This is a genomic window from Acetobacterium bakii, from assembly GCF_001263355.1.
Taxonomy (GTDB): Bacteria; Bacillota; Clostridia; order Eubacteriales; family Eubacteriaceae; genus Acetobacterium; species Acetobacterium bakii.
Genome location: NZ_LGYO01000040.1, coordinates 1 through 57,671, shown reverse-complemented (window position 1 = coordinate 57,671; position 57,671 = coordinate 1). Strand labels below are relative to the sequence as shown.

The following is a 57,671-nucleotide window of genomic DNA, read 5'->3' as shown; positions in this document are numbered from 1 at the left end:
CGGATACTAAATTTCCAGAAGCATCCACACTGCCTAAAACACCGGAAGAGGCAATGACTACGCCGGTAATACTGCAGGTTATGAGAGTATCAAAAAAGGTCCCGGTCATATTTATATAACCCTGACGTGAAGGGTAATCGGTGACTGCCGCCGCGGCGGCGATGGGCGCGGATCCCAGGCCAGCTTCATTGGAAAAAACCCCCCGGGCAATTCCCCACCGCATGGCGGATAACATACTGGCAATAATTGTGCCGCCAACACCTCCGGCAATGGCAGTGGGAGAAAAAGCCATCGTAAAGATTTCTGCGATGCCGGCTGGGACATTTTCAAAATTAATAATAATAACGACGATGCCGGCGATAAAATATAAAACGGCCATGAACGGTACAATTATGCCGCAGACCTTTCCGATACTTTGGATCCCACCGAGAAGCACCGTGATTGCCAGACCTGTAATAATGAGTCCGGTAATCCAGGTGGGCACCCCGAATGTTCCATAAACCGCATTTGAGATTGAGTTGGCCTGGGTCATGTTGCCGATCCCAAAAGAAGCTGCCACTGCAAAGACCGAAAATAAAATGGCCATTGCGGATCCCAGCCACTTGATTTTAATACCGTTTTTCATGGCATACATGGGTCCCCCGGACATTTCGCCCTGTTCGTTGGTTTCGCGATACTTTATGGCTAGAACACTTTCACCGTATTTGGTGGAAAGGCCAAACAAGGCGCTGATCCACATCCATACCAGGGCACCAGGACCTCCCAGGACCATGGCTGTTGCCACACCGACGATATTTCCGGTACCGATAGTAGCGGCCAAAGATGTCATTAACGATTGAAAGGGTGAAATATCCCCGCGTTTTTTCTTCTTTGTTTTATCGGGTTTTATAAAAATTGATTTCAAAGCATAACCAAGGTTACGCCATGGAAGAAACTTTAATCGAATGGTTAAAAAGATTCCTGTTCCCACTAAAAGTGTCAGCATAACAGGGCCCCAAACAAAGTTGTTGACCACTGCCATTATTTCCGAAAAGTTCATATTTTCCTCCTAAATTTTTAAAGCAATCTAAATATCATACCACAGTTATCCGGCTTATGCCAAGGAAGCTCATGGTAATAGGTTCTGAAAACCGTGTGCTTTAATTCAAATATAGAGGAAAATTCGTTGGTATATTTGTATGTATTTAACAAGGCTGACAAGACAAAAAATGCTAAAGCCGATTCCACATAAACTACTGTAGAACCGGCTTCAGCTTTCAATCTCAGGTGTCATTTCTTTTGGACTCACCCCTTTCGATTTATCAAAAATCGTCTTCTTTCTTTTCTAATGTAAACTTAGCGCTTAACTATTAGGCATTTTTTCTTTTCTTCGTTTCTTTTAATTGAGAACTTTTCGTTTTTATCATTACTCACTCGGTTGTTGCCTCGAAAAATTTTAGGAATTCAACATCTAAAATATTATTCGGACAGAGTCACAAGTTGAGTTTTTTAAACTTTCCCAATTTACAGAATTTCTGAAAAATTTATTCTCTGGTTCGTCTAATCAGGAACTTTTTGTTTCCTAATAATCACTCTCTCGGCTGTTGTCTTGAAAAATTTTAGGAATTCACCATATAAATATTTTTCAGACAGATTCACAAGTAGAGCTTTTTAACTTTCCCAATCGTTAAAACTTTTGAATAATCTGTTCTTTCGTTCAAATTCTTTGCCTGTCAATTAACTTTCTTAACTATTATCATTTAATCAGGTAAAATTTATTATCCTCAATACATCATCTTAATTATGGGTACATCTTTATTAATTATTAAGCAGATGTAGCTTTTTCCATAATATGAATACCTATCTCAAATATATTTCACTCTGACTTAACATGCTATCACCCTAACTTTTTTTGGTTCTCGATGCATATTAATTGATAACAATCGATAATGTTTTTATATTCTTCGGTTCGGTAATAAATTTTTACTTTTTAAACCAAAACCGTTATACATTAACTTTACCGGATTTGTTAAGGCTTTGTTTACTTTTCAATGATCGAGATCATCCAATTAGAAAAGGATTGAGTTGATCTTTGATTATCTTGATTATAGCACCGTTCTTTAAAAAGTAAATGGTTTTTTTGTAAATGATTGTAACACTTTTGTAAAGGTTATCAGTCCTCTAAAAGCATTAAGTTTTTCCGGTGGATTTGGATGGTGGGATCAATGATAAACAGATCATTGACTTGCTCATTTATACTCGATAAAATCAACTCCGGTTTGACGCATTGCTGTTCAATATAGTTTAAGAACATTTCAATGGTGGCTGCCTCTTCAGTCGTTTCTTCTTGATTAAGAAGAATGGATTCAATAAAAGGACGAATGTTTTTTTCGATGAGTTTCCCTTTTTTATTTCGTTTTTTCATTAAAATCTCGGGGTAATCCAAATACGTTTGAAAAGCCTTTGATAAAGTCTCTTTGCTGACGGTATCAGAGAGCTTAACCTTTAATTGATAATGGCTTTTTAAAAGTGAAGCAGACAGGGATGGGTGTCCCTCTTCCAGAATTCGGGCACTTACGATTTCAAGTCCCTGAGGTAAGACTGCATTCATGCGTTCGATAAATGCCTCACAGCTGATATCATCGGTCAGCATCACATCGCCATATTCGCAATCGCTGGTTAAGCCCACAGACATGGCCAGGGCAAAAGCCATTTTGGGATGGGGATTAAAGCCCAATGAATAGTCGACCTGCATGTCACTTCGGCGAAAGGCCCGTTGAAAAAGACGTTGCTGATCCAAATGGGATAAAAACCGGAGCTCATTGGTTCGCTTAAATTGATATTGCATTTTAATCATTGCATTTCCACCCTTCTTTGAACTCCATAATTCCGCAATTTGAACAATGCTCACGGCAAAATGGCGTGGTTATGACTTCGCGGGATTTGTTGTTTTCGGCAATCAGATAATCCTTTTTAACACCGATATCAATAAAATCCCAGGGCAGAATCTCGTCGTACTCACGATTTCTAAGAGCATAAAAATCAGGATCAACCCCGACTTCGGCAAAGGCTTCCATCCATTTTTCTAAACTGAAGTACTCTCCCCAGCCATCAAAACGGCATCCCATCTCATGGGCTTTTAAAAGAACTGGACCTAAACGCCTGTCGCCTCTGGCGAAAACGGCTTCCATATAGCTCACACCGCTGTCATGCCAACTGTAGGATATTTTGCGATCTTTAATTTTTGATTTAAGATGATTTTGTTTGTCCTTGAATTCCTGCCGTGTATTTTGGCCCATCCACTGAAAAGGAGTAAAAGGTTTTGGAACAAAGGACGCAGCACTTAAAACCACTTTTAGATTTTTGTTTCGAACATCCCGATCAAGTTTATAATATTCATCAACGGTTTTCTGTCCCAGCACGGCAATCCCCTCAATGTCTTCCAGGGCTTCTCCGGGCAGTCCAATCATGAAATAAAGCTTCACATGTCCCCACCCTTTTTCAAAGGCTGTTCGAACCGTATCGAGAAGGTTTTCTTCAGTGACACCTTTATTGATTACGTCCCGCATCCGCTGAGAACCAGCTTCAGGTGCCAGGGTCAATCCGGTTTTGCGCACCTTTTGTATTTGTTCAAGCATATCAATGCTCAGAGAATCGATCCGCAGGGAAGGCAGGGAAAGTCCCACCTTTTCCCCATCATATTCTTTTACCAGCGTATCAATGAGCTTTTGAATTTCGCTGTAATCCCCGGTACTTAAAGAAGACAGGGAAATTTCATCGTATCCGGTTGCCTTAATCAGTGCTTCTATCTTTTCCTGGATGGTGGGAATACTGCGTTCACGAGTTGGCCGATAGATCATTCCGGCCTGACAAAAACGACAACCACGTCCACAGCCCCGGAATATTTCAAAGCTGATGCGATCATGGACGGTTTCGGTGTAGGACATCACAATTTTATCCGGATAATAAGCTTTGTCCAGATCTTCGATGAACTGTTTTTTTATTTTTTCCGGAACGCCGTCAATAAGCGGTTTAAATTCCTTGATAAGCCCGGTTGCTTGATCGTATGTGGTTTCATAAAAACAAGGAACGTAAACTCCCTGAATTCCGGCAATGGATTTTAAATAATCAGCACGTGTGCCATTGGATTTTTTAAAGCTGCGGTACATATCCATGAGCTCTAAGATAAGTTCTTCTGCTTCACCGATGACAAAGAAGTCCACAAAATCAGAAAGGGGCTCGGGATTGTAGGCACAGGGACCGCCTGCAATTATAAAGGGTTCATCGTCCTTGCGGTCTTTGGCAAGAAGAGAAACATGGCCAAGTTCTAACATGTTTAAAATATTTGTAAAGCTCATTTCATACTGGAGGGTAAAACCGATAAAGTCATATTCATTTAAAGGCATCATCGATTCCAAACCATATAAAGGCAGGTTGTGACTGCGTAATTGGGCTTCCATATCAACCCATGGTGCAAACACCCGCTCACACCAGATATCTTTTTGTTCATTCAGCAGTCCGTAAAGAATTTTCATGCCTAAATGGGACATTCCCACCTCATAGGTATCCGGAAAGGCAAAAGCAAAACGAATGGTATCTGCATCCGGTGTTTTATGGACCGCATTCACCTCATTGCCAAGGTAGGTAATCGGTTTTTCAACTAAGGGTAAAATATTTTTTTCAATGTAATTATTCATTCATTTCCTCATAATTATTATTTGTATTTCGATTTTTTCATTTTTTTCATCTTATTTATCTTACCTGATACTATTAGACTTGTATAGGGCTAATTGAATTTTAAACACGGAAAATTAGGGCGATTGTCTAAACTGTGGTATACTGGTACAGATTTAAGCGATTTAATATTGAAGAATTAAATTATAATTTAGTCATTGACAAGAGACTTTCTTGAAAATGTACACTGCAAAATTAAGTCGGAATTAGTTTGGAATTAGTTCGAAAATTTCAGAAGACACATTTTTTAAACAGGTAAAAATGGGCCTTTTTTTTGTTCCCTAATGGACTAATATCTAAATAACAAAAACAGAAGGAGAAACATTTATGGAAACAATTGATGTAGGTATTTTATCAATCATACCTCCAATCATTGCAATTGCTTTGGCATTGATCAGCAAAGAAGTTATATCATCACTGTTAATTGGTATTTTATCCGGTTCTTTGATATATTCCCTGGCCACCGGAGGCGGCATTATCGAAATGGGAACCATTGCCTTTGGGACAATGGCAGAAACCGTGGGCTCCCCGGGAAAGTTTAATATTATTTTATTTTTGGCTCTGCTTGGAGCCCTGGTTTATGTGGTAACTCAGGCTGGCGGCTCCCGTGCCTACGGAAAGTGGGCCTGTACAAAGCTTAAATCCAAACGCAGTGCCCAGCTTGCCACAAGCGCACTGGGGGCCATTATATTTATTGATGATTACTTTAACTGCCTCACCGTTGGTACGGTAATGAAGCCAGTCACCGATAAATACCAGGTTTCCCGGGCTAAGCTTGCCTATATCATTGACTCAACTGCAGCACCGGTTTGCATTTTGGCCCCTATCTCCAGTTGGGCGGCTGCGGTTGGCTCCACCCTTTATGCCACGGGCGCCTTTCCCAATGAGTTGGGAGCCTTTGTGGCCACTATCCCCTATAATCTGTACGCAATTTTATGTATTCTGATGGTTGTTATCATATCGGCTACGGACGTGGATTTTGGGCCCATGGCAAAATACGAACAAATTGCTAAAGAAACCGGAGATTTAGGTGTGGTTGATCACGAATCCGCCGAAAACATGGACATTAACGACAAGGGAACCGTTTGGGATCTTGTTATTCCCATTGGCTCACTGATTGTTTTCTCGGTTCTCGCCATGCTTCACAACGGCGGATTCTGGGCAGGAGAAGGCTTAACCCTGGCCGAGGCCTTTGGTAATTGCGATGCTTCCGCAGCCCTGGTAATGGGTGGCTTCGGAGCATTGATAGTAACCTTCATGCTTTTTGTACCACGTAAACTGATCAGCTTTAAAGAATTCATGGGCAGTATTGCCGAAGGCATTAAAACCATGGTGCCGGCCTTCATTATTTTAACATTGGCCTGGACCATTGGAACCATGTGCCAGGATCTTCTGGGTACCGGATTTTATATTGGCGAACTGGTAAAATCCAGTAATATTCCGGTTGGCCTTATTCCAGCGATGGTATTTCTTGTTTCGGCGATGCTCTCTTTTTCAATTGGAACCGCCTGGGGGACCTTTGGAATCTTCATTCCGATTGTGGTGTTCATCTGTCAGTATGCGGCACCGGAACTGATGATTGTCACTCTTTCCGCAACACTGGCCGGTTCTGTTTTCGGTGATCATTGTTCACCCATATCTGATACCACTATTCTTTCATCCACCGGAGCAGGCTGTGATCATATCCGGCATGTGTCCACTCAAATGATTTATTCGTTATTGGTAGCTGGATGCAGTTTTGTGGGATACATCGTTGCTGGTTTTTCCAACGGCAATTTATTCCTGACCCTAGGCACTGCCATCGGACTGCTGGTGATTTTCATGATTATTTTACACCGGATTTCAAAAGACAAACAGGAAAAAATCCGGATTTTAGAAAACAAACTGGCAAAGGCAACGATCTAAGTTAGTTCTTATGTTTTGAACTTGAGATAGGACTAGTTGACCATAAATAAAAAAACAGGAGCTGTCTTTTTTAGGCAGCTCCTGTTTTTTTATGCTTTTTATTATCCGAAACAGCTCGTAATTTAAGCAGTTTGATTCTTATGAAAGTTTATAAAGTTACTTTATAAATGAGAGCACTTCCAGATTAACTCCCCTTTTTTTTGGCTCACAATTTCTGTGATAAATCCATCTTTTGCTTCCTGGTCTAAAAAACCATGGATTAATTTGACTTTTAACGGATCGTTCTGGATGTTCAATTCCAAGGGATATATTTCCTTGGCTTGCTCAAGTGCCAATAATCGATTATAACAGCTCTCTTCATAGGATAACTCCGGAAAGAATCCTTTGGTCCATAAAATATTAAAGATGTAGTTTATCTTATGAAACTGATGCAAATATGTTTGATCCGTGAGATGATAAAGGGTTTCCCTAAGAGTGCTTGAACGTTCTACAAAGGCGGATAAATAGCAGTGGCCTTTACAAACCGCCATTAATTTATACAAATCAGCCGGACCATTAATGGCTGGTGACATACTGGATACTACAAAATCGAAGGGTTCTTCAAATTCTATTTCCTTCCAGTCAGCCTGAATAAAACGAATGTTTTTAACCCTGGCTTTTTTTGCATTCTCACTGGCATAGGTTAGCATATTTTCTGAAAAATCCAGTGCTGCCACTTCTTTCACAGACTTGGCAAGAGCAATGCTTAATTGTCCGGTGCCGCACCCGATGTCCAATACCACCGAAGTATCATTAATAAGACCTTTTGCAAGAAAATCTTTCACCTTATTTTCCCGGCTAATTAGTGAATTGTTTTTTATAGAGGATTTATTGTGTTCCTGAGCTCTGAGATCCCAAAAATCAGCATTGAGTTGACTGGGATGATCACCGCCTAACCATAAATCTTCAAAAAATTCGGTGTTGAGTTGATTTTTCATTGACTTTCTCCTTGGATAAATTTAAACGGTTCGGGTTCATCGATTGATAAAAAACAATCCTGTGAAACATAAACCAATGCCAACCAGGTGGTTGGGGGTCAAAATTTCTTTATAGAATAAAATTCCTACCGGGATAAGCAGAATCCCCAAGGTAATGTTTGCCACAACCGAGGCAACACTGATGTTCCAGCCAAATCGATAAGCGGTAATGTACCCGAATTCCAGGGTAACCACGCATATGCCCAGGACCAAACTGGTCCAGTTTAGCTCTTTCAATGAATTCATAACATTATGTTCCAACCCGGTAAATAAAAATAAGATTAGCGTTATAAAGGCGGCAACAAGATAAGTGATGAAAAGGGATAGAAAGGGATTGGCTGTTTGGGGAGTGGATTTAGTACAGATATTATAGAATACATTGGAAACAACAATAAGGGCAATGGGCAGGTAATAAATTAGTTCTTTCATTGATAATGCAAGCTCCTCTAAATATTGATAAAGACTATGGTTGATGATGTTGATGTTATTGTTGATTATTTATTGATGGATACAAAAGGTCATTTCAAAATCATGAATCAGAGTCTTTATATCGGCATAGGACCCTTCAATGCATAAAAGTCGCTTGATAACGGTTTTTTCTCCTGGGCTTAGGTTCAGGCTCTCAATCAATACATCCTGTGGGTTTAAAGAAATTTCCGGAGCGATTAAAGCCAGTCTCATAAAAACATCCCCGATCCCCCAGAAATCTGGATTGCCGTTTCGGGTTTGGGAATGAAAGATTTTCGCAGATCCAAAATCGATTAATGAAATGGTACCATGAAAAAAAAGAATATTGGTGGTTTTGATATCCCGGTGAGAAATATCGGCAGCATGGAGGGTTTCGATCATTTGGATGAGTTGCGACATAATGCCTACAATTTCGATTTTTGAAAAAGCATAATCCCAGTTTATTAGATCGGAAAGGGTATGTCCCGGCATTTTTTCCATAATAAAGCCAAAAACACCATCTTTGTCAATCACCTTGAAAATTTTTGGAATCCCAGGGTGATTGACCTTATTTAACAGATCGATTTCCATAAATAGCTTTGATTTTCGTCGCTTGACATGGTTGTGCTTAAATACTTTTAAAACATAGGCTTCCCCATTACGGGAAATCTCATAGCAGGTGCCGAAGTCACCGGAGCCCAGAATGTCACAGAAATGATAACCATACAGGGAGAGTACCCCCTTTAGGGTTGTGTCACCATTCAATTTCATCCACCGAAAGAGGATTTTCATTGATATAACTTTCTTGAACCATGCCGTTCTTCATTTTAATAACCTTGTCAGCCATGGGTGTAATGGCTTGATTATGGGTGATCAGGATAACTGTCATTTTTTCCCGTCGGCTGGTTTCCTGGAGCAGCTTTAAAATATTTTTTCCAGTGTTGTAGTCCAGGGCGCCGGTTGGTTCATCACAGAGCAGTAGTTTGGGACGCTTTGCCAGTGCCCGGGCAATGGCCACCCGTTGCTGTTCCCCGCCTGAGAGCTGGGAGGGAAAGTTGCCAAGCCGATCCGAAAGTCCAACGCTGTCTAAAACAGCCCCGGCATCCATCGGGTCACGGCAAACCTGGGTTGCCAGTTCAACATTCTCAAGGGCAGTGAGATTCTGGATCAGGTTATAAAACTGAAAAACAAAACCGGTATCAAACCGCCGATAAGAAGCCAGTTCCCGTCGGTTTAGTGAGGCAATCTCTTTTTCGCCAACATAAACCTGGCCGTCATCACAGTTGTCCATGCCGCCTAAAATATTAAGCACTGTTGTTTTTCCGGCGCCGCTGGGACCCACCACAATGGCAAATTCCCCTTCTTCAATGGAAAAGTTAATCCCATTGGCTGCATTAATGGTCACTTCACCCATATGGTAACGCTTATATACGTCTTTAAATTGAATAAATGGTTTCATGTATCGCCTCGCATTTTTTTTATTCCTGCTTTTTAGTATAGCCTCTGACATTTCATTCGTCAAGACAAACACCCGAACCTGAAATTTTGTAATAAAAAAGAAAGGTTTCCCTTTCTTTTTAAGTTTTGACACATTATTTTTTATATTATTCCAAACTGCTCATTCTGATGCAGGAACAGTCACTTTAGCCATTTGCTCGCTCTTAATTCCAAGAAAGCGATTGAGAATCAACGCTATTACAGCGAAAATTATAATTGCAATAAAGGTTGAGCTATAATTACCACCGGATTTTTCAAGTAAAGTACTTGAAATCAACGGACCAATCATGGCGGCAGGTATCAGCAAAAAATTGGAAAGGCTAAAATTCAGAGGATAGTTTTTTGATCCAAAACTAGAATTAATTACCACCGAAGATAAAGCAGGTACTCCGCCGTAACAGACCCCTACTGATAGCAGACCGATAAAGATAAAAATTACATTTTGGAAGGTCGCTCCCAAAAATAGGGATAACCCGGCCAGCAGTAAAATAATATGATTGGTACTCATGGTTTTATTTCGCCCCAGTTTATCAAATAAGGTTCCAAATAAAACACGACCGCCACCATTAAACACCGAAACCAGTAATCCCAATTGTGCCGGTGCACCAAAAGCCATGGAAATTGTCGCCGCACTGCCGATGATGAGCAGACCCGATGAGGTAATCATGATTCCCCAAAAGAAATACAGCCAGAAAACCCCGGTTTTTAGCATTTCAACAGCTGTGTAGTCTTTCGTTTGACTGCTTTCAGCTTGAACTTTTGCAGGGTTTTTGACTACTGCTAAAGGCTTTTTTATGAAAAAAGAACCCGCGGCCAGGATAACAGCTCCCATAACAGCCAGATAAAAAAAGGTTTGCAGTACCCCGACGCTTCCAATCAAAGAACTGATCAGGGTACCAAGGATCAATCCACCCAGGCCAAATCCCATCAATAAAATACCTGAAGCTAACCCCGCTTTTTCCGAAAACCAGGGGATAATGGCACTGATGATGGCATTATAGCTCATCCCCACACCGGTTCCGCAAAGCACCCCATAAAAAAGATAGAGCATTAGCAAGCTTTGGTCCGGTTGGGATACATCAATATTTGCAACACCAAAAAATCCAATAAACAGCAAAACCGCTGAGATTAACACGATGTATTGGTTTTTCAGTACCTTGGTCAATTGTCCGCTGGCAAATCCACCTAGACAAAAGAAGATGATTGAAATTGTAAAATTAAGTGATAAGTCCGTTGCCGTCCATGTTTCAAAAACTTTATTCAGCGGGGCTCTGAAAATTGACCATGCATACAATAACCCTAAAAACATTAACATGATGGTTCCTACAATTAAGTACAGCCATCGTTTCTTACTCTCGATTTTCATCAGATTTTCCATTTCGTTAACATCACTCCTTCATTTTTTTTTTACCTATTGTATCAGCTTAAAGTGTAATACACAACATTATTTTTGATTCAAAATGAATATTTATGTAAAATCTCTCCAAGACTGGACAGGCTTTGAAAAAAAGATTAAAATATACTTGTTGGATTTATTAAAATACAAGGAGAATTTATGACTATTGAACTTTTTATTGGACCACTTATTGGCGGCATCATCGGTCTGATCACAAACGGAATTGCTATCCGGATGCTGTTTCGACCCCTGAAAGCCATTAAACTATTGGGTTTTACACTCCCCTTTACCCCGGGTCTCATTCCAAAAGAAAAGAACCGGATTGCGAAATCTTTGGGAAATGTGGTTGCGGGTACATTGGTCAACGAAGCTGTGGTAAAAAAAGGTTTGCTATCACAGGAAATGGATGAGAAGATCACAAGGGCTCTGAACACTTGGATTGAAAAAAACCATGATAGCGAACAAACCCTCAGAGAAATACTGTTTTCCTTTACCGGAGAAGAGCAGGGGCTGGATCTTCTGGATAAGACAACCACAAAAATAACCAGTCTTTCTTACGAACGCATGAATAACCTTCAACTTGGAAATGTTTTATCTGAAGTTGCCGTGGTTGAAATTGTCAGTAATTTACAGGGTTCCATGTTTGCTATGCTGATTAATGATTCCCTTATTCATTCCGCAAAAGTTAAGATTGCAGAAATAATCGATCATCTTATTGAATCTCGAGGCGAGGAAATACTGGAGAACATTGTCAATACCGAAACGGAAAGTCTTCTGGATTCAAAACTCTGTGATCTTTATAACCGATACGAAGCAAAGTTGCCTGAAGCTACACAATGGGTGCTGAGCACCTATCATCAGGTGGTGGAAAAAAACATTGGCACCATGCTCCATGCCCTGGATCTGTCACAGTTAGTTGAGGATCAGATAAACGGGTTTGATGTTTTGGAATTTGAAAAAATCATTCTTGACATCATGTCCAGAGAATTGGCTGCCATCGTCTGGTTAGGCGGACTTCTGGGATGTGCCATGGGACTGATTATGTCCTTTGTTTAAAATTCATGTATTATTAATATTTATGCACTATTTTAAAAGATCTTTGTCAGACACAAGGACAGCAAAAATTATTTTTAAGTAAGGAGCTTACGATGACAAAAAAAGCAGAAATTGATTGGGAAACACTAGGGTTTGATTATATTAAAACTGATTTGCGGTATATATCATATTGGAAAGATGGCGCCTGGGATGAGGGAACGCTAACCGAAGACAATACTATCCATATCGGGGAAGCGTCTCCCTGCCTGCACTATGGTCAGGAATGCTTTGAAGGCCTGAAGGCCTATCAAACAAGAAATGGCGAGATCCAGTTATTCAGAGTGGACCAAAATGCTAAACGGTTCAAAGATTCCTGTGAACGGTTGTTAATGCCCACAATACCTGAAGAAACCTTCATCGCTGCCTGCATTGAAGTAGTTAAGGCAAATGAAGCTTACCTGCCCCCTTATGGTACCGGCGGCTCACTTTATATCCGGCCAATGATGATTGGAATCGGTAACAGCATTGCGGTGAAGCCGGCCACCGAATACCTGTTTACGGTTTTTTGCATGCCGGTGGGAGCTTATTTTAAAGGCGGCATGACGCCGGTCGATTTCATGGTTTCCGACTATGACCGTGCAGCTTGTAACGGCACCGGTCAGCAGAAGGTGGGCGGCAATTATGCGGCCTCGCTAATCGCCCATGACATCGCCGTTAAAAAAGGTTTTGCGGACTGTATTTATCTGGATCCCCTTACTCACACCAAGATCGAAGAGGTTGGAGCTGCAAATTTCTTTGGCATCACCAAAGACAACCGCTTTATTACCCCTATTTCCTGTTCCATTCTTCCAAGTATTACCAAATATTCCCTGTTATACCTAGCCGAAAATGTTTTGGGTTTAGAAGTCTCAGAAGAGGATGTTTTTATTGATGAGCTGGATGGGTTTGCCGAAGCCGGTGCCTGTGGCACCGCCGCAGTGATTACCCCCATCGGCGGGATTCACTATCATAACAGGCTTCATGTTTTTTACAGCCAAACCGAGGTTGGTCCAATCACCCGTAAATTATACGATACCCTCACAAATATACAGTTGGGAGATATTGAAGCCCCAGAGGGTTGGATTACCAAGGTCAAATAACAAACATTAAAAAGGCGAAACTATTAGTTGGTTTCGCTTGGGTTTGCTGATAAGTCCGGCCCGGAGATAATGGTAAACCGCTGTCTGCTGGAGAAAATAGCGGATAATCGGAAAATGAAGAACCGTTCCTCCTTCTGATCACTAGGATCAGAAGGATTCGCTTTTCTATTTTTTATCTCGCTTTTTTTTCTTCTTTCGAACCGTATATCCAAAGGTGCCGTATTTTTTGCCCAGCCCAAAATATTCGCCATGAACATAGGCAAGGAGGTCCGCCTTATCCAAATGGAGTTTGCCATTGTCATCCAGCAGGGTCTCATTGACATGAACCGCCAAAATATCGGAAATAAACAGATCATGGCTTCCCAGGCTCACAATATCCTTTACCCGACATTCCAGGTTCACCGGGCTGTCAGTGAGCATGGGACATTTTACGGTATCTCCGGGTTCCATGGATAATTCCATGGTTTCAATTTTATTCACGGTTCGTCCCGATCGCACCCCGCAAAAATCAACAGCTCGCACCAGCTCCACAGTGGAGAGGTTAATCGTAAACTCCTGGGTTTCCGAGATAATTTCATGTGATAAGCGACTGGGCATTAAGGAGATATAGGTCATGGGAGGCTTGGTATTCAGGATACCCACCCACCCGACGGTTAATACATTGGCTGTTGCATTCTGGCCACAGGTCACTAATACCGGAGGCACCGGCGCCAATAGCGCACTTCCGGGCCATTTTATTTTACTCATTAATTATTTCTCCCTTGTTTTAGACTATTGATTCATTATATCAGCTTCCTCTAAGAAAAAGAAGATAATCATCGCGAAAGCAAGTAATTTCCGACAGGTACCGAGTGTCACAGCCATAATGCTTTGAAAATCCAAGAAAATCACTGAAAAAGTCAGGTTTTTCTTGCGTATTTCCATGAATATAGGATACTATAATAAACATAACATTGAATTGAACAGGAGTAGTATGAAAACTGAATTATTATTTTTAATTAAACGTCTATGTGATCTTGAAGAGGAGTTTATGACCCTCACTGAAGAAGAAAAAGAAGTGGTTGTTGCAACCGCTGAAAATATGAAGGGAAGTCTTTCATTTTTGTTTGAAGCCCTGGAGGATTATTGTATTGACAGTTTCGATGACGAAGATTAATTTTTGTTAAAGGAGGTCACTCAATGAAAACAGCAGCCTTTATATCAAGTATGGTTGCCCTTGCCCTTGGTACCGCGGCCCTGACCTTGAGCATTATTGCCGTTAAAAAATCATCGCTCTGAGAGATGATTGATCGGACTAAAAAAGAGCACTTTCCCAAAAGGAGAGTGGCTCTTTTTTAGTCTGAAAATCTATTTAAATTTTTGTTTATACTTTTTTGGAGGAACTTTTTATGAGCTTTTCAGATTTACTACTTATTGCTATTGGCGTTTCCATGGATGCATTTGCAGTAGCCCTCTCTAAAGGACTTGGAATGAGAAAACTGAATTATCGCCACGCCTTGATCATTGCTTTATTTTTTGGCGGTTTTCAGGCGGTTATGCCATTTATCGGATGGCTGCTGGGCCGACAATTTGAGCAATATATCACAAGTTTTGATCACTGGATTGCATTTATACTTCTACTTCTGATTGGAATTAAAATGATCAAAGAGGCATTTGAAAATAATACGGGCTGTAAAGCCTGTACCGATGCCATTGATTATAAGGAATTGCTCATATTATCAGTGGCCACAAGCATTGATGCACTGGCTGTTGGTATCACACTGGCATTTTTGAATGTGCCCATTCTTTCAACGGTTGGCGTCATCGGCTTAACCACTTTGATTTTGTGCTTTATGGGTGTTGTCATCGGCAATCGTTTTGGCCTTAAGTTCAAAAAAAATGCGGAAATCGCCGGAGGCGTCGTTTTAATCCTTATAGGGGTTAAGATTTTATTAAGCCATCTTGGAATATTATTTTAGGATCAGTTATTATGACTGATCCTAACCTTTTTTTGTTTGATTCATATTACTTGAATTGTTAGTTAATAAGAACTATAATAGAAAAGACATTATAAAAATTAGGAGGATACAGAATGGCTATTACATGGACACCGGATTTATCGGTTGGGGTAGAAAAAATTGATTTGCAGCACAAAATGTTGTTTGAAAAGGCTGATCAACTTTTCAGCGCAGGCAAGAATGGCAAGTCAAAGGACTTTATTGCACAAATGTTGGATTTCCTGGGCGATTATACCAAACAGCATTTTCATGATGAAGAAACCTATATGGCGAGCATCAACTACCCTGAACTTCCCGCCCAGAGAAAGGCGCATAATGATTTTATGGCCGAGGTTGCCAAACTCAAGAAAGATTACAAGGAATCCGGCGGGAATATTTTATTGATCATCAATTCCAATCAAATGGTTATTGAGTGGCTGACAAAACATATTTCGTTAATGGATAAAAAAATTGGCGTCTACGCAAAAACCTTATAGTGTATTGAGTTTGCAATGCCAGGATAAGGTGAGTGTTTCTGCGCACTTAGCCTGGCATTCTGCTTTTATAAACTCTCAAATATAAATTCCTTCAGCGACAGTGTTTTCGATTTTTTAAGTGTTCATTCTCTCAATGATTTTCATTAACAGTATCGTTAAAATACCCATTCGATTTTATGTTCTTCATGGAATTAAGGCTGAACCCCTGTTTTTTTTGATGAGGTCTTGATTATAGATTCCTTCAATTGCTTCTGAACTCAAGGGCTTGCTGAATACATACCCCTGGATAAAGTCACATCCCCATTTTTTTAGGATCAAAAACTTGTCCCATTCTTCAATCCCTTCTGCGGTAATCTTAAGGTTTAAGCTGTGCGCAAGCAAGATTAAACTCTCCATGATTTTAATATTATTGGAATTGACAAATCGATCATTTATGGATTTGTCCAATTTAATTTTATCGACCGGCATATAGGTAAGATAATTCAGGGAGGAATAACCTGTACCAAAATCGTCCAGCGCAATGCTGAACCCTTCTTCTTTTAATTCATTCAGGAAGGCAATTGTTTCTTTGTCATTCTCCAAAAGAATGCTTTCAGTAATTTCAATCTCAAGGTACCGGGAGTCGAGGTTGTTATCGCTCAAAAGTTGTAAAAGATATTTAATATATGATTTGTCCCGGAGCTGTTTGCTCGAAAAATTAATCGCTACCGTTTTTTCTTTGAATCCCTTTTTCCGCCAAAAGACAATCTGTGAAATAGTCTCTTGGGCCACCCATCGGCCAATTTCAATGATGAGTCCTGTTTCTTCGGCGATTGGAATAAATCGGTCAGGTCCGATTTGGTAGTCTTTCAACCGTAACAAAGCTTCGAATCCGATCACTTCACCAGTTGTTAAGTCAACTTGGGGTTGATAGACTAGTTTAAAGCCATTTTCTTTTAAAGCGTTTCGCAGGATTGATTCGATTTCGACTTTACGTGTCATAGCTGTTTTCATTTCAGGATGATAGTAAATATAGTTATTTTTATTACCATTTTTGACATTGTACATGGCGGTGTCGGCGTTCATGATCAGTTGATCAATGTTATTACTGTCACAGGGATAGCAAGTAATTCCCATGCTAATGTTGATATAATTATCAGTTCCCTCTAATGAGAAGGGTTTCTCGAAAACATCCTCTATTTTTTGGGCATAGGAATCAATGTCTGCAAGGTTAAGTGTATTCATGATGAGAATCAGGAACTCATCTCCCCCAAGTCTTGCCACCAGCATATTTTCGTCTGCAATGTTCAGGAGACGCCCGGCAATGCTTTTTAATAACCCATCCCCATAGACATGGCCCTGGGTGTCATTGATGCTCTTAAAGTTGTCAATATCAAACAAAAAGACTGCCCCTGGTTTTTCTGTTTTCAATTCATTAGATAACCGATCTAGAAATTTCATTCGATTGGGAAGGCGTGTGAGATGGTCATGCTGTGCAAGATAATTGATATATTCTTCCTGCTCTTTTATTTTAGTGGTATCCATGAGGATTCCATGGATTTTTTTGATGTGATTGTCGATGTCAGAAATACCCTTTCCCCGAACGAGTATCCACTTCTTTTCCTGGTTCCCGGTTTTTATTGGAACCTGTATGTTGATTTCCGGGATTTCTCCGGCTAAATAACCGGTGCATTCATTAACCAGTTTTTGGATGTATTTATTATCGATAATCAATTCCAATAGTTTAAAAACATCCTCTGTTTGATTGATCTTTTTATTTATAATAGTAGCAAAACTCTCGGATATCATGATTTTTTTTGATTGTAAATCCAATTCCCAGACAGCGCTGTTAGTACTTTGGATGGCAATCTCATATTTTTGATTTAATACACTTACTTCATGGTCATGCTCTTCCATAACATCGTATTGCCGTCTCAGGGCATCTTCGGTTATTGCCAGTTCTTTGTAAGTGGATGTGAGTTCTTTATTGCTTTCACTTAATTCATTTTGGATGGTTCGCCGTTTGAGGTTATCAATAATTAATATTAAGGATACAATGGTAAGAAACACCATAACTGTCCCGATAGCTAAAATGACATTCCAGTACTTTTCAAGTGGATTTTCGGCTTTGTTGACTAAAACTGCACTGGGAGGAATTAAACCCTCGTCAATGTCGTACTTTTGAATTAAAGCATAGTCAAAAGTATAATAATAAGGAGTTTCCTGGATCAGATCAATGGAATCCACAGGTGTGCCATTTAGAATTTTGATAACCAACTCACCTGAAATACGTCCGAAGGCTTCGTAGTCAATTAATTTTCCACCCATAAGACCTTCGCCCACACCGCCGATGGAAGCCCGATAAACCGGTATATGGGTATGCTCCCTGAGAAAGAGAAAGGCCTTTTCCAAATCCAGGTATTCGCCGGTTTTATCCTGATTCATACTTAAAAACAACAGAATGGTTTCATTGTCAAGTTTTTCAAGAATTAAACCAAATTCATTAAAAGAATATTCGGATGCATTTAATAAACTGAATATTAGGTTAGGATACTTTGATTGAGCAGCTTTAAACTGTTGCTGATCTCCCTGTCCGGTGAGGGTGGAATCCACAATGGCAACAACCTTTGTTGCCTCGGGATTGAACCGATAAGCGATCCCAATGTTATCAGAAAGGGCGCTTTCTTCAAGGAGACCGGTTATGTATGGATTTGCGTTTGCCTTATTCCCTCTTTCAGGATCGTTGACACCAAAAAAAACGATGGGTATTTGTGAAAATAATTTGTCCTGATAGTCCATTGTAAACTGCAGCGCGTTGTCATCCCCTACAATAATAGCATCATAAGCGGGTAGATTCGCAAATTTATAGGCTAAGGTATCATAAAAAAGCTGTCTGTTTTCGGCGGTGTCCAATCTTTTGGAATCCATATATTCGATCTCAAGGTTGATATTGTTTTTATCAAATGCCGATTGGATGCCCCTTATTTGATCCGGCACGGTCATAAAGCTCTCGGTGTAGGAACTGATAAATAGTACATTCTTTTTCGCATCCATTGCTTTTACAGAATCAATCGTTGTACAAAAAACAAGGAAGATTAGAACAACGATGATTGAGAAATAATCGGTGGATAAACAGTTGCTGCGCTTTTTAATTTTCATTGAAGACCTTCCTTTTGTTGAAATACTCTGACAATGACAACGATTGCAATAGGCTTTAAAAAAAATGCTGGCTGTTCCCGTTGTTCTAATTATAACAGGTTCCCTCTATTACGTATAGATAAACATTGGTGAAGCTTAATAATTTTCAATGAATAAAAAACTGCGGGATGATCTAAGCGATCATCCCGCAGCCGATGCTATGGAAATTTAAATTGATGCGAAAATCGCTAATATCAACTCGTCATCAGAGTCAGGATCAGGCGTATCGATTAAATTTAAATTTTCAAGGGATTCATTTTTGGAAAACAAATACCGAACCCGTTCATCAAATTTTTCAGGGAATGCATCAGCCAGGCTTAGATCCTGTACCAGATGCTTAAGTTTTCCCTTCCCGTTGTTGTGATACAAATTCCAGGTATCTTTTGAACAGCTTAAAATATCGGCTGTATTGGTTGGTCCGGGACAAAGATAGGAGGTCATGGACTCCTTGCATTTTTCAAGTGACTCACAGCCAACCGTTAAGAAAACGCACTCAGCGACTTCATTCATATGCGAAACAAATGCTTCTTTGGTTCCGTCTAAAAGCTTGGCCAATTCCCCGCCGATGCTGTCATTGGTTTCAAAACAGCCTAATTTTTTCTTGGCCATTAACATGTCAAAGCATTCTTCTTTTAATTGCTCCACATAGTTACCGTCAACATCAAAAAGAAAACGGGAATAGTTGTAAAAATCGCCGGCAATCCCGGATCCGAAGTCATAGGAGATGACCGTTTTCTTTTTCTCATCAAATTTACAGCCGAATCGTCTGGGGTTCTGGGTACCTGTGGCATTTTTTCTGGTTTTTAATTCACGGCCTTGGATATAAAAGCCTTTGTTTTTTTTGTTGTTGTATAAATTTTTCCGGTATCCGGACTTATATGCCTGCCAGGAATACTTCAATGCAATTAAAACAATGCGATGTTTATTATTTTGAGAATTTTTTGAAATGGCAACCATATTGATTCTGCCAAGCGGTGAGTCTTCAGGACAGTAGTCCAAATCAACACAATACCAGTTGGAATCCCTAGCGCTGTTATTATTACAGGCGATGATTCCCTGGAATTTCTGTCCCAGGCTGCCTGCTTTTGCATCAATGGACTGACTTTCATCGATGAGCTGCTCAATATTATTTTTCAGTAGGTCATAGGATGCCAGGAACGCTTGAATAAAAGCATCTGAAAAGGCAAAGACCATGTAATCGGATTTTTCAACAAATTTCAATCCAATTAAACTTGTGCCATCAACATAGTGTTTGTGAATTCTAATGGTGCATTTTTGATCAGCGAAATAAGACAGTTCAAGCATGCTTTTCCCCCAGTAATAGATGGTGAGGCTCTCGTTACGAATTCCTAAAAACAATTCCCTGTTAGTGATTAGATGATCTTTAATAAAAGCGACCAGGTTTGGAACACTTAATAGATTTTTTGTATTTCCTCTTGACAAATAAATTTCCTCCGATGTATTTTTTAATAGGCTATTTCACATAAAACTGTTATGTCCAACCTGTTTTCAATCATATTTCAATGGTTTGAATTTTAAACTATCTTATATTTTAACCTGTTTCAAACAAAGTGGCAACTGATTTTATGATTTCAAACAGCAAAGATATGGAATTGCTTAAATAAAAACAACAGTAAAAATGAAAAAATCAGCGATTTGAGAATCGCTGATTTTAGAATGAAGTTTTTCAGGTTTTAAAAATAAACTGGTCTTATAGTATGGTGATGCCGCCTTCTTCGGTGACAATCTTTTGTCCATCAGGAGTCATAATAAAATCGAGGAAAGCCATGGTAGCATCATCAACCTTGGTTGCGTCGTACATCGCAATAAATGGTCGAGAAAGAGTGTAGGTTTTGTTTAGCACATTCTCAACTGATGCTTTTACCCCACCAACACTAATAGGTGTTACAGTTTTATCAACAAAGGTCAGGGATACATAACCAATGGAATTGGCATTTCCAGCAACTGTTGTCTGGACATTGCCGTTGCCTTCTTTGATGGTTGCATCCGGTTTTAATTTTTCAGCAAATCCGACAAGTTCCTCCGTGGCTGAACGTGTTCCTGAGCCATCTTCACGGGAAACTACTACGATAGGAGCATCGGCTCCGCCAACTTCACTCCAATTGGTAATTTCACCCATGTAAATCTTTGCCAGCTGTTCTTTGGTAAGATCTGTGACTTTGTTGGCAGGATTAACAATAAAAGCAATCCCATCATAGGCAAAGATAAGTTCTGTTAAGCTTGCTTTTTCTTCTGCTTTTAAATCACGGGATGCGCAGCCGAATGAATAAGTACCTGCGGTTGCACCTTTAATTCCATCAGAAGATCCGGTTCCACTATAGGTGAATTTTACATCCGGATTTAATGCGGTAAACTCGGAGCCGGCAGCATCAATGACCTTTTGAACCGATGTTGAACCACCGCCATTAATTTCTCCTGAAACAGCTGTTGCAGCTGGTGTTTCAGAAGAACCACAACCCGCAAGGGTTAAAACCGCGGCACCGACCACTAGTGACAATAAAACATTTTTAAACATTTTCGACATTTTTTTCTCCTTAAATTCCTTAATTTTCGTTTCTAGCAAGGTTATCTTACCAAAAATGATTAGGGAAAAGGTTTTGAGGAGGTAAAGAACATGTTAAAATTAGATTAAATAAAAAAATCTGCAAATAGATAATTAATCGATTTGCAGAAAACATTATTTATTTTCATGAGATGTTGACCATTACTTCGTTGGCCCAGCGAATTGCGGATCGATAGTCTTTATATAGATCCGAATGATGAATATTAAGGTCACTAGAAATTGCATCTGTTAAAATCCAATCTCCTTTTTCATAGGCCAACATCAATTTATAAATAGGATAGAGCAGCCCCCTATGATAAATTAATGCCTCAAGTATTGATGGTGGGAGTGCAATGCCCGTCAGGGCTTCCGCCATGGTCTGATCCAGAATGGCATCTAAAATACTGAACAATCCCATCATCGATGCGGTATGCTGAAAATCGATCATTCCTGCGCGTTTAGCCATGAATTCAGCAAATTTACTTCGAATTAGTGAGATTTTAATAAGTTCTTCCGGTTTATCGTTGCCTAAATCCTGAAGCATGATGATATTGATCCAACGTTCAATTTCTTTTAGGCCGATATAGGTTAATGCAAATTTAATGGAGCTAATCAAATCACTGCCGGACTGAAAACTGGCCATGCGCATTAGGCGATAGGACAAGGTAACGTCCTGTTCAATGAGTTCAGCCAATGTTTCAAAAGAAGGATCTTCTTTTTTTATCTCGGCGACTAGCCGGATATACTGGAGTTTAGAAGGGGTTTTATCACAGGAGCGGCCGGCGATGCTGGGTTTGCTGAAAAAATATCCCTGAAACAGTTGAAATCCCATTGCTTTAGCCTCTAAAAATTCTTTCTCGGTTTCGACTTTCTCTGCCAGTAGGGTTTTTCCCTGGGCAAGGGCGGTCTGGATATCATCGGTAATGGTTTTCAAAGGAGTGATTAGCAGATCGTATTTAATAATATCAGCCAAAGGTATCAGAGGATAATGCTGGTAATTCTCAAAGAAGTCATCCAATGCAATTTTGTAGCCCAAATTTTTAAGCTCTTTCAGTCGATCCATTAAAACACGGTCAACTTTAATGTTTTCCAGCATCTCCACGATCATTCGATTCGGTTTAATTAATTCTAAAGCATCGGAATGAATAAAGATGGCATCAAAATTGATAAAAGCAAACTTATCCTCTATTATGTTATCCAAACCGGATTCGAATAAACCGGTGATCACTGTAGCAGTGGCCCCCTGAGAGGATATTCCCCCAAATTGCGTCGATTGTTGGTTCAGCCGAAAAAGCAGTTCATATCCGAAAACTTCAAGCTGCTGATTAAAAATTGGTTGTCTGGCTATAAACATGTTGCATTCCCTCACTTTATAAATTCATCTAACTTTATATAATGGATTTGCTTTAACTAAACCATCTTTGATTTTGGTTAATTCAACGCTTTTTATTTGTTTACCATTATTTCATATTACCATTTTTTTTAAATATAATCAATCTAATTTAACAGGAATGCATAAAGATCGCAAATCAGGGTAAAGAATTCAAAAGTAGGATACCAAACGCTCATCTCATTGTTCTATCGGCTAGTTTAAAATCCGACAACTAAATATAGACAAACGATGTGAAGTCGTGTAAACTATTAGAGCATAACATCTTGAAAGGGGTTTATTCCATGAAGAAAGATAAAAAAAAGTTCGCCGGAAACTTCTCGATCTGGCTGCGTTCGACCCGAAATGCACTCATAACCGAAGATGACGCTTTAGTGGATTGCGGTGACTGCAATGCCTGCTGTACATCCTCTTATTTTATACATATCAGACCCGAAGAAACTAAAACCATTGCTCATATTAATAAAAAACTTCTGTTTCCCGCTCCTGGTTTACCCATGGGCAATGTCCTCATGGGTTACGATGAACAGGGCTGCTGTCCTATGCTGATCAATCAGAAATGTTCCATCTATCCCCATCGTGCGCTGACCTGCCGGAGCTATGATTGCCGAATATTCACTGCTGCCGGAATTGATCCCGGAGATGATGATAAAGCACGCATAAAAAAACGCACAGATCAATGGGAGTTCGCCTACCCCACCCAACAGGATCGGGACGAGCACTTCGCAGTTCAAGCTGCGGCGCAGTTTATAAAAGAGCATGCAGCCTGTTTCCCCCAGGGCGCTATCCCCCACAATCCATCCCAGTTGGCCATTCTGTCAATTAAGGTATACGCGGTTTTTCTCAAGGACGATAATGGATCGGCTGAAGCTGAAAAAGTATCCGCTGATGCTGAAATTGCTCAAGCCATTATAAAGGCAAACGAAGCTTTTGAAGCCAGACGACTTGCAGCAAAGAGCAAGGACCCGTTAATCCAAAGAAAATAGATTTGACAATGAAAAACAGTTGTTGGATAGCATATGACAGATATTGTATTTACGAAAGGTAGGCTTATTATAATGAGTTTTGTTTTATTAGTAATTGGACTGTTTTTTTTAGTTAAAGGCGCTGATTTTTTTGTCGAAGGCTCATCATCCATAGCCAAGCGATTTAACATACCAAGTATGGTGATTGGCCTTACCCTGGTTGCTTTTGGGACCAGTGCACCGGAAATGGCAGTAAGTATTTCCGGCTCGCTTAATCAAGCCAATGGCATAGTTTTTGGGAATGTGGTGGGTTCCAACATCTTTAATATACTCTTTATTTTGGGATTATCTGCATTTATTCGGCCCATCGGTATTAAAACAAAAACCATTATCAAGGAGATGCCGTTTGCTATTCTGACCACTATTGCCCTAATGCTGATGGTTATGGATGGGATCATCAATGGGGATCCATACAGTATTATTGCACGATCTGAAGGCTGGATTCTGCTCTTGTTTTTTGCGATTTATCTGTATTCAATGGTTGAAATTTCCGTTCTGGGAAAAGAAGAATATGTTGATGATGCGATTGTGCTGATGAAGCCGCTTAAAAGTGTGCTTTTTACACTAGGCGGTATTGCTGCTGTAATATTCGGAGCAAATTTAGCTGTGGAAGGTGCTATTGATATTGCTCAAATGCTGGGTTTGTCAGAAACATTAATTGGTTTAACCATTGTCGCGATTGGAACCTCACTGCCGGAGCTGATCACTTCTGTGGTTGCGGCTAAAAAAGGGGAAAATGATATTGCCATCGGTAATATCATTGGTTCAAACATTTTTAATATTCTCTTTGTATTGGGTATTTCCGGTGTTATTTACCCTATCGATATAGCGGCTGAAAATTTTGTGGATTTATGGATTCTCTTTGTGTCAATGGTTATCGTCGTGCCCCTCATGTTTACAGGAAAGAAGTTGAATCGTTTTGAAGGCGCCATTATGATGTTGGGATATGTGGGTTATATGACTTTCATTATTATCAGAGCCATCTAAAAAATAAAAAGGATTCCATAACAACGCCATGGCGTTGTTATGGAATGAAAAAGTCAGCTTTTCACTAGCTTCAAACTATGATTTCCGAGCGGGCTTGCCATTTGAAAATTTTCCCACATAGATCAAATTACCTATTTCATCAAACAGTTTTCCATCTCCATGCCAAATTCCGCTTTTAAACTCTCCTTCATATTTCAATTGACCAGTGTCATAATATTCTTTACATCGACCTGAAGGAACTGATGGGTCTTTCACGTGCTCAGTATTGCCTGGGAGCCTGGCAAACTGCCCTTCGCATTTTAAATTTCCGTTGGCATCAAAAAGTCTTCCCTGGCCTGAAGCGTAACCATTTGCAAACTGTCCCACATATTTCAATTTACCATTTTCATCAAAGCGTCGGCCCTTTCCCGACCAATAACCATTTACAAACTGTCCCTCGTATTTTATTTGAGCATTATCATAATACTCTTTCCCTTGACCTGTCTGTACCCCGTTAAAAAAAGTTCCTTCGGCCGCCAATTTTCCAAAAAGATATTTTTTGCCTTTAAACAACCCACCCTCCACATAATAACCGTTTATGTGGCCATTTGTGCAACGAACTTTAATTATGGGTTTGGCATCTTTAGCATTTGACTGATCAACTGATGTGTTGCTGTTCTTTTGTGAAATAAGAATCAGCCAGATTAAAAATCCGAAAATTAACATAATAATCAGTAAGACTCCCGCCATAGTATCTTCCCCTTTCAATTTGGATAATTAATAGAAAAAATTTAAAAATAATAGTTTATAATTCATCTAACTTGGTATACAATCTAAATAAAACTACTTTTAAGGAGGATTTATTATGAGACAAATTATGGGAATTCAAGTGGGCAATCGTGAACAGGAAGCTTTAAAGGTTCAAGAACTTTTGACAAAAAATGGCTGTATTATTAAGACCCGTCTTGGTTTACACGAGTCATCTGATGCACAGTGTGATACAAGTGGGTTGATTATCTTAGAATTCTTATCTGGGAAAGATGCTGAAATCCAGGCTATGGAAAAAGAATTAGCCGGGCTTGAATCTGTGACAGTTAAACAAATGGAATTTTAATTTCAATTGATAAACTTATCCTGGGGACAAGCTTAATATCCGTTGTTCCCGGGACTTGTTTTTTTGCTGCGTCTGAAACTAAAGCTAGATAATTGATTGGTCTGATTACAGACACACAAGTATTGTTGAGTAATGCAAAAACATTCTCAACAATACTTGTTTTTTATATTCTTCAGGACTATTTTAGCGATTCTACCCAGTTGCCGTTTTTGAAAATACATATTTCATAACCATCTTGTGTGATTCCCGTGATTTCCAGATCATTTGTTCCGACCATGAAGTCTACGTGGGCCCTCGACTGATTGGCCCCTGCGGCCAATAATTCTTCCCTGGTCATTTTATCGCCGTCTTTTATGGTGGTGGGATAGCATTCCCCCAGAGCAAAATGGCAAGCGGCATTTTCATCGAATAAGGTCTCATAGAAAAGGATTCCGGTATTGGAGATAGGTGAATCATAGGGGACCAGAGCTACTTCTCCGAGGCGGTTAGAATTCTCATCTGTTTCAATAATCATCTTCAGAAATTCATACCCTTTTTCTGCTTTATAATCCGTCACCTTGCCTTCATGAAAGGTGATGCTGAAATTTTCAATCAGATTTCCCTGATAACTTAAAGGGAGTGATGACACTAAGGTTCCTTCCGCTCGGTAACAGTCCGGAGTGGTGAAAATTTCTTCGGTGGGCATATTGGCAAAAAAGTAGACCTGTTCCGAGGTGAACTCGCCTCCACCTTCCCAGATATGATCCTTCTGAAGACCGAGGATAAAATCGGTGCCGATTTTGTTTTTATAATGCAGAGTATCAAAATGATAGGTATTTAAAAGAGTGCATTTTTCACTGAGAAAAGCATTATGTTTTTCCCATGCTTTCACAGCATCTTCCCTGCCGATGTGTACTGAATTAAAAATTGCATCCCAGAGTTTCGCCACTGCTAAATCCGCGGACAGCTCCGGAAATACCTTCAGAGCCCATTTTACTTCGGGTGCCGCTGCTACACACCATTGGAATTCACTGTTCATCATCTTCTTGTAATAGGGCTCGAAGGCCTTGTTGGTGGCCTGATTGCTGGCTTTCAGTTTTTCGCTTGCCACTCCGAGATAGGCCTCGGGGTCATTGCCGATCACCGAAATTACAGCGGCTTTCTGTTTTGCGTAATAATTTCGGGATTCGGCTTGCCATTCCGGCACATTGCCAAGCGCTTCCAAACTGGCATAATCATAACGTAACCGACTTGTTTTTGCATCGTTCCAAAATACGATGACATCCTTTGCCCCGGCTTTATAGGCCTCTTCAACCACCATTCTTCCAAAGTCATGATTTAAAACCGAGCAGTTTAAAACTACGTACTGGTTTTTCTGGACATTTGTCCCGGTGTGCACAATTAATCGTGCATATTCCTGTAATTTTTCGATATGATTCATTTTGAAGTCCTCTTCTCATATACTTTCTGTGTTTTTAATTTGTATTGAATTATATCATAATATTCCAAGTTAGACATTTAAAATGATGGAAAGTCGTCACATGAGATGGTATAATAAAAAGATTATTATCTGAATTCGTAAAATTTAGATAGACTTAAATTTCTTCTTTGGAGGTTTTATATGCGTTTGGTTACTCGTTCGGATTTTGATGGTTTAATATGTGGTATGCTGCTTAAAGAAGCGGGTATCATTGACGACTGGGTTTTTGTTCACCCAAAAGATTTACAAGACGGCCTCTTTTCACCGAATGAAAATGATGTGTTGGCCAATGTTCCTTACGTGCCCGGTTGTGGCATGTGGTTTGATCATCACTCATCAGAAAAAGAACGACTGGGATGGCATCAGGGGATTAAGGGCGAAAGTCGAGTTGCACCTTCAGCTGCCCGAATTATTTTTGAGTATTATGGTGGGCTCAGCCAATTTCCGAATTATGAAGATATGATTCTATCTGTTGATAAAGTCGATTCCGGAAATCTTACCAGAGAAGAAATATTAAACCCAACCGATTGGGTTTTACTTGGATTTATTTCTGATCCCAGAACCGGTCTTGGCCGATTCAGAAATTTCAGGATCAGCAATTATCAACTAATGGAAGAACTCATTAATCACTGTAGAAATATGTCCATCAAAGAAATTTTAGAGTTATCCGATGTGAAAGATCGTGTGGAACTTTATTTACATCAATCCAGACTTTTTGTGGACATGGTGAAAGAACATACTGAGGTTATTGAGAACGTCATTGTGACTGACCTAAGAGCTGTGGAATCTATTTATACGGGAAATCGATTCACGATTTACAGTCTTTACCAGGAACAGAATGTTTCGCTTTGGATCGTTGATGGCAAACAAAAGCAAAATGTTTCGATTGCCTGTGGCTATAGCATTCTTAATCGAACATGCACCGAAGACATTGGAAAACTCATGCTCAAATATGGCGGTGGGGGTCATCAAATGGTGGGAACTTGCCAGGTTCCTAACAGCGATGCCAATTCAACCATTGAAGCAATTATCGAGGTCTTGAAAAAAAACAACCTGTAAAATTTTAGGGTTGATTTAATTTTGTTGATAAAACTGTCCTTGGAACAACGATTTACCATTAGCCCAGGGACTTGCTTTTATAGTTTGTCTATATTTAAAATTAACCCTTATGTTTTTATTATAAACATGCTACCTCCAAATAATTGTAGCTATAGCTACAATTATTTAAGGATATTGTGTTATACTATTTTTAAAGCATAACACAACAATGTTATTCATTAAAAATTAGGAGGTTTATTATGGAAAAAATAACTAAAAGTACGTTAATTGGTGAATTATTGAGGATAGACGGTGATGGTTTTACCCCTATTTTATTAGAAATTGGTATGCATTGTCTGGGTTGTCCATCTTCACAGATGGAGTCCATTGAAGAAGCCTGTATAGTTCATAATACCAATGTTGATGCCCTTGTAGACAAACTTAATGCCCATCTTGCTTCTATGAAAGCATAACTTCGGAAACAAAAAAGGAACCTTTCGAGGATCCTTTTTTTTTGTGTTGATAAACGCTTTATAACCATATTGATAAATATAATTCTAAAAACATAGATTGCCAATGAAAAATAATAGGACAATATGCAGAGGATAAAAGATATAAAATAAATATTTTAATCCGCGCCCTTTCTTGCCATTGTACAATAGCATCAACGGCAGTGCGGCAATCATCATCCATTGATAATTTTGATAAAGCAGGTTATTCAAATTAAATCCCACACTGCTTTCCAGGCCAAAATAAACCAGACAGAATAAGCCATAAGAGAGAATCAGCGCATTCTTATTCTCTTTGTTAAGGTACAGCAATACCCCCAGGAAAACAAAAATAAAACTGCCTTCATTGAAGATTAGATTGGCCGTAATGGCCCCGGCGAACATTTCCATACCATAAAGTGGTGATATTTGCCCGGCCAGAATGCAAAATACCGAGGTTATCAGCTGATAAACAGCAAAAACAGCAATTAATCGTATTCCTTTTTTCTTATCCGTTTTGACATAGTCGATGAGCCAGGATATAATGCCGATTAGTAATAAGGTCACAAAAATATTGTTATTGATTGGGGCCACAGCATTGGGATAAATAGCATTGCAAATAATATTTAGGAGACCCATAAATATTCCGAAGCCATACATTCTCAATAAATATTTCTTTCGATCATGGGTATAATGAAATCCCCAAACCATGCAAAACATGAACAACGGGGCAGATATTCTTCCCAACCAGTGAAACCATAGTGGTGTTCCTGGAATAAATTGGGCCACATGATCAAGTAACATCAATAATAATGCGATTATTTTCAAGGTCGTACTATTCATAATCTTAACTCCTTAGCACTATTTTCCAGAATCCTGGATGAATTTCTCTGGAATATCACAAAAAAAGAACCACTAACAAGGTCGAAATCCACAGGCCTGGTTTGTGCTTCTTTTGATCTTACTCTATTCGGATAATCTCTATTTGCTATTGGCAGTGCTTGCCTGTTTAGTTGTTGTATCAGTATCGTCTTCTCTGCTTTCTATTTCGGAATTATACTCGGCAGTAGTAATCTTCCCTTCCTGCACCAGGGTTTTTAATTCTGCAGCTGAATAAGAAGATAAATCATCAACGGCTTCCTCTTCAGTTTCGCTGGTTGTCTGGGGAGGTGCTGCCTGGGTGGTCTCAGCCATTACCGCTGAACCGGTACCTTCTTGAGATGGCTTTCCGGATAACTCTTTTGGAATGGTTGAGTTTGCCAGATTGGTATCGCTCTTTACAGCAGTGTTCTCACTCTTTGTCTTAAATTCTAAATAGTCATCACTCAGTTCAAGCGTATCATATTTATTGTGACTGTTTGCTTCGTTGACGGAATTTTGGCTAGTCGTGTCTTTTGGGGTCGATTTCACCGTGATATCCTCAACTTTTTTAGCAAGTGTGGGTGTTGATCCTTGCAGTTTTACGGCGTTTAAGCTCATTAGTTCCATACAAACGCTCCTTTCTTAATTTTTTTTCGGTAAGTAGCCGCTATGTAGGCCATGATCAGTGATCCGAACGATTTTCATGGCTGTTAATACGAGTATAACACAACATTTTAATTATTTCATTCTAATTTATTTCAAAAATCACTTTTTTATTTTGAAATAAAAAGAGACGTTTTGAAATAAATCAAAACGTCTGAGGGCTTAATACATGAGTTTACTGATGTTTTGGGTGAATGTCACCACATCATCAATGGGCAAACCTGCGATAAGTCTGGCCTGATTGTATAGAAGCTCGGTGTAGGTTTTGAGCTGAGCATCATCATTTTCAGAAAATTCCTTGAGTTTTTCATAAATCGGATGGTTCTTATTGATTTCCAGTACTTTCTTGGCACTGACTTTCCCACCCTGGGGCATGGTGTTCAAGGTTTTTTCCATTTCAATGGAGAGATCCCCTTCAGTCGAAAGATAAACCACATCTTCGGTTAAATGGGATGTTGTTTTAACTTTCACCACGTCATCACCAATGAGTTCCTTCATTTTTGAAAGAAGCTTTTCATCCGCTGCCGCTGTTTCTTTACTCTCTTCGGTTTCATTTTCTTTGGGTTCTTCAAGACCAAGTTGATCGCTGGAAACTGAACGGAATTCCTTTTCCCCATATGCACCCAGGGTCCGAGTAACAAATTCGTCAATTTGTTCGGTAAGATAAAGAATTTCGAAGTCCTTTTTCTTGACAATGGATACCTGTGGCAATTTTTCGATGGCCTCTATAGTGGATCCCGACGCATAATAAATGTATTTTTGTTCTTCGGGCATACGATCCAGATATTCTTTTAAGGTCGTTAATTTCCCCTCTTTGGAAGAGTGAAAAAGCATGAAATCCTGGAGTTTTTCTTTATTCTGTCCATAGTTATCATAGGTTCCAACCTTTAACTGATTACCAAAGGCCAGAAAGAACTTTTCATATTTTTCTCTGTCATTTTCCAGCATGTTTTTGAGTTCTGCGGAAATCCTGGAATCAATCTTTCGACTGATAAGGCGAAGCTGACGGTCCTGTTGGAGCATTTCCCGTGAAATATTCAGGGATAAATCCTCAGAATCCACCACCCCTTTTACAAAGCTGAAATAATCAGGTAGCAGTTCCCCACATTTATCCATAATCAGTACACCATTGGCATAAAGCTCCAGACCTTTTTCATAGTCCCGGGTGTAATAATCAAAAGAAGGCTGTCCCGGAATAAAGAGAATGGCCTTGTAACTCATAGCACCCTCAATATTCAGGTGAATATATGCCAGCGGTTCTTCATAGCCATAGCGTTTGTCATGGTAGAAATTCTGGTAATCCTCATCGGTCAGTTCATTCTTGTTTTTTCGCCAAATGGGTACCATGGAATTGAGAATTGTATCTTCCAGATAGGTTTCAGTTTCCGGTTTTTCGGAATCCTTTGTTGCTTCTTTGATTCGGCTTTTTTCAACCACCATTTTAATGGGGTAACTTATATAATTGGAATAATGTTCCACAAGCTGCTGAATTTTATGGGGTTCTAAATACTCATCAAAATGGTTGTCTTCAGTGTTTTCCTTGATATGGAGAGTGATTTTCAGACCATGAGATTTTCGGTCAGATGATCCGATTTCGTAACCGTCGGTTCCTTCGGAAACCCATAAATGCGCCTTATCTTCATCCACGGATTTTGTTTCCACTTCAACCTTATCCGCAACCATAAAGGCTGAATAAAAACCAACACCAAACTGTCCAATGATATCAAAGTCTTCTTCCATTTCCTGTTCAGACTTGAAATCACTGGAACCGCTTTTGGCAATGGTACCTAAATTTTCTTCCAGTTCCAGTGCAGTCATGCCGATCCCCGTATCTTCAATTACCAAAGTTCGATTATCCTTATTTGGTAAAATTCGGATGTAATAATCATCCTTGTCGAAACTTCGGTCTTTGTCGGTTAACGTCTTATAATAAAGCTTATCGATGGCGTCCGAGGCGTTTGATATTAATTCACGAAGGAAAATCTCTTTGTTTGTATAAATTGAGTTGACCATCAAATCCATGAGGCGTTTTGATTCTGATTTAAATTGCTTTTTTTCCATTGGTTGTGCCCTTTCAAAATAGTTTTATGGTGTTAGCACTCTAATTGATTGAGTGCTAACACCTTTATTTTAATGATAATTATACGATGTGTCAACACTGTTTATGATTTTTTAAGAAAATAGTTATTCCGTGTAATAGTTAATGAGATATATTCTTCCGAATTGTTTTATTACTTTGAAATAAATGGATTATCAGTCGCACCCGGTGCCGCACTTCCCTTGGGCACAATTTGAATTCGGATGCCTTCCATTCGGTAGGATAGTCCCTCGGTTCCGGCACTGCTCCCATTCTTTGCCCAGCCCATCCATCCGATATTCATAACATGGACTTGGTAGTAAATATCAAATAAATCTGCATCTCCGCCGGTGAGTTCGATCTGGATGGCTTCCAGCCGCAGGGACTGTCCGGTGGTACCGCTTATGATTCCATCAGCTACATAATCCTGCCAGCCGATATCCTGAATATGGGTTTTATATTTTACGCCAAGGTCATAGTTCGGAGCGGTCGCATTGATTTCTATGGCTTCCAGTCGCAGGGATTTCCCAGTGGTCCCGCTGAGTGTTCCATTAGCCACGAAACCCTGCCAGCCGATATTTTGAACATGGGTTCGATAACTGATTGATGTCGCCGGGGTTTCTTTAATGACATAATTAACAATGGACTTCTTTAGGATTTTGCTGTTTTCATCAACAACTTCAACGGACAGGGTGTAGATCCCCGGGGTTAGCGGTGTAAAGCTGGCGGTACTGGCGCTACTATAATCCTGGATGGTGGTTTGTGTACCGTTTAGCTCATAGTAAAAACCATAGGTGTAGTTACCGGTCCCGCCGCTGGCGGCGGCACTCAGGGTAATGGGAGTTCCAATGGTTTGGCCGGTTGGTTTATCCGCTGTAAAACTATCAATGGTTAGGGGAGCACTGGGGGTAACCTTAGCCAGAGCTGCATCCAGCTGGATCATCCCATAGCCGTAGTAGTCATCCCTTCCGGGAGTTCCGAAATCAAGGGCAGTTTCTTTTAAAATAGTTTCCACTTCGGCACTGCTCAGAGCTGGATCAGCCGCCATTAAAACAGCACAGGCTCCGGCAGTGATGGGGCTTGAAAATGAGGTTCCAGACGCCAACTGATAAGCACCATCATGATTGGTGGTGTAAATTTGATGCCCCGGTGCGCATAAATCCACCATGCTGTTATACTGGGAAAAATAAGCAATTTCATTGGTATCGCTGGTTGCTCCGACTGAAATCACATTATTATAGGAAGCCGGTACCGCCAACTCCCCGCGATACTCTGGATTACTGCCTTCATTTCCCGAAGCTGCCACCAAAACCTTACCGGCACTGGCGGCATTTGCTACAGCAGTTCGCAGGGCAGAGGAAACCATGTATCCCCCAAAGCTCATATTGATTACTTTCACATCTGAACGACCTGCTGCATCATATAAGGCTGCACAGATGTAGCCCACATCCAGATTCGGATCATTATCAGTAAGTCCCCCCACCCGATATGGGGCAATTTTAATGTTGGCAGTTCCGGTAATGCCGGCCATACCGATGCCGTTATTAGTGATGGCGGCGATGCATCCGCTGACCTCGGTGCCGTGACCGGATAGGTCTATTACATTAGTTGTTCCTTCTACAAAATCGTAACCATTAACGATGTTTTCTTTGAGATCTGGATGTTCGGTGTTTAGACCTGTATCGATAACAGCCACTACCAGGGTTTCTGAATTATTCACCTGATTCCAAGTTGCATCGGCACCGATTCGCTCAAACTGCCATTCAGCTGACAGTAAGGGGTCATTTGGAAGTACGGATGTCTGGATATAGCTGTTTTTTTCGGCCACCAGCACATTGGGGTTTTCTGATAATTCAGTTACCAGGGCATCCGAATCAACGGTGTCGGCGACTTCAATAATGTCCACCCGATTATTTAGGGTTTCGCCACCCTTGACCTCCTGGGTTGTTAGGGCAAGATCCCCCACACTGGCTTGATCCTCATAAATAACGATGATTTCATCATCAATGTTTGAACTTTCGCTGAGATTCGCTACTTCATCCAAGCTTTGGATTGTTATGGACTGGCTTTGGGCTATTACTCCAAAGGGACATGAACCGACAATTAAAACCATAGCCAGTAGGAGAACAATTAGTCTTTTAAATTCCAATGATATACCTCTTTCTTATTTGTGTATTCTTTATTATTAGATATCTACCGCTTTAAGTCAAGTAGAATACAAATTATTTATTGTGTAAATTACATAGCCAATATTATTCCCCATGGCAATCGATAAAACACAATACTTATAACCAAAACTAAGGGTATTTCGGTTAAAATGCCAGCCCAACAATCCTCAATAAAACAAAAATAATTGAGAAACTTTTAAAATAGCATTGACATAGGAATTAAGGTAATGTATTATCTATTAAGGTAATACATTACCTTAATAGCGTATTTGGAGGTAGTTCTTGGAAATTATGGATTCTATGATCGACGATAAATTTATTTTTGGCAGTGTGTTAATTGTTTCAAACCAGATGGATACCCTGCTTGGGCGAGAATTGCAAGAACATGATTTAACTACAAAGCAATGGCTGTTGATTATAGTTATCGAAAATTCTTTCGACCATGATCCCTCAATCAAAGAAGTGGCTAAAGCCATGGGCAGCTCTCATCAAAATGTCAAACAGGTTGCTTTGAAGCTTGAGAAAAAGGGTTTTCTTCTGCTCGAAAAAGATAAAAATGATGCTCGTGTCTTGCGCATAAAATTAACGGATCGAATTAATGTCTTTGCAAAAGAAAGTCAATTAAAAGCTGAAAACTTTACCCGAAAATTATTTAAAAACATTTCTAAAGAAGAAATGACAGCGACACGATCTCTTCTGGAAAAAATGTTATTCAATTTAGCTGAAATGGAAAAAGAAATTAATTAGGAGGTGTTTCAAATGAAGAAAGTAATGATTATTATTCTGAGTATTGTTGGGGTGCTAGTATTGTTGGTTGGTGGTGGTCTTATATACATTACCAGCGGGTTAGAAACAGGAGAAAATTTAGCGATTAACGCTGTGGATCTCAGTAAAATTGAGGACGGTACCTACTCTGGCAGTTATGAAGCCGGACGTTGGACGAACACTGTGGAGGTCACGGTCAGTGATCAAAAGATAGCTCAGATTCATGTTGTAAAAACTGTTAGCTTTGAAAATCAGGAAGCAACCAATGAAATTATTAACAGCGTTATCGAAAAACAGAATACCACCGTTGACACCATCAGTGGTGCAACGGTAACAAGCAAGGCCTATTTAAAATCAATAGAAAACGCGTTAACAAATTAGAAATATCAGGAGGATTTAAATTTATGAAAACAATGATATTATTTGGCAGCACTTATGGTTACACAAAAGAATGTGCAATAAAGCTTGCCAATGAATTAGAGGGCGAAGTTTGTCTGGTGAACATCGGTAAAGGCACCATCCCGGCATTAGACAGCTATGACACCATTCTAATCGGCGGATCTATTTATATGGGGCAAATCCAGAAAAAAATAAAAGAGTATTGTATTTCAAATGAAGCAGCATTGAAAAATAAAAACTTGGGATTCTTTATTTCTTGCGGAACCCCAGATAATTTTGATGATAACATTATAAATGCTTTTCCCGAACCGTTATTAAAAAGTGCGCTTTCAATCGAAAATTTTGGCGGCGAGTTACGAACAGATAAAATGAAACTTTCGCATAAATTAATCACCAATCTTATGAAAAAAGCCACCGCCAAAGAAAATAATCCACAGACAAAACCACTGCCTCAAAACATTGAAAAAATGGTGCAAACCATACAAAGCAAATGTCATTAATCATAAAATCCCTGGTTTTTCAATTTAAGAAACCGGTGATTTTTAAGGTGATTCATAATGTATGATAAAAAAGAATAATGTCTTCATATGTTCCGTCTTTCAGCAAAAATCCTTTGGGAATCATGCCGAGTCTAATAAAACCAAGCTTTTCATATAAATGAATGGCACTGAAATTGATTCGGACAACGGCGTTGAATTGCAGCAGTTGAAAACCGATTTTCCTGGCCTGTTCTAAACAATGGGAAACTAATTTCTCACCGATATGCAAACCCCGGGCGCTGGATATAACTGCAAAACTTGCATTGGCAATGTGACCGCAGCGTCCGATGTTATTAGGATGCAGAATATAAAGCCCCAGGACCTCATCCTTTACAACCGCAACGCCGGTGAAGCTTTGTGATGCAAAAAAAGCTTTGGCAGTGGAAGCTGTTAACCCCTCAATCTGGGGGAAAGCAATTCCTTCACTAACCACTTCATTCCAAATATGCGTCATCGTTTCGATATCCGAATCCGCATAGCCGCGTATTGTAATTTCCATTTGCTGTACCTCTTTTACTTATTCTAACAGGGTAATGGAGATGATTTTATCGGGGTGGGTTGGATCACCAATTCTTTGGCTCCCCTACTCTAGTGCAAGGATTTTTTTATTGTCATAATATTTTTTTGGTTCTCGTAGCGGTATACAGCCACATCCATGGTCTTTTTAACCATCAAAACACCCAGCCCGCCGATTTCCCGGTCTTCAGCGGTTAATGTAATGTCAGGATCAGGGTTCTCAAGGGGGTTATAGGGTTTTCCCTGGTCAATAAATAGAATTTCGGCCAATGGCGGTTCACCGTCAATATTAAATTTGATAATTACATCGCCGGTATCCGGTGCATAAGCATAATGGACAATGTTCACATAGAGTTCCTCTACAGCCAGGTCAATCTGAAATTGTGTTTTGGGGCTGGCTCCTGCAGCTTCAAGTTCGGTACCGATAAATTCAAGTACTTCGGACAGTTTATCCTCTGACGCATTAACGGTTAAGCTCTTCATTTAACTGATCTCCTTTACTGTTGGTCAATAAATCCACAGAGATGCCCATCACATCAATCATTTTTAAGGAATGGAATCCAAGTCGCTCATAAAAAAGCCGGTTGTCTTTTATATTGCTGTTTTCGAGATAAATTGGAAAGTCGTTGAATTTTGCAATGGCATATTCCATCAGTGAACGACCGGCACCTTTCATCACAGAGGCGATTATAAACAGATAATGATGCTCCAGCTTATAGTGATACCCCTCGGTGATCAGTCCTTCATTATTAAGCTTGATCATGCTTCTAATCTGGGTCGTCATTAAGAATTTAAATATATCCCTAAAGCTTTGGGTTGCGAGTACGGTGCGCATACCGACAAATGGTGTTCCCTTGAGATTCCAAATTGAGACACCGACGATTTGATCATCAGCTACCGCAGTATAAATTTCGCCGTTCTTATTATAGTAGTCAAGCATGAGCTTAAGATACAGCCGCAGCTCTTTCTCGTTATTAAATATTACCTGATACAAAGGATCATTCTTTAAGGCTTTGGTTAAAACATCCGTAGTGGATGCAAGGCTTATTTTGTCTAGCTTTCGATCACTTATCGTTATCATGATAACCTCAAAAATGATTCTTTATTTATTTCGAGCAATGTAATGCCATCCCTAGTCCAAATTTCTCTTCCCCCAAAGGATGATAGGAGTTTGAGTCCTTTGGGGGTTATGGCATATCCAAATATCTTTTCGATGTTATAACCAAGCTCGTTTTTTTGCTGCAAAAAATCTCTGATGGCATCAAGTATCAAAGTTGAAATCCCTTGATTGCGAAAGGGTTCGTCGATTACGAAATCAAACAGCAGGATATGGTTTCCCTCCCATTTTGACAGAGATTTAATGTCACGTTCACATAGATTATCATCAATATACTCCTGCTCAAATATGGCGCGTTGGTAGACGACGTGATTTACGTTGAAGAAGCATATAAAACCCATCAGTGTGTTATCCGAATAAGCGGCAATAATGCTATCCTTAAATTTCAGAAAGCGTTTCAATGCCATACCCTCATTGGTCAGAATGTTCTTTCCAAAAACCTTGAGATCCAATTCAAGAATGGAATTGAATGCATCTACCGACAGCGATCGTCCATACATAATTTCAATATTCATTCTCGCACTCCTACAAACTTAAATCCAAGCATGGTAATGTCGTCAAATTGGGGCTCAGAGAGAGCGAATTTATCGACATCGTCTAAAACACTTGCACACAGCGATTTGATATCGTGTTCTGCTTTTGAGCTGATCAGATTAATCAATCGATCCATACCGTAAAATTGGCCGGTCGTATTGTTAGCCTCAGGAATTCCGTCGGTATAAAGATAAATAATGTCGCCCTTTTCAATGGTTGATTCATTCATTTTGTATACAGCGGTTTCAAGACCGGCACATACAAATCCCTTTTTACCTTTAAGCATTTCAACCGAACCATCTTTTTTCCAGATAATTGCGGGATCATGCCCGGCATCGCACCATTGAAACACACCGGTTTTAACATTAATAACCGCAATAAATAGGGTCACAAACATTCCCTGTTCGTTGTTTTTACATAAATTGATGTTGGCTTCAGTCATTACTTCATCCACCGGCAGTCGCCGTAGAACAAGGTCTTTTACAGTTGCTTTGGTCATTGCCATAAAAAGAGCCGCCGGAACGCCTTTGCCGGAAACATCGCCGATGGCGATGCAGAAGGTGTCGTCATCCACAAAGAAGAAGTCGTAAAAGTCACCGCCCACATCTTTTGCCGCACGCATGGATGCATAAAGGGTAAATTCATCTCTTTCCGGGAAATCAAAATTCCGGGGCAGCATGCCTTCCTGGATGAGCTTTGCAATACGCAGCTCGGTTTCGATACGCTCTCTCTCAGAGGTGACGCTTGTGAGCTCTTTAATATACCGGCTGATGTCGCTTGTCATTTTGTTAAATGCTTCGGCTAACATTTCAATTTCATCACCGGTTTTTACGTCGATATGAAGTGCCACAATCTCGCCGATGTTATCGTCCATATTGATATTTACAAAATCTGTGGCATTATCAACAATCACTTGAAGAGGATTGATGATCGATTTATTTAGAAAAACCAGATAAACAGTGATGAATGTTCCGAAAATCAGCAATGAAATTCCAGATACTAGTAAAATGTAAGCTCTTAGGGTATCGTCAATGACTTTCATGGACATATCCGCTCCTACTACCAGTAAAGGATTTCCCCCATCATCTCGGATCACTTCAAAGGCGGTAATCAGGTAACCAAAGTCACTGCCTCTTGTGATATATATTTTAGGTTTGTCGGGATTGGTAAAAAGGGCATTTGCCGATTCGATATCCTCAATGGGATAATAATCGGTGCCTAAAACATCACCCAGCACAAAATTTCCGGCTTCTCCGGGTTTAGTGCCCTGGGCAAAAACATTGAGTCCCTCTTCAGTTGGGACATAGGCATATAGATATTCAAGATTGTTTTGTTCCTGGATAATCTGAAACTGCTTGATGAGGAGATCGTAATCCGCATCGGTTTCCATTGTTTCATAATACTGGTTCACCTTCTCCACAGGCACAAGGTCTGCGGCGGTGTGTACAAGGGAAGTGATGTTTTCCTCATAACGGTCAAACATGGAATCCCGGTAACTAAAATAGGAGATAAGAATAATGATCATGCAAAGTACCAATGCCAGAATCATACTTGCGGTTGTAAATTTGGTTCTCAGACTTATTTTTCGAATGCTTTTTTGTCTGTTCATAAATGCCACCTTTTCTAGAGAATAATGAGAAGATTATTGTAAACGAGGGTCCGGTTGTAAGCAAAGGCTTTTGCTTTTTTCCGGACAATGGAAACACCGAGATAATCCAGATCTTCGTCGGGTTTTTCCGAAGCTTCAAATGGATTATAGCTGGTACTGTCATCCCGGAGCCGAATGTAGATATCTCCATCAAACAGAACGATTTTTATATTAATATAGTGGGCTTTGCCGTCATTGAATCCGAAATTTATAATATTCGCCGCAAGTTCTTCAATGGTCAGATTAATAAAATAGACGTTTCGGGTGTCAATATTCATCCTTTCGCAAAACGCTTCGACCTCCTCAACGCAGCGTTCCAGTTCTTTGATATCGGAAGAAAGAGTTGTTTCATAGAGTGAATCCTTAAGGATAACCGGTTCCTTAAAAAGTAAAAGATTACGATAGCCTCCTTTTTTCTTTAAAACCATGGCAGTAATCAATACAAACACCATGGTTAGGCTTTCAGCTGCAACTATGGCCAGTGCTGTTCCTGAAACCCCGAAAACAGGAATGAACCATAAACTAAACGCGATCACCAGCACAAAACCCCGTAAAAAATAAATAAACCCGGCAAAAAAGCTCCATTCTATGGTCTGATAAAAGTGTGCCATGATGCAGTTGAAACAGGAAGGCATCACCGCAATGGCAAAAATTCGAATGGTCTGGACCATAAGCGGTAGATCCTCGGTTACCCCAAACAGAGAAGCTATGGGTGCTGCAAAGAGCAGCAAAATCAGTGTACAGAGAGTACCGAGAACGACGGAGGTTTTCAGCGATAATCGCATGGTGCTGTATACGCTTTCGGTATCTTTTTCTCCTGAAAAAGTCGCTACAAGAGGTGACAGTGCCAGTGAAATGCCATCAAATAAGGCGTAGGCAAAAAGTGATACATTAAAAAGAATATTATAGGCAGCGAGACCGGCTGCACCGATTTTTGCACTTAAAACGCTGTTGATGACAATAAGGGTAATGCTGAGATAGACATATGAGGATGCGATGCCGAATCCTCCCCGAAAAAGCCGGTAGGCGGCTCTGGGACTAAATGAAGATGGTTTTAGTTTTAGATGATTGTTTTTCTTAAAAAAGTGCAGCGCGTACACCATTATTGCGGAAAGTTGTCCGATTATCATGGCAAGTGCCGCACCGAATATTCCCATATTCAATCCGAAGATAAAGACGAGATCAAGGACCAGATTGATCACAACCGATGCACTGATGCCAAGTGTGGACAAAAACGGATCAGCGTCACTGCGAATCAGCAGTGACAGCACCGGTGCCAAAATAAATACTGGTGCGGTAAGCATAATCGGACCCAAATAATCAGAGGCGGCATCAAGACCTGACCCTCCGGTGAGATTTATTATCTCAGGGAGAAATAGTGTCCCCAACGCTGCAATAAATACACCGGTAACCACAGAGAATACCATTGCCTGAGTGAAATAGGTACCGGCGCCGTTTTTATCTTCTGCGCCAATGGATTCCGATACTTTCAGGGAACCACCCATACCAAAAGCGAAACCAAATAGATTGAAAATCATATATACCGGCATGGACACTGCCAATACCGACAGTCCTGATTCTCCAAAGGCGTTGCCTAGGATAACCGCATCCACAAAGGTCCCCATAACGATCCCTGCAGAAGAAAGAATGCTATTGATTACAAATACCCGAAACGCCTTATTCACAAAATGCTGATTGTTCATACTGTCATTGCCTTTCTCTTGGTATATCAAAAAACGAATCGATTTCAATATGTCAAAGCCCACATAAAACAAGTTTTTTTGCCGAGAAATGTACTCCCCGGAAATTTATGATAAAATGATTAAACGAAAACATAATTGCCTAATTAGAAATGAATTATGCCGAGTATTATATCATATAAATTGACTTTTTTGTCGGATATTTATTGAGATTGTTCCAAATATTTTAACTTCTGCGTTGTGATCAGCGGTATTTTCAGAGGAGTAAAGTTGTAAAAATGAGAATAACATAGGATGTGTAATTTATTATAACAATAATATTTAATATTTATTGAATTTATAACAAAAAGATGTTACTCTATGTCGAGTGGGTTTCACTCAAATAGAAATATGAAAGGACATTAATAGAAAATGTCAAACCAATCAAACATTGCTAATCCGGGTCCCCTTGGTCTTTTAGGATTTAGCATGACAACCCTTTTACTGAATTTGCATAATGCTGGCTTTATTCCACTTTCAATTGTTATTGTTGCAATGGGATTTGCACTTGGCGGTGCTGCTCAGATTATCGCAGGCGTTATGGAGTTTAAGAAAAACAATACTTTCGGCGCAACTGCATTCACGGCCTATGGATTCTTTTGGTGGTCATTAATCATAATCTGGATTAATCCATTTACTGGAATTGAAGCTGCAGATCCGATTAGCATGGGATTTTATCTGGGACTATGGTGTTTATTTAGCTTATTTATGTTCATTGGAACGCTAAAGCATAACCGTGCAACTCAAGTGGTTTTCGGTTCACTAACGCTTTTATTCCTGCTTCTTTCTTTGGCAAACTTTACAGGTTCAGAGTCTATTCATACAATTGCCGGATATACTGGAATCGTATGTGGTCTTTCTGCTTTTTACAATGCAGTAGCACAGATTATCAATCAGGAATTTGGTAAAACGATCATGCCATTATAATTATCGATTATTATTTTCACATTACATTGGTAAGATTTAGGGTTATTGCAAAAGGAAGTTCTATTGCAATAACCCTTTCTTTATATTTAGATAAGAGGAATGATATAATTGTAATATACCATTGGGTTGGATAAAAAAACTAGGTTGTTGAAAGGGTGGATTAATGAAAATAAAAGCATACACGTTAAATGCATTTGCAAAAACCATTGACGGCGGAAATCCTGCAGGAGTGGTACTGAATGCTGATTCTTTGTCGGAAAATAATATGAAAAAGATTGCCGGAATTCTTGGCTTTAGTGAGACGGCATTTTTGATGCGGTCGGACTGCGCAGACTTTAAGGTCAGATTTTTTACTCCTACTGAAGAGGTCGATCTTTGCGGTCATGCCACCATAGGAGCCTTTTACACCCTCTTAAGCCAGAATGTTATTAAGCCGGGAAACTATTCTCAGGAAACCAAAGCTGGAGTTTTAAACGTCAAGGTAAACGACAACTTATCAATTATGATGACCCAAAAGACGCCGATCTTTTATGAAATTATTGGTAAAGAAGAAATTGCGGATTCCTTGAATCTACATTCTGATCAGATGCTGGCGGATCTCCCGGTGCAAATTGTATCGACAGGCCTTCGGGATATAATGGTGCCCATAAAAAACATGAAAATACTCAATGGCATCAATCCGGATTTCGAAAAAGTTAAAGCCATCAGTAGAAAATATAAGACCATCGGCTATCACCTGTTTACACTGGAATCAATTAATGGATCGGACGCCTGCTGCAGAAACTTTGCGCCTCTTTATGGAATCCCTGAAGAGTCGGCAACGGGTACATCTAATGGTGCCCTTGGCTGTTATCTGTTTAAATATGGCAAGCTTAAAGCCCAAACCCCATATCCTTTGGTTTTTGAGCAGGGCTATGCAATGAAAAAGCCCTCAGAAATCATGGTGTCCATCATTTCTCAGGGGCAAGAAGTTGTTGAAGTCAGAGTCGGCGGAATAGCATTGAATTTATCCGAAATCGAAATTGATCTAAGATGAAAAATACTGACCATACGGACCGGTATTCTGGGAAAACCAGCCGTAATTCGAGTTCCTATTTAACGTTTTTTAGTGTTTCACCGGCAAGGCGGTAGCCAGTCCACTCAGCCATTGCTTTCGCCCCAAGGGATTCATAGAAATCGATGCTGGGCTGATTCCAGTCAAGACAGGACCACTCCAGCCGGCCACAACCCTGCTCAACCGCAATCCGGGCCAACTCTCTAATCAGCGCCTTCCCATAGCCACGCCCACGGTATTCCGAAGACACAAATAAGTCTTCAAGGTAGATACCGGCTTTACCCAAAAATGTTGAAAAATTATAAAAGAAAAGAGCAAAACCCACCTCTTTGCCATCAGCCACTGCAAAGATCACTTCAGCCTTTTTTTCTTCAAAAATCCAATGTTTCAGGAGTTTTTCGGTGGCAACCAGTTCATTTTCCAAATTTTCGTATTTTGCTAATGCACTAATAAAATGCAGAATTATTGAAATATCCTTTTCTTCTGCAAATCTAAACTCAAGATTATTATTTTTATTCATTTAATTTCCTCTCTAAACAATACATGGAATAAACATTTTTGTCTGTTACTATAATCGCCATAAGCAATACCAAATTTTTTGAGCATAGCTTTTATTCTTTGCCAAAGAATCCTCACATCAAAAACTCCAGGATTAATGGGATTTTCCCCACGATTCCAAATATTTTTCCAATTCAATGGAATCCTCTACTGCTAAACTCACCTCACCTGCCATTGTCTCCAGATGATGTAGGAATTCATGTTTTAATACTTTTCTAAGTTCGTTCTTGTAATTCTTTAATGAATAGTTGCCATAAGAACGGATAACAGAACCATAATATACTGCAATAAAATTTCCCAGTTGACTATCGCTATGGTATTCCCCCAGAATATATAAATCATTGTCTTTGCTTTTAGGATGAAGTTTCATTTCTTCTCTTAAAACGATGCCGCCACTTAATTCATTATACAATTCTTGAGGCATTTCTTCAGCTATTTCGTTTAATATTACTTCAGTTTCATCGATAGTAAACATAGTGTCCTCCATAAAATTTCACTGTACTATTATAACTGAATTATATCGCATTATGGATACCAATGCATCTTTTTTAATGAATACCACCGCAGAAATCATTTTGAATTGTTTTGATGTTTTATTAAAATAAGTTAAAATAGAGTAATATGGCTGAATAAATATTTGAAAAAAGGAGAGTAAAATGAAATATCTGGTTATAGGAGCAGGCGGTACAGGTGGATGTATTGGGGCTTATATGGCAAAAGCAGGAAAAGATGTGACTTTAATTGCGAGGGGCGATCATTTGGCAGCCATTCAGAAAAGCGGACTGCAAGTAGAAACAAGCTGGCAGGGTACTTACACGGTTTTCCCCATCAAGGCCTGTGACACAGAGCATTATAATGAACACCCGGATGTGATTTTTGTCTGTGTCAAAGGGTATTCCCTGGACGCCATCGTTCCGTTTATTAAACAGGTTGCCCATAAAAATACGGTGGTGATTCCTATTTTAAACATTTACGGAACCGGTGGAAAAATTCAGATAATGCTTCCTGAACTGCTGGTTACTGATGGTTGTATTTATATTTCCGCCAATATTACTGGTCCGGGACGCATTCATATGCACGGTGAAATTTTCAGGATCTTTTTCGGCGTCCGTGATCCAAAACAATACCGACCGGTTCTGAAACAAATTGAAACGGATTTAAATGACTGCCATATTCTGGGGGTTTTATCATCGGATATCAGAAAAGATGCCTTGCAGAAATTTTCCTACATCTCGGCTATGGCCGCCTGCGGTTTGTTTTACCATACCGAGGCGGCATCGGTTCAAAAACCCGGGGAAATCAGAGATGTCTTTATTAAGCTGGTCCGTGAGATAGAGGATCTGGCGGTGGCCATGGACATTCATTTTGACGTTGATCTTGTCCAGTTTAATTTGGATATTTTAGATACCCTTGCCCCTACTGCATCAACATCCGTACAGCGGGATATTAATATGGGGAAAAACTCGGAAATCGACGGCCTTGTCTTCGAAGTCCTTCGCATGGGAGAACAATACAAGGTTCCCATGCCTATGTATCAAAAGATTTCAGAAAAGCTAAAGGAAGTTCTTTAACCTTTTATAATATTTTTGATAGACCTTTGTGGCAGGAAGACGGTTTTATAATTTCATAAATTTCTTAATTAAAAATCGGGTTGGTTTATAGTAAAGGCCTTCCATATTTTTTGTGACATTGGTCAGTTCATCCCTAATTTTAATGTTTTGAGGGCAGTGGCTTTCGCATTTTCCGCATTTTGAACAGAGGGATGCGTTGCTCGTTTGACTCTTTATGCTGGTTTGCATGATGTACTTGCCAATAGCAGCTGTTTTACCTTCGATTTCCCGATCATTGTAACAGGAAAAGCAGGTCGGAATATCCACACCCATTGGACATGGCATGCAGTAATTGCATCCGGTACAGGGAACTTTAATCTTTTCACTTAATATTTGTGTCACTTTATTAAATAATTCAAAATCAGCATCGGTAAATGCATTAGCCTCCGCCTGCGAAGCCACTTTAATATTTTCCTCCACCATGGCTTGGGAATTCATTCCAGACAATACCACCGTCACTTCCAGATGGTTCCAAATCCAGCGAAACGCCCACTCAGCGGGAGATCGCTTCACATAGGCGTTATCCCAGATCTTATAGACTTCTTTGGGAAGATTTGTAACCAGTTTTCCGCCGCGTAGGGGTTCCATAATCATAACAGCCAGGCCTTTGGCCGCGGCATACTTCAGACCTTCTTTTCCGGCCTGGTTGTTTTCGTCAAGAAAATTATACTGGATCATACAAAATTCCCAATCATAGGCATCCACCAGCTTTTTAAATTCATCCCTGCCGCCATGGTATGAAAATCCAATATTGATAATCTGACCGGTTTGCTTTTTTGCTTCGATCCATTTCAAAATGCCGATGGTCACAAGTCGCGTCCAGATCGTAACATCGGTCAGCATATGCAGGAAATAATAATCGATATGGTCTGTTTGAAGCCGTTCTAATTCAGCACTGAAAATTTTGTCAAGGTCTTCATATTTTTTCACTAAATACGGTGGAAGCTTTGTTGCGATTTTCACCCGGTCCCGATAACCTTTTGCAAGCACCCGGCCCAATATCGCTTCGCTTTTTGGATAAATATATGCGGTGTCAAAATAGTTAACACCATTCTCAATGGCAAAAATGATCTGTTTTTCGACCTCTTTTTCATCTTTTGAAAATCGCATGCAGCCAAACCCCAGGGCGGAAAGTTTATCACCATTTTTAGGATTAATTCGATAATTCATTTTATAGGACTCCTTTTTCAGTTGCTTTATTTTTCTTTTATAGAAGTTAACTCGATTATGAAAATAGATGAGATGCATTCAAAAAGATTGTATTTACAATAGAACATCCAATCAAAATTGACTGATTAGTCATTCATATTTAAAAAATTATTTTTTAATACTATCCCAGAGAAAATTAAAAGAGGTTTCTAAAAATTCGTCATCCACTGCCAGCTCTGGATTTGCAATAAAGTAATAGGTGCTTGAATTCAATATACCGATAAGCACAGTACTGATGTAATCTAGATTGACATTTTTTATAATTTCTTTCTCCATACCCTCTGCGATCAACTCCAGGATACTATTGAACTTGCTTAAACCTTCTTTGCGTGTGACTTCACCGATACAGGAAGAGTTGCAAAACTGCTGAAAAAATAAAAATTCATCGGTATTTTCAAGACTCCATCCAATATAATTAATATAAATGCGTTTCAATTTGCTTCGATATGTCTTTTCCTGGTCAAGCCCAGCGGCTAATCGTCTGGTTAAAGAATCCTTGCAATTCAAATAAAGGACATTGATCAGTTCTTCCTTGCTCTTAAAATAGTTAAAAAGTGTTCCGGTTGCGACTCCTGCCTCTTTTGTAATGCGAGCCGTCGGAGTATTGTCGAAGCCATACATATTGAAAAGCTTTAAAGCTGCTTCTAATATTTTTTCTTTTTTATCCACCATTAACCTCCTAATCATTCTGTGAGTAATTATAATTTAGAATGACTAAATAGTCAATATTAGTTTTGGATGATAAACACTTTGAATTCCTCAAAAGTTCCGTCATTCAAAAAATCAACCACTTCTATTTGTGTAAACATAGAAGTGGTTGATTTTATATTTTTTTAAAATACATGAGTGGTGAATGATCCTACTTATCTTTATGCTTCATTCCAATTGAAAAGGCCTGTCCCAGTTGTTCCCCTATTGTGTAATAGCCCTTATCGGATGCACTGAATACAAAAGGTGATACTCTCTCCAAAGATGGAACGCCCTTTTCGTTGAGGACATCGAGATCAGCCTTGACATCGATGATTTCACCGATGAATTGGGTGTGGATCCCAAGTTCAACCGTCTGTACCAGTCGGCATTCTAAAATCAAAGGAAATTCTTCAACATAGGGGGCATCGACCAATTCACTTTTAACCGGGGTTAAACCCGTTACTTCAAACTTATCCGCATTTTTGCCGCCGGCAATGCCGACATAATCAGCTTCAACCGCGTGCTTGCTGGAAGGAATGCTAATCGTGAAGGCCTTTCGTTTTAGTATATTATCATAGGTAGCCCGTGGTTTTTGCAGAGATATTGTGACACATGGCGGAACTGAACAGCAAATTCCGCCCCAGGCTGCGGTCATTATATTCGGCTGATCGTCTTCTCCATAAGTTCCCACAACCCAAACTGGACTGGGCATTGCAAATGTTTTAGGTCCAATTGATTTTTTCATTGCTTTTTCCTCCTTGTTAATTGAAATCTATTATATTAGTATTATACAAATCCTCTTATTTGTCAATAAATCAGTCCTCCTAAACAATATAGGGAATAAACATTTTCGTCTGTTTCATATAATCCCCATAATCCGTGCCAAATTCTTTGATCATATCTTTTTCTTCTTTTTTTGCCAGGCGTACATACATAAAAACCATCACCGGATATAAAATAAGCAGCGGCAAGGTTGCCCATTCCACCATCATTCCAAAAGATAATAATAAAAGCCCGGTATATTGGGGATGGCGAATGTATTTGTAAATCCCTCTTTCAACCAAGGCTCCTGTTCCCGTTTCCTTAGACCAATACTTTTTGTAAATATTATACCATCCATTCATAATCAGGAACATCCCCAGGGCACCACAGGCAATGTTGATATACATCCCGCCAAAACCAATGGTATCAACCAGGGTATGCCCCCACAGAATTCCTTCCGGGAGATTTTTTCCGACAATCCAGGAGATGACATACATACTAAAGGGAATCCCATGCATCTCAATGGCAAAAGCGATAACAAAGGCCAGGTAAGTCCCGGCGGGTTTTTTGTCCATTTTCTTGTAAAACGGCAGAAATAAAAGCACGACCCCATAAAGCACAATAAAAAATAATACCCCAAACCAATTGTGAAAATGTCCTTGTAATGTTTCCAATTTAATTACCTCCAAATTTAATGGGTTCACATATAAAAAGCTTTATGCCGTACCCTTGCTATTACTATAACAAGTCATTCATACAGGAGGCTGTTTATAATCTTAAATCCATCTTAACTTTTTGGCAAACTCAATATAAACTCGCAACCGGAGTCTTTATCTGATGAAAGGGTGATGGAACCATCATGGGCAATCATAATTTTCTTCACGATGGCTAAACCCAAACCCGTTCCTCCGGATTCCGAGTGTCTCGCGGGGTCTCCCTTCACAAAGGGAAGAAAGATGGTTTCACTGAGATCTGGTGAAATCCCGACCCCGTTATCCTTGAAACGGATCTCAACGGATTCGGATTTTTCAATTAACTCAAGAGTGATATGGGTGCCGCTTTTGTTATGCGATAAAGCATTATCCACTAAATTTTCAAGAACACGATTCATTTGTTTTTTATCAAGACTGACAACTATTTCTCGGTCCGGGATATGAAATTCAGAGGAAAACCCGGCTTCATCAAAACTTGAAACCGATTCGCTCATGCGCTCCCGAAGGTATTCGCTAAGATCAACCGATTCTTTGTTGAGAATATACTCGGATGTTTCCATTTTTGATAAATCAAAAAGATCGGTCATTAAACGGTTGGCCCGGGTGCTGCTGTCATAAATAATCTTTAAGTAAGCTTGTCGTTGATCCTCCGATAAGTCCGGTTTCATTAAACAAAGTTCGGCATAACCCATAATACTGGCAAGGGGATTTTTAAGGTCATGCGAAATATCCAGTATCAGTTTTTTGCGGTTTTCTTCACTTTGTTTTCTCAGGTCGATTTCCTTTTCGATTTCATCTGCCATTTCGTTGAAAATTCTTTCCAATTCCCCAAATTCATTGTCCAGGTTAAGATCAACCCGGGATGCATAGTCACCGTCTTTTAAGCGACTTGCACTGGTGTACAGCTTCTTCAGAGGGTTAATGATGCTGAGTGAAGTAAGTTTGGAATAAATAACCGTACTGATTCCCAGCAGGATGAGATAGAATAAAACGATGGCAACAATGACCCCGGCCACCTCCTGGGTATCCACTGATGAATAGTCCTTATTATGGACAATCGCAAAATCAATTCGAATGGATGTTGGGAAGGTCACCACCAGCCAAAAATTATTTCTGGGATTGTAGGCAATGCTGTAACTGAAAGGTACTTCGGTCGCATGGCTATTGGTTAAAAAAGACGTAAATGTTTCCGGGGTTAAGTTGATTGGCAATGTGTTAATCCCCTGGGAAAAAACAACCTCATAATCTGAATTAATTACTTGAACCCCGCCGCTATTAGCCAAAACCTCGGAGGTATCGATATTATTAAAATCATCTTTCATGATGGTTTCGGCGGTAACATGGTACTTAATGAGATTTTTGGAGATGATATCGCTGGCAAAACTCAACAGCATGATGGCAAAAATGCCAATAATGGTGGAGATCAGAAACATCAGCACATAGTCAGCCGCAAATCGATTTTGAATTTTATGTTTCATGGTTAATTATCTCTTGGAATATGAAATTTATAACCAATACCCCGAATGGTTTTAATATATTCGGGATTTCTGGGATCCTTTTCCAACTTACTTCGAAGTCGGCTGACATGAACCATAATGGTGTTGTCATCAAAATAAAGATCATCATCCCAAACTTGGCGGTACAGCTGTTTTTTTGTAAAAACCTTCTCCGGATTTCTCATGAGAAATTGCAGTAATAAAAACTCTTTGGCACTGAGTTCTGCTAAAACGCCGTCTTGATAAACACAGCAGGCATCTTCATCAAGACACAAACTTCCGTAGTCCAATCGAGACTTTTTTGCGGTTTTAGTTTCCGGGTATTCATAATTTCGTCTGAGGTGAGCCCCTACCCTGGCAATGAGTTCGGTCATACTGACGGGTTTCACTAAGTAGTCATCCCCACCTAAACCCAGACCAAGCACCTTATCCATGTCATCGCCACGGGCAGTGAGAAATATAACCGGCATCTGGCTGGTTTCCCTGATTTTTCGCAGCAAATTGAATCCATCCAATCGAGGCATCATAACATCGAAAATGCCTAAATCAATGGTGTTGTTCTTTATTTCCTCTAGGGCTTCGATGCCATCTTTTGCCAAAAAAACGGTATAACCGGCTTCCTCGAGGTGCAGTCTTAAAAGGTTGCGAATGTCTTTTTCATCTTCGGCTACCAATACATTCATAACAGTCCCCCTTACTTCAGATTAGTGTGGTTTTATTTATATTAAAATCTAGTTGACGCCATACAGGAAAATCATCTATAATCGAATGCATTTCACCTTATAGTAGCATTTATTCCTGAATACAACAATGACTTTACTTTCAATTCGGCAGTGTCTTATGCTTAAAACAAAGCAAATGTGGTATATTTTATAATAAATTATAATAGAACTCAGCTAACAAACATAAGATTTTATAAACAAAATATATTTTTATGAGATCTTTTTAGGAGGACTGCTGTGAAAAGACGTTTTCATTTTAATCTGAGAGAATTAGCTGGATCCATGGGTGATTTTGGAACACTCTTTCCACTTGTTGTTGGATATATTGCCATCTGCGGAATGGATCCGGTGGGTTTGCTGATAACAATCGGCATCGCGAACATCGCAACGGGCATCATCTATAGACTTCCGATGCCCATAGAACCGATGAAGGTAATCGCTATTACGGCCATCGCTCAAAGGTGGGAACCTTCGCTTATTTATGCCACCGGTATTGCCACAGGTATGGTATGGCTTGTGTTGTCCTTATCAGGGATTATGGATAAGCTTGCTTCCGTCGTGCCTAAATCAGTGGTGAGAGGCATTCAGACAGGGCTTGGTCTGCTGCTTGCGTTTGAGGCTTTAAAGATGATGGGTGTAAATTGGATACTGGGCGCAGCTGCTTTTGTAATTATTATTTTGCTGAAAGATAACAAATATTTTCCGGCGGCATTGGTGTTGATCTTGGGAGGAATCGGTATTATGGTTATCCAGGGAGACATGGCTGACATAGCTTATCGGGGGTTGAGTTTACCCCAGTTTCAAACCGTGACACTGAATGAAATGTGGGAAGGTATGGTTTTAGCCGGGTTCGCTCAAATCCCTCTTACCGCTACTAATGCTGTTATTGCAACGGCCGCGTTACTAAAGACCTATTGGCCTGACAGTCATGTGACGGAGAAACAGCTTTCTGCAAATATGGGGATTATGAATCTGGTGTTACCTTTTATGGGGGGAATGCCTCTTTGTCATGGAGCCGGTGGTTTAGTCGGGCAGTATACTTTTGGTGCCAGGACCGGGGGAACCAATATAATAGAAGGATCTATCGAAATAAGCCTAGGAATATTTCTTGGATCTTCTATCGCTTTGTTATTCGGAAGATTTCCGATGGCTATTATAGGTGCAATGATGTTTTTTGTAGGGTACCAGATGATTTTTAGCGGGTATAAGACATTTAAAGAAGAGATAACAATCACGGATGCGATATCGCTTGTGGCAACTGCCATAGCTGCTGTTTTAATTAACATGGCCGTGGGATTTCTGGTTGGGTTGGCATTCTATTATTTTATGAAGAAAATGAAATGGGGACAGTCTTCGTTACATTGACCCATGCATTGACGCATGAGTTATAAACACACCTGCATTATTCAAATGTGTTATACTTAAATAAGTAAATAACCTAAGATTTTAAGGTGATAAAATGACCAGTAAACCAGAAATAAAACTATCGGTTCGAAACCTTGTTGAATTCATTTTGCGTTCCGGGGATATCGATTCCCAATTCATGAGTAATTCAAGTGCATTGGAAGGCACCCGGATACATCAGAAAATTCAAAAAGAGAATAAAGACAAGGGCTACGCCCCGGAAGTGTCCTTAAAATACAGTGTCGATTATCAGGGCTTTAACTTTCGGATTGAAGGCCGTGCAGATGGCATTATCACTAAGGATGAATTAATTATTGTTGATGAAATAAAATCCACCAACAGACCACTGGAAATCATTGATGAAAATTACAATGAAACCCATTGGGCCCAGGCAAAATGCTATGCTTTTATTTATGCGGTCCAAAATAATATTCTAGAGATTGATGTCCAACTGACCTACTACCAATTGGAAACGGATGTTATAAAAAAATTCATCAAGCATTTCCGGCAAGATGAATTAAAGGATTTTTTTTATAATCTCTTGGATCAATATTTTATTTGGGCAAGTTTCACCAGGGATTGGGTTGTAAAACGGGATTTATCCATCAAAGCCCTGGATTTTCCCTTTGAGACATACCGAAGCGGCCAGCGGCAGTTGGCGATTGCGACATACAAAACCATTGTTGAACATAAAAAAATATTTATTCAGGCCCCAACAGGCATTGGGAAAACAATGTCCACTCTGTTTCCGGCCATCAAAGCAATAGCCGAAGGTCATACTTCCAAACTTTTTTATCTCACCGCCAAAACCATTGTCCGGGAAGTAGCCGAGGAAGCCTTTTCCAAAATGAAAGATAAGGGTCTTGAATTAAAAGCAGTTACCCTGACAGCCAAGGATAAAATATGCTTTCAAGAGGAAAGACTTTGCGATCCGGATCACTGCAAATTTGCCAAAGGTCACTTTGACCGGGTCAATGATGCCCTTCTTGATGCCTTAAACCATGAAAATTATTTTACCCGGCCGATCATTGAAAGCTATGCCTGCAAGCATCAAATCTGTCCCTTTGAATTTTCCCTGGATTTAACCCTGTGGTCGGATTGTGTGATTTGCGACTACAACTACGTTTTTGATCCAAGGGTTTATCTTAAACGTTTTTTTTCGGATAATACCGGTGATTATACTTTTTTGATTGATGAAGCTCACAATCTGGTTGATCGGTCCAGGTCCATGTTTTCAGCCGAACTCTATAAAAAACCCATCCTTGAGCTGAAAAAATTATTTAAAGACAAGGATCCAGGAATCAATAAGAGTCTGAATAAATTAAATACATATATGATATCCCTGCGCAAATTAGCGGATACTGATCAGCACTATACTCAGAAGAGTGAACCAAAGGAAAGCTACCCCTTACTCTTAGCTTTCATCGGTGAATCAGAAGAATGGCTGGTCAAAAATGAAGGCAGCGAACTCCATGAGAAGTTGCTTGAACTGTACTTCAACGCATTGACCTTTATGCGAACAGCCGAGTTCTACGATGAACGCTACATCACTTATGTGGAAAACAGCAACGGTGATACAAAACTAAAATTATTCTGTCTGGATCCTTCACACCTTCTAAGTGAAGCCATTAAGCGGGGCAAGGCCGCTATCTTTTTTTCGGCAACACTGTCCCCCCTTGACTATTTTTCAGAAATTCTGGGCGGCGGAACTGACAGTTATAAAATCAGTCTGCCTTCCCCCTTTGATACCAACAATAGACAGCTTCTGATTGCCGACAACATCTCAACCAAATACCGGCATCGGGAAAAAACCTATTTAGCCATTGCTAAATGCATTAATTCCGTTATTAAGCAAAAACAGGGCAACTATATAGTTTATTTTCCGTCCTATAAATATATGAACGACGTTTATGAAGTGTTTACCGAACGCTATCCGGCAGTTTATACTATTACTCAATCCACAAATATGAATGAGGATGATCGGGAAATTTTCTTAAATTTATTTCGGTATCGTAACAGTGATGGTGTTTTAGGCTTTTGTGTTCTGGGCGGCATTTTTTCTGAAGGCGTGGACTTGAAACATGAAGGTCTAATCGGTTCGATTATTATCGGCGTCGGGTTGCCTATGATTTGTTTTGAACGGGATATTATCAGAGACTATTTTAATGAAAAAAACCATTGTGGGTACGAGTATTCCTATTTGTATCCCGGAATGAATAAGGTTTTACAGGCTGCCGGAAGGGTTATTCGAACTGAAACCGATAAGGGTGTTATTCTCGTTATTGATGAACGGTTCAGTGAACATAGCTATCTTAAACTGTTTCCCAGGGAATGGTTTCCCAATACCAGAGTCAGAAATTTAAGCGAACTGGAAAAAGGGTTAAAAGATTTTTGGGAAAATAGTTAATAGATTAATGATAGTGTATCCAATTCCCGATGACCCTGGCAAACGGGATAATTCTGTGAACACAAATATGTCACATCGCTTTTTTATGATCCTGTACTTTATTTAAAAAGATCATGATCTATGAAATAAATCACGGTCTTCAATCAAACTGGGGGCCTTGCAATTGCAAGGCCCCCAGTTTGATTGATTATTTCTGCTACCTGTATCTTAAATTGTTTTTATAGCTCGGCTATTGTTTTACCAAAGGCAACGGCTAATTCCGCTTGTTCAGCATCGGGATTCCATGAATTTTTCAATCCCTCATTGACCACATCAAAGCCTGCGGCTGACAATAATTCATTTAAAACCTTTGTTGACTCACCGCTCCAGCCATAACATCCAAAGGCTGCCGCTTTCTTGTTCTTGAATTTCAGTTCTTTCATGAGATGAACAAAGCCAGCGATTGAATGAAGGATGCTGCCCCCGATGGTGGGGGAACCAATAAGGACCATCTTTGATTTAAAGACCTCGGTGATTAAGTCATTTTCATCACTTTTGGGAAGATTGAACAGCTTGACTTCAACATCCGGGTCGGCAAGAGAGATGCCTTCAGCTATTTTCTCAGCTAGTTTTTTTGTGCCATTCCACATGGTATCATAAATAATGGTAATTTGGTTTTCCTGATAATCTCCGGCCCACTGGGCATACTTCGTAACGATCTGCATAGGATTATCCTGCCAGATGACTCCATGGCTTGTAGCGATAATATCAATGGTCAGTCCAAAGGCAATAATCTCATCCAGCTTTTTTCGCAGGATGGCACTAAAGGGTGTCAAAATATTTGCATAATATTTGATAGCTTCTTGATACAAATCGCATTGATCAACCAAATTATTGAATAATTTTTCGGTTGCATAATGCTGACCGAAGGCATCATTGCTGAATAAAATATTGTCACCGGTTAAGTAAGTTGCCATACTGTCCGGCCAATGAAGCATACGCATTTCAACAAATATTAATTCTTTGCCATTACCGATATCTATCTTATCCCCTGTTTTAACCACATGGAAATTCCAATCCTGGTGATATTGACCCTTTAATGATTTCACTGCATTTGCTGTGCAGTAAATCGGAACATTTGGGATTCTTTCCATTAATGCTGGAAGTGAACCGCTATGGTCCACTTCGCCGTGATTGGCCACAATAAAATCGATTTCATCCAAATTGATCTCTTTGGATAAATTTTCCACGAAGTCTTTGGCAAATGGCATCCAAACCGTATCAATTAAAACATTTTTTTCTTCCCGGATCAAATAGGAATTATAGGTGGAACCATGATTGGTTGAAAATTCATTCCCATGAAACTGCTGGAGCTCCCAGTCAACTTTTCCAACCCAGCTGACGTTATTTTTAATTATTTTATTCATTTAATTTTCCCTTCATAAAAAGTTTAGTTTATAATGTCAATTATTTAACTGGAGCAGGTGCCTTCACAACAATCAACTCCAAGGTTTCGTCATCCAGATTATTGACATTCATTTTTGTTTTAAACGGAATTTTCAGTACAGTAGCCGCTTCATATTGATGTGCTTCATGGTCATCCAATCTAATGGATAACTGTCCTCTTAAAACAGTCATATAAACCACGGAATTTGAGTAATGTTCGGGCAAACCTTCCCCTTTGTTAAAAATCATATGAAGATAATGCAGGTTTTCATCCTGAATTACTTTTTCAACAATTTTTTCATTTCCAAACTTAAGTTTAAAATTTTGCTCAATCATTTTTTTATCGCTCCTTTTATTTTATGGTACTATGCATATTAAACTCAATAAATGACTTAAAACTGAGTATATTAATTATTATACCCGGTTTATGATATGCAAACCAAATTTTTCAGCAGCTTTATTGTCAATGCTGCTAAGGCAAGCTTATTTTGTCTATGCTTCATAGGCTGTTAATATAAGCAACGATCCTTTTTAATTATTTTATCAAAGTACAAAACAATCTGGTTGGTTAGATCTATTGGATATAGTACAATGAACATAAATTAATCACTATGATTGGAGGTATGAGCATGAGTGAAAAACTATGCCAAAGTTGTGGTAAACCCATGGGTGAAACGAACAAACTGTATGGTAGTGAAAAAAACGGCGAGAAAAGCAGGGACTTTTGTGCTGTCTGCTATAAAAATGGTGAATTCACAACAGAAATATCATTAGAAAGAATGATTGAAGTCAGTGTTCCCTACCTGATTAAAGAAAAACCAGGAATG

Annotated in this window: 55 protein-coding genes (1 of these 55 running past the window's edge); 20 read left to right on the top strand and 35 right to left on the bottom strand. The window is 39.7% G+C overall.

Features of this window, described 5'->3' with window-relative positions; translation table 11 throughout:
* From AKG39_RS14730 to AKG39_RS14720, 3 genes are all read right to left on the bottom strand, one after another.
* Window positions 1-1,039, bottom strand: partial view of an alanine/glycine:cation symporter family protein gene (locus tag AKG39_RS14730; protein ID WP_201780284.1) — the 5' portion only. Its footprint begins 383 nt before the window's first position; 1,039 of the gene's 1,422 nt are visible here — the first part of the coding sequence; the start codon lies at window positions 1,037-1,039; the stop codon falls past the left edge of the window.
* Window positions 1,040-2,152: 1,113 nt separating this feature from the next.
* Window positions 2,153-2,836, bottom strand: a complete 684-nt coding sequence (locus AKG39_RS14725; protein WP_050741167.1) for a TIGR03936 family radical SAM-associated protein — start codon at window positions 2,834-2,836, stop codon at window positions 2,153-2,155.
* Window positions 2,829-4,676 (bottom strand): TIGR03960 family B12-binding radical SAM protein, encoded by a 1,848-nt coding sequence (locus tag AKG39_RS14720; RefSeq protein WP_050741166.1) that lies wholly within the window; start codon window positions 4,674-4,676, stop codon window positions 2,829-2,831. Before AKG39_RS14720 ends, AKG39_RS14725 begins: the two co-directional genes overlap by 8 nt.
* Window positions 4,677-5,040: 364 nt before the next feature.
* Between AKG39_RS14720 and AKG39_RS14715 the strand changes: the two genes are divergently transcribed.
* On the top strand, window positions 5,041-6,618 hold the full coding sequence (locus AKG39_RS14715; RefSeq protein ID WP_050741165.1) for a Na+/H+ antiporter NhaC family protein: 1,578 nt from the start codon (window positions 5,041-5,043) through the stop codon (window positions 6,616-6,618).
* Window positions 6,619-6,779: 161 nt separating this feature from the next.
* On the opposite strand, the gene AKG39_RS14710 is transcribed toward AKG39_RS14715, so the two are convergent.
* The 5 genes from AKG39_RS14710 to AKG39_RS14690 form a co-directional block, all read right to left on the bottom strand.
* On the bottom strand, window positions 6,780-7,595 hold the full coding sequence (locus AKG39_RS14710) for a class I SAM-dependent methyltransferase (RefSeq protein WP_050741164.1): 816 nt from the start codon (window positions 7,593-7,595) through the stop codon (window positions 6,780-6,782).
* Window positions 7,596-7,631: 36 nt separating this feature from the next.
* Window positions 7,632-8,063 carry an EamA family transporter gene (locus AKG39_RS14705; RefSeq protein WP_050741163.1) on the bottom strand — a complete coding sequence of 144 codons (432 nt, stop codon included), beginning with the start codon at window positions 8,061-8,063 and terminating at the stop codon, window positions 7,632-7,634.
* 69 nt (window positions 8,064-8,132) lie between these two features.
* On the bottom strand, window positions 8,133-8,846 hold the full coding sequence (locus AKG39_RS14700) for a protein kinase domain-containing protein (RefSeq protein WP_050741162.1): 714 nt from the start codon (window positions 8,844-8,846) through the stop codon (window positions 8,133-8,135).
* On the bottom strand, window positions 8,836-9,540 hold the full coding sequence (locus AKG39_RS14695; protein ID WP_050741161.1) for an ABC transporter ATP-binding protein: 705 nt from the start codon (window positions 9,538-9,540) through the stop codon (window positions 8,836-8,838). The genes AKG39_RS14700 and AKG39_RS14695 overlap by 11 nt, the downstream gene beginning before the upstream one ends.
* A 159-nt stretch (window positions 9,541-9,699) precedes the next feature.
* Entirely contained in the window at window positions 9,700-10,956 is a 1,257-nt protein-coding gene (locus AKG39_RS14690) for an MFS transporter (RefSeq protein WP_242852627.1), read from the bottom strand.
* A gap of 177 nt (window positions 10,957-11,133) precedes the next feature.
* On the opposite strand from AKG39_RS14690, the gene AKG39_RS14685 reads away from it, so the two are divergent.
* On the top strand, window positions 11,134-12,030 hold the full coding sequence (locus tag AKG39_RS14685) for a DUF445 domain-containing protein (RefSeq protein ID WP_050741160.1): 897 nt from the start codon (window positions 11,134-11,136) through the stop codon (window positions 12,028-12,030).
* A gap of 29 nt (window positions 12,031-12,059) precedes the next feature.
* Window positions 12,060-13,148 (top strand): branched-chain amino acid aminotransferase, encoded by a 1,089-nt coding sequence (locus tag AKG39_RS14680; protein ID WP_278277949.1) that lies wholly within the window; start codon window positions 12,060-12,062, stop codon window positions 13,146-13,148.
* Window positions 13,149-13,313: 165 nt separating this feature from the next.
* Here the strand turns inward: AKG39_RS14680 and AKG39_RS14675 are convergent, their stop codons facing one another.
* Window positions 13,314-13,895, bottom strand: coding sequence for a flavin reductase family protein (locus AKG39_RS14675; protein ID WP_050741158.1), 582 nt, complete (start codon window positions 13,893-13,895; stop codon window positions 13,314-13,316).
* 226 nt (window positions 13,896-14,121) lie between these two features.
* Between AKG39_RS14675 and AKG39_RS14670 the strand changes: the two genes are divergently transcribed.
* From AKG39_RS14670 to AKG39_RS14660, 3 genes are all read left to right on the top strand, one after another.
* Entirely contained in the window at window positions 14,122-14,304 is a 183-nt protein-coding gene (locus AKG39_RS14670; protein ID WP_050741157.1) for a hypothetical protein, read from the top strand.
* A 232-nt stretch (window positions 14,305-14,536) separates the two neighbouring features.
* Window positions 14,537-15,106 (top strand): manganese efflux pump MntP, encoded by a 570-nt coding sequence (locus AKG39_RS14665; RefSeq protein WP_050741156.1) that lies wholly within the window; start codon window positions 14,537-14,539, stop codon window positions 15,104-15,106.
* A 113-nt stretch (window positions 15,107-15,219) separates the two neighbouring features.
* On the top strand, window positions 15,220-15,621 hold the full coding sequence (locus tag AKG39_RS14660; RefSeq protein WP_050741155.1) for a bacteriohemerythrin: 402 nt from the start codon (window positions 15,220-15,222) through the stop codon (window positions 15,619-15,621).
* A gap of 183 nt (window positions 15,622-15,804) precedes the next feature.
* Here AKG39_RS14660 and AKG39_RS14655 read toward each other — a convergent pair whose 3' ends face one another.
* The 4 genes from AKG39_RS14655 to AKG39_RS14640 all read right to left on the bottom strand — a co-directional run bounded on the left by AKG39_RS14655 (window position 15,805) and on the right by AKG39_RS14640 (window position 22,715).
* Entirely contained in the window at window positions 15,805-18,759 is a 2,955-nt protein-coding gene (locus tag AKG39_RS14655) for an EAL domain-containing protein (RefSeq protein WP_050741154.1), read from the bottom strand.
* Between the two features lie 207 nt (window positions 18,760-18,966).
* Window positions 18,967-20,241 carry a hypothetical protein gene (locus tag AKG39_RS14650; protein ID WP_050741153.1) on the bottom strand — a complete coding sequence of 425 codons (1,275 nt, stop codon included), beginning with the start codon at window positions 20,239-20,241 and terminating at the stop codon, window positions 18,967-18,969.
* 268 nt (window positions 20,242-20,509) lie between these two features.
* Window positions 20,510-21,343 (bottom strand): phosphate ABC transporter substrate-binding protein, encoded by an 834-nt coding sequence (locus tag AKG39_RS14645; RefSeq protein WP_083439588.1) that lies wholly within the window; start codon window positions 21,341-21,343, stop codon window positions 20,510-20,512.
* Window positions 21,344-21,506: 163 nt separating this feature from the next.
* Window positions 21,507-22,715: an EAL and HDOD domain-containing protein gene (locus AKG39_RS14640; RefSeq protein ID WP_050741152.1), complete on the bottom strand. Its 1,209-nt coding sequence runs from the start codon at window positions 22,713-22,715 to the stop codon at window positions 21,507-21,509.
* A 320-nt stretch (window positions 22,716-23,035) separates the two neighbouring features.
* Between AKG39_RS14640 and AKG39_RS14635 the strand changes: the two genes are divergently transcribed.
* Together AKG39_RS14635 and AKG39_RS14630 are read left to right on the top strand one after the other, a co-directional pair.
* Window positions 23,036-23,737: a YkgJ family cysteine cluster protein gene (locus AKG39_RS14635; RefSeq protein WP_050741151.1), complete on the top strand. Its 702-nt coding sequence runs from the start codon at window positions 23,036-23,038 to the stop codon at window positions 23,735-23,737.
* A gap of 72 nt (window positions 23,738-23,809) precedes the next feature.
* The gene (locus AKG39_RS14630) at window positions 23,810-24,763 is read left to right on the top strand and encodes a calcium/sodium antiporter (protein WP_050741150.1); all 954 of its coding nucleotides are present in this window, start codon (window positions 23,810-23,812) and stop codon (window positions 24,761-24,763) included.
* A gap of 75 nt (window positions 24,764-24,838) precedes the next feature.
* On the opposite strand, the gene AKG39_RS14625 is transcribed toward AKG39_RS14630, so the two are convergent.
* Window positions 24,839-25,492 (bottom strand): toxin-antitoxin system YwqK family antitoxin, encoded by a 654-nt coding sequence (locus AKG39_RS14625; RefSeq protein WP_050741149.1) that lies wholly within the window; start codon window positions 25,490-25,492, stop codon window positions 24,839-24,841.
* A gap of 115 nt (window positions 25,493-25,607) precedes the next feature.
* Between AKG39_RS14625 and AKG39_RS14620 the strand changes: the two genes are divergently transcribed.
* Window positions 25,608-25,856 carry a CPF_0552 family protein gene (locus tag AKG39_RS14620; protein WP_050741148.1) on the top strand — a complete coding sequence of 83 codons (249 nt, stop codon included), beginning with the start codon at window positions 25,608-25,610 and terminating at the stop codon, window positions 25,854-25,856.
* A gap of 178 nt (window positions 25,857-26,034) precedes the next feature.
* Here the strand turns inward: AKG39_RS14620 and AKG39_RS14615 are convergent, their stop codons facing one another.
* On the bottom strand, window positions 26,035-27,276 hold the full coding sequence (locus tag AKG39_RS14615; protein ID WP_050741147.1) for an aminopeptidase: 1,242 nt from the start codon (window positions 27,274-27,276) through the stop codon (window positions 26,035-26,037).
* A gap of 180 nt (window positions 27,277-27,456) precedes the next feature.
* Between AKG39_RS14615 and AKG39_RS14610 the strand changes: the two genes are divergently transcribed.
* Complete coding sequence (locus AKG39_RS14610) at window positions 27,457-28,374, top strand: DHH family phosphoesterase (RefSeq protein WP_050741146.1); 918 nt, start codon at window positions 27,457-27,459, stop codon at window positions 28,372-28,374.
* A gap of 239 nt (window positions 28,375-28,613) precedes the next feature.
* Window positions 28,614-28,826: a DUF1858 domain-containing protein gene (locus AKG39_RS14605; RefSeq protein ID WP_050741145.1), complete on the top strand. Its 213-nt coding sequence runs from the start codon at window positions 28,614-28,616 to the stop codon at window positions 28,824-28,826.
* 84 nt (window positions 28,827-28,910) lie between these two features.
* Here the strand turns inward: AKG39_RS14605 and AKG39_RS14600 are convergent, their stop codons facing one another.
* From AKG39_RS14600 to AKG39_RS14585, 4 genes are all read right to left on the bottom strand, one after another.
* The gene (locus AKG39_RS14600) at window positions 28,911-29,684 is read right to left on the bottom strand and encodes a TraX family protein (protein ID WP_050741144.1); all 774 of its coding nucleotides are present in this window, start codon (window positions 29,682-29,684) and stop codon (window positions 28,911-28,913) included.
* Window positions 29,685-29,822: 138 nt separating this feature from the next.
* On the bottom strand, window positions 29,823-30,329 hold the full coding sequence (locus AKG39_RS14595) for a hypothetical protein (RefSeq protein ID WP_050741143.1): 507 nt from the start codon (window positions 30,327-30,329) through the stop codon (window positions 29,823-29,825).
* Window positions 30,330-30,527: 198 nt separating this feature from the next.
* Complete coding sequence (gene htpG, locus AKG39_RS14590; protein ID WP_050741142.1) at window positions 30,528-32,426, bottom strand: molecular chaperone HtpG; 1,899 nt, start codon at window positions 32,424-32,426, stop codon at window positions 30,528-30,530.
* Window positions 32,427-32,596: 170 nt separating this feature from the next.
* On the bottom strand, window positions 32,597-34,591 hold the full coding sequence (locus tag AKG39_RS14585) for a S8 family serine peptidase (RefSeq protein WP_050741141.1): 1,995 nt from the start codon (window positions 34,589-34,591) through the stop codon (window positions 32,597-32,599).
* A gap of 310 nt (window positions 34,592-34,901) precedes the next feature.
* On the opposite strand from AKG39_RS14585, the gene AKG39_RS14580 reads away from it, so the two are divergent.
* From AKG39_RS14580 to AKG39_RS14570, 3 genes are read left to right on the top strand one after another with little or no spacing between them, the layout of a single operon-like run.
* A complete protein-coding gene (locus AKG39_RS14580) occupies window positions 34,902-35,357 on the top strand; it encodes a MarR family winged helix-turn-helix transcriptional regulator (protein WP_050741206.1) in 456 nt (151 codons plus the stop codon).
* Between the two features lie 12 nt (window positions 35,358-35,369).
* Window positions 35,370-35,756 carry an FMN-binding protein gene (locus AKG39_RS14575; RefSeq protein WP_050741140.1) on the top strand — a complete coding sequence of 129 codons (387 nt, stop codon included), beginning with the start codon at window positions 35,370-35,372 and terminating at the stop codon, window positions 35,754-35,756.
* 23 nt (window positions 35,757-35,779) lie between these two features.
* Window positions 35,780-36,274: a flavodoxin domain-containing protein gene (locus tag AKG39_RS14570; protein WP_050741139.1), complete on the top strand. Its 495-nt coding sequence runs from the start codon at window positions 35,780-35,782 to the stop codon at window positions 36,272-36,274.
* Between the two features lie 52 nt (window positions 36,275-36,326).
* Here AKG39_RS14570 and AKG39_RS14565 read toward each other — a convergent pair whose 3' ends face one another.
* The 6 genes from AKG39_RS14565 to AKG39_RS14540 form a co-directional block, all read right to left on the bottom strand.
* On the bottom strand, window positions 36,327-36,812 hold the full coding sequence (locus tag AKG39_RS14565; RefSeq protein WP_050741138.1) for a GNAT family N-acetyltransferase: 486 nt from the start codon (window positions 36,810-36,812) through the stop codon (window positions 36,327-36,329).
* A gap of 89 nt (window positions 36,813-36,901) precedes the next feature.
* A complete protein-coding gene (locus AKG39_RS14560) occupies window positions 36,902-37,312 on the bottom strand; it encodes an ATP-binding protein (protein WP_050741137.1) in 411 nt (136 codons plus the stop codon).
* The gene (locus AKG39_RS14555) at window positions 37,293-37,910 is read right to left on the bottom strand and encodes a GNAT family N-acetyltransferase (protein WP_050741136.1); all 618 of its coding nucleotides are present in this window, start codon (window positions 37,908-37,910) and stop codon (window positions 37,293-37,295) included. The genes AKG39_RS14560 and AKG39_RS14555 overlap by 20 nt, the downstream gene beginning before the upstream one ends.
* Window positions 37,907-38,461 carry a GNAT family N-acetyltransferase gene (locus tag AKG39_RS14550; RefSeq protein WP_050741135.1) on the bottom strand — a complete coding sequence of 185 codons (555 nt, stop codon included), beginning with the start codon at window positions 38,459-38,461 and terminating at the stop codon, window positions 37,907-37,909. Before AKG39_RS14550 ends, AKG39_RS14555 begins: the two co-directional genes overlap by 4 nt.
* Entirely contained in the window at window positions 38,458-40,089 is a 1,632-nt protein-coding gene (locus AKG39_RS14545; protein ID WP_050741134.1) for a PP2C family protein-serine/threonine phosphatase, read from the bottom strand. Before AKG39_RS14545 ends, AKG39_RS14550 begins: the two co-directional genes overlap by 4 nt.
* A gap of 14 nt (window positions 40,090-40,103) precedes the next feature.
* On the bottom strand, window positions 40,104-41,831 hold the full coding sequence (locus AKG39_RS14540) for an MATE family efflux transporter (RefSeq protein ID WP_050741133.1): 1,728 nt from the start codon (window positions 41,829-41,831) through the stop codon (window positions 40,104-40,106).
* Window positions 41,832-42,239: 408 nt separating this feature from the next.
* Between AKG39_RS14540 and AKG39_RS14535 the strand changes: the two genes are divergently transcribed.
* Window positions 42,240-42,794 (top strand): acetate uptake transporter, encoded by a 555-nt coding sequence (locus AKG39_RS14535; protein ID WP_050741132.1) that lies wholly within the window; start codon window positions 42,240-42,242, stop codon window positions 42,792-42,794.
* A gap of 163 nt (window positions 42,795-42,957) precedes the next feature.
* Window positions 42,958-43,830: a PhzF family phenazine biosynthesis protein gene (locus AKG39_RS14530; protein ID WP_050741131.1), complete on the top strand. Its 873-nt coding sequence runs from the start codon at window positions 42,958-42,960 to the stop codon at window positions 43,828-43,830.
* A gap of 55 nt (window positions 43,831-43,885) precedes the next feature.
* On the opposite strand, the gene AKG39_RS14525 is transcribed toward AKG39_RS14530, so the two are convergent.
* Together AKG39_RS14525 and AKG39_RS14520 are read right to left on the bottom strand one after the other, a co-directional pair.
* Window positions 43,886-44,368 carry a GNAT family N-acetyltransferase gene (locus tag AKG39_RS14525; protein WP_050741130.1) on the bottom strand — a complete coding sequence of 161 codons (483 nt, stop codon included), beginning with the start codon at window positions 44,366-44,368 and terminating at the stop codon, window positions 43,886-43,888.
* A gap of 132 nt (window positions 44,369-44,500) precedes the next feature.
* Complete coding sequence (locus AKG39_RS14520; RefSeq protein WP_050741129.1) at window positions 44,501-44,881, bottom strand: metallopeptidase family protein; 381 nt, start codon at window positions 44,879-44,881, stop codon at window positions 44,501-44,503.
* 181 nt (window positions 44,882-45,062) lie between these two features.
* On the opposite strand from AKG39_RS14520, the gene AKG39_RS14515 reads away from it, so the two are divergent.
* The gene (locus AKG39_RS14515) at window positions 45,063-45,977 is read left to right on the top strand and encodes a ketopantoate reductase family protein (protein ID WP_050741128.1); all 915 of its coding nucleotides are present in this window, start codon (window positions 45,063-45,065) and stop codon (window positions 45,975-45,977) included.
* A 45-nt stretch (window positions 45,978-46,022) separates the two neighbouring features.
* Here the strand turns inward: AKG39_RS14515 and AKG39_RS14510 are convergent, their stop codons facing one another.
* From AKG39_RS14510 to AKG39_RS14485, 6 genes are all read right to left on the bottom strand, one after another.
* Entirely contained in the window at window positions 46,023-47,186 is a 1,164-nt protein-coding gene (locus AKG39_RS14510) for an aldo/keto reductase (protein ID WP_050741127.1), read from the bottom strand.
* Between the two features lie 147 nt (window positions 47,187-47,333).
* Window positions 47,334-47,894: a TetR/AcrR family transcriptional regulator gene (locus AKG39_RS14505; protein WP_160316201.1), complete on the bottom strand. Its 561-nt coding sequence runs from the start codon at window positions 47,892-47,894 to the stop codon at window positions 47,334-47,336.
* A gap of 190 nt (window positions 47,895-48,084) precedes the next feature.
* Complete coding sequence (locus AKG39_RS14500; protein WP_050741125.1) at window positions 48,085-48,660, bottom strand: flavin reductase family protein; 576 nt, start codon at window positions 48,658-48,660, stop codon at window positions 48,085-48,087.
* A gap of 79 nt (window positions 48,661-48,739) precedes the next feature.
* Window positions 48,740-49,351: a methyltransferase family protein gene (locus AKG39_RS14495; protein ID WP_050741124.1), complete on the bottom strand. Its 612-nt coding sequence runs from the start codon at window positions 49,349-49,351 to the stop codon at window positions 48,740-48,742.
* A 113-nt stretch (window positions 49,352-49,464) separates the two neighbouring features.
* Window positions 49,465-50,868, bottom strand: a complete 1,404-nt coding sequence (locus AKG39_RS14490) for a HAMP domain-containing sensor histidine kinase (RefSeq protein ID WP_050741123.1) — start codon at window positions 50,866-50,868, stop codon at window positions 49,465-49,467.
* Window positions 50,869-50,870: 2 nt separating this feature from the next.
* Window positions 50,871-51,569 (bottom strand): response regulator transcription factor, encoded by a 699-nt coding sequence (locus tag AKG39_RS14485; protein WP_050741122.1) that lies wholly within the window; start codon window positions 51,567-51,569, stop codon window positions 50,871-50,873.
* Window positions 51,570-51,845: 276 nt separating this feature from the next.
* Here AKG39_RS14485 and AKG39_RS14480 point away from each other — a divergent pair, with 276 nt between their 5' ends.
* Window positions 51,846-52,973: a putative sulfate/molybdate transporter gene (locus tag AKG39_RS14480; RefSeq protein ID WP_050741121.1), complete on the top strand. Its 1,128-nt coding sequence runs from the start codon at window positions 51,846-51,848 to the stop codon at window positions 52,971-52,973.
* 94 nt (window positions 52,974-53,067) lie between these two features.
* Window positions 53,068-55,419, top strand: coding sequence for an ATP-dependent DNA helicase (locus AKG39_RS14475; RefSeq protein ID WP_050741120.1), 2,352 nt, complete (start codon window positions 53,068-53,070; stop codon window positions 55,417-55,419).
* Window positions 55,420-55,637: 218 nt separating this feature from the next.
* On the opposite strand, the gene AKG39_RS14470 is transcribed toward AKG39_RS14475, so the two are convergent.
* Together AKG39_RS14470 and AKG39_RS14465 are read right to left on the bottom strand one after the other, a co-directional pair.
* Complete coding sequence (locus AKG39_RS14470) at window positions 55,638-56,825, bottom strand: anaerobic nitric oxide reductase flavorubredoxin (RefSeq protein WP_050741119.1); 1,188 nt, start codon at window positions 56,823-56,825, stop codon at window positions 55,638-55,640.
* Between the two features lie 40 nt (window positions 56,826-56,865).
* Window positions 56,866-57,180 carry a cupin domain-containing protein gene (locus AKG39_RS14465; protein ID WP_050741118.1) on the bottom strand — a complete coding sequence of 105 codons (315 nt, stop codon included), beginning with the start codon at window positions 57,178-57,180 and terminating at the stop codon, window positions 56,866-56,868.
* Window positions 57,181-57,473: 293 nt separating this feature from the next.
* On the opposite strand from AKG39_RS14465, the gene AKG39_RS14460 reads away from it, so the two are divergent.
* Window positions 57,474-57,671: zinc ribbon domain-containing protein (locus tag AKG39_RS14460; protein ID WP_050741117.1), on the top strand; the 198-nt coding region annotated here is incomplete at its 3' end.

Excerpts from the sequence above, each read along its gene's own strand:
- AKG39_RS14725 (WP_050741167.1), bottom strand. The coding sequence starts at position 2,836 with ATGATTAAAATGCAATATCAATTTAAGCGAACCAATGAGCTCCGGTTT.
- AKG39_RS14720 (WP_050741166.1), bottom strand. The coding sequence starts at position 4,676 with ATGAATAATTACATTGAAAAAAATATTTTACCCTTAGTTGAAAAACCG.
- AKG39_RS14715 (WP_050741165.1), top strand. The coding sequence starts at position 5,041 with ATGGAAACAATTGATGTAGGTATTTTATCAATCATACCTCCAATCATT.
- AKG39_RS14710 (WP_050741164.1), bottom strand. The coding sequence starts at position 7,595 with ATGAAAAATCAACTCAACACCGAATTTTTTGAAGATTTATGGTTAGGC.
- AKG39_RS14705 (WP_050741163.1), bottom strand. The coding sequence starts at position 8,063 with ATGAAAGAACTAATTTATTACCTGCCCATTGCCCTTATTGTTGTTTCC.
- AKG39_RS14695 (WP_050741161.1), bottom strand. The coding sequence starts at position 9,540 with ATGAAACCATTTATTCAATTTAAAGACGTATATAAGCGTTACCATATG.
- AKG39_RS14690 (WP_242852627.1), bottom strand. The coding sequence starts at position 10,956 with ATGGAAAATCTGATGAAAATCGAGAGTAAGAAACGATGGCTGTACTTA.
- AKG39_RS14685 (WP_050741160.1), top strand. The coding sequence starts at position 11,134 with ATGACTATTGAACTTTTTATTGGACCACTTATTGGCGGCATCATCGGT.
- AKG39_RS14675 (WP_050741158.1), bottom strand. The coding sequence starts at position 13,895 with ATGAGTAAAATAAAATGGCCCGGAAGTGCGCTATTGGCGCCGGTGCCT.
- AKG39_RS14670 (WP_050741157.1), top strand. The coding sequence starts at position 14,122 with ATGAAAACTGAATTATTATTTTTAATTAAACGTCTATGTGATCTTGAA.
- AKG39_RS14665 (WP_050741156.1), top strand. The coding sequence starts at position 14,537 with ATGAGCTTTTCAGATTTACTACTTATTGCTATTGGCGTTTCCATGGAT.
- AKG39_RS14660 (WP_050741155.1), top strand. The coding sequence starts at position 15,220 with ATGGCTATTACATGGACACCGGATTTATCGGTTGGGGTAGAAAAAATT.
- AKG39_RS14655 (WP_050741154.1), bottom strand. The coding sequence starts at position 18,759 with ATGAAAATTAAAAAGCGCAGCAACTGTTTATCCACCGATTATTTCTCA.
- AKG39_RS14645 (WP_083439588.1), bottom strand. The coding sequence starts at position 21,343 with ATGTCGAAAATGTTTAAAAATGTTTTATTGTCACTAGTGGTCGGTGCC.
- AKG39_RS14640 (WP_050741152.1), bottom strand. The coding sequence starts at position 22,715 with ATGTTTATAGCCAGACAACCAATTTTTAATCAGCAGCTTGAAGTTTTC.
- AKG39_RS14635 (WP_050741151.1), top strand. The coding sequence starts at position 23,036 with ATGAAGAAAGATAAAAAAAAGTTCGCCGGAAACTTCTCGATCTGGCTG.
- AKG39_RS14630 (WP_050741150.1), top strand. The coding sequence starts at position 23,810 with ATGAGTTTTGTTTTATTAGTAATTGGACTGTTTTTTTTAGTTAAAGGC.
- AKG39_RS14625 (WP_050741149.1), bottom strand. The coding sequence starts at position 25,492 with ATGGCGGGAGTCTTACTGATTATTATGTTAATTTTCGGATTTTTAATC.
- AKG39_RS14620 (WP_050741148.1), top strand. The coding sequence starts at position 25,608 with ATGAGACAAATTATGGGAATTCAAGTGGGCAATCGTGAACAGGAAGCT.
- AKG39_RS14615 (WP_050741147.1), bottom strand. The coding sequence starts at position 27,276 with ATGAATCATATCGAAAAATTACAGGAATATGCACGATTAATTGTGCAC.
- AKG39_RS14610 (WP_050741146.1), top strand. The coding sequence starts at position 27,457 with ATGCGTTTGGTTACTCGTTCGGATTTTGATGGTTTAATATGTGGTATG.
- AKG39_RS14605 (WP_050741145.1), top strand. The coding sequence starts at position 28,614 with ATGGAAAAAATAACTAAAAGTACGTTAATTGGTGAATTATTGAGGATA.
- AKG39_RS14600 (WP_050741144.1), bottom strand. The coding sequence starts at position 29,684 with ATGAATAGTACGACCTTGAAAATAATCGCATTATTATTGATGTTACTT.
- AKG39_RS14595 (WP_050741143.1), bottom strand. The coding sequence starts at position 30,329 with ATGGAACTAATGAGCTTAAACGCCGTAAAACTGCAAGGATCAACACCC.
- htpG (WP_050741142.1), bottom strand. The coding sequence starts at position 32,426 with ATGGAAAAAAAGCAATTTAAATCAGAATCAAAACGCCTCATGGATTTG.
- AKG39_RS14580 (WP_050741206.1), top strand. The coding sequence starts at position 34,902 with ATGGATTCTATGATCGACGATAAATTTATTTTTGGCAGTGTGTTAATT.
- AKG39_RS14575 (WP_050741140.1), top strand. The coding sequence starts at position 35,370 with ATGAAGAAAGTAATGATTATTATTCTGAGTATTGTTGGGGTGCTAGTA.
- AKG39_RS14570 (WP_050741139.1), top strand. The coding sequence starts at position 35,780 with ATGAAAACAATGATATTATTTGGCAGCACTTATGGTTACACAAAAGAA.
- AKG39_RS14565 (WP_050741138.1), bottom strand. The coding sequence starts at position 36,812 with ATGGAAATTACAATACGCGGCTATGCGGATTCGGATATCGAAACGATG.
- AKG39_RS14560 (WP_050741137.1), bottom strand. The coding sequence starts at position 37,312 with ATGAAGAGCTTAACCGTTAATGCGTCAGAGGATAAACTGTCCGAAGTA.
- AKG39_RS14555 (WP_050741136.1), bottom strand. The coding sequence starts at position 37,910 with ATGATAACGATAAGTGATCGAAAGCTAGACAAAATAAGCCTTGCATCC.
- AKG39_RS14550 (WP_050741135.1), bottom strand. The coding sequence starts at position 38,461 with ATGAATATTGAAATTATGTATGGACGATCGCTGTCGGTAGATGCATTC.
- AKG39_RS14545 (WP_050741134.1), bottom strand. The coding sequence starts at position 40,089 with ATGAACAGACAAAAAAGCATTCGAAAAATAAGTCTGAGAACCAAATTT.
- AKG39_RS14540 (WP_050741133.1), bottom strand. The coding sequence starts at position 41,831 with ATGAACAATCAGCATTTTGTGAATAAGGCGTTTCGGGTATTTGTAATC.
- AKG39_RS14535 (WP_050741132.1), top strand. The coding sequence starts at position 42,240 with ATGTCAAACCAATCAAACATTGCTAATCCGGGTCCCCTTGGTCTTTTA.
- AKG39_RS14530 (WP_050741131.1), top strand. The coding sequence starts at position 42,958 with ATGAAAATAAAAGCATACACGTTAAATGCATTTGCAAAAACCATTGAC.
- AKG39_RS14525 (WP_050741130.1), bottom strand. The coding sequence starts at position 44,368 with ATGAATAAAAATAATAATCTTGAGTTTAGATTTGCAGAAGAAAAGGAT.
- AKG39_RS14520 (WP_050741129.1), bottom strand. The coding sequence starts at position 44,881 with ATGTTTACTATCGATGAAACTGAAGTAATATTAAACGAAATAGCTGAA.
- AKG39_RS14515 (WP_050741128.1), top strand. The coding sequence starts at position 45,063 with ATGAAATATCTGGTTATAGGAGCAGGCGGTACAGGTGGATGTATTGGG.
- AKG39_RS14510 (WP_050741127.1), bottom strand. The coding sequence starts at position 47,186 with ATGAATTATCGAATTAATCCTAAAAATGGTGATAAACTTTCCGCCCTG.
- AKG39_RS14500 (WP_050741125.1), bottom strand. The coding sequence starts at position 48,660 with ATGAAAAAATCAATTGGACCTAAAACATTTGCAATGCCCAGTCCAGTT.
- AKG39_RS14490 (WP_050741123.1), bottom strand. The coding sequence starts at position 50,868 with ATGAAACATAAAATTCAAAATCGATTTGCGGCTGACTATGTGCTGATG.
- AKG39_RS14485 (WP_050741122.1), bottom strand. The coding sequence starts at position 51,569 with ATGAATGTATTGGTAGCCGAAGATGAAAAAGACATTCGCAACCTTTTA.
- AKG39_RS14475 (WP_050741120.1), top strand. The coding sequence starts at position 53,068 with ATGACCAGTAAACCAGAAATAAAACTATCGGTTCGAAACCTTGTTGAA.
- AKG39_RS14470 (WP_050741119.1), bottom strand. The coding sequence starts at position 56,825 with ATGAATAAAATAATTAAAAATAACGTCAGCTGGGTTGGAAAAGTTGAC.
- AKG39_RS14465 (WP_050741118.1), bottom strand. The coding sequence starts at position 57,180 with ATGATTGAGCAAAATTTTAAACTTAAGTTTGGAAATGAAAAAATTGTT.